Annotated in this window: 63 protein-coding genes and 9 pseudogenes (1 of these 72 running past the window's edge); 35 read left to right on the top strand and 37 right to left on the bottom strand. The window is 54.7% G+C overall.

All coding sequences use genetic code 11. The features are described 5' to 3' along the window. Positions 1–289 precede the first annotated feature (289 nt). A complete protein-coding gene (locus JCM15764_RS12640; RefSeq protein WP_054696196.1) occupies positions 290–823 on the bottom strand; it encodes an NHL repeat-containing protein in 534 nt (177 codons plus the stop codon). 431 nt (positions 824–1254) lie between these two features. On the opposite strand from JCM15764_RS12640, the gene JCM15764_RS12635 reads away from it, so the two are divergent. Next, positions 1255–1521 carry a hypothetical protein gene (locus tag JCM15764_RS12635; RefSeq protein WP_243688919.1) on the top strand — a complete coding sequence of 89 codons (267 nt, stop codon included), beginning with the start codon at positions 1255–1257 and terminating at the stop codon, positions 1519–1521. Between the two features lie 99 nt (positions 1522–1620). On the opposite strand, the gene JCM15764_RS12630 is transcribed toward JCM15764_RS12635, so the two are convergent. The 5 genes and pseudogenes from JCM15764_RS12630 to JCM15764_RS12615 all read right to left on the bottom strand — a co-directional run bounded on the left by JCM15764_RS12630 (position 1621) and on the right by JCM15764_RS12615 (position 4882). Then, positions 1621–1992, bottom strand: a complete 372-nt coding sequence (locus tag JCM15764_RS12630; RefSeq protein ID WP_054696190.1) for a hypothetical protein — start codon at positions 1990–1992, stop codon at positions 1621–1623. Positions 1993–2034: 42 nt separating this feature from the next. Continuing rightward, a complete protein-coding gene (locus tag JCM15764_RS12625) occupies positions 2035–3129 on the bottom strand; it encodes a type I restriction endonuclease (RefSeq protein ID WP_054696187.1) in 1095 nt (364 codons plus the stop codon). A gap of 215 nt (positions 3130–3344) precedes the next feature. Continuing rightward, positions 3345–3605, bottom strand: a pseudogene (locus tag JCM15764_RS28400) (macro domain-containing protein); the annotation flags it as partial. A 102-nt stretch (positions 3606–3707) separates the two neighbouring features. Next, a complete protein-coding gene (locus tag JCM15764_RS12620; RefSeq protein ID WP_054696184.1) occupies positions 3708–4097 on the bottom strand; it encodes a hypothetical protein in 390 nt (129 codons plus the stop codon). A gap of 422 nt (positions 4098–4519) precedes the next feature. After that, the gene (locus JCM15764_RS12615; RefSeq protein ID WP_054696180.1) at positions 4520–4882 is read right to left on the bottom strand and encodes a winged helix-turn-helix transcriptional regulator; all 363 of its coding nucleotides are present in this window, start codon (positions 4880–4882) and stop codon (positions 4520–4522) included. Positions 4883–5033: 151 nt separating this feature from the next. On the opposite strand from JCM15764_RS12615, the gene JCM15764_RS12610 reads away from it, so the two are divergent. From JCM15764_RS12610 to JCM15764_RS12600, 3 genes are all read left to right on the top strand, one after another. Beyond that, positions 5034–5510 (top strand): ester cyclase, encoded by a 477-nt coding sequence (locus JCM15764_RS12610; protein WP_054696177.1) that lies wholly within the window; start codon positions 5034–5036, stop codon positions 5508–5510. A 204-nt stretch (positions 5511–5714) separates the two neighbouring features. Beyond that, positions 5715–6509 (top strand): hypothetical protein, encoded by a 795-nt coding sequence (locus JCM15764_RS12605; RefSeq protein ID WP_054696175.1) that lies wholly within the window; start codon positions 5715–5717, stop codon positions 6507–6509. 79 nt (positions 6510–6588) lie between these two features. Then, positions 6589–7524 carry an NADP-dependent oxidoreductase gene (locus JCM15764_RS12600; RefSeq protein WP_054696171.1) on the top strand — a complete coding sequence of 312 codons (936 nt, stop codon included), beginning with the start codon at positions 6589–6591 and terminating at the stop codon, positions 7522–7524. Between the two features lie 4 nt (positions 7525–7528). Here JCM15764_RS12600 and JCM15764_RS12595 read toward each other — a convergent pair whose 3' ends face one another. Further along, positions 7529–8134 carry a phosphatase PAP2 family protein gene (locus JCM15764_RS12595; RefSeq protein ID WP_054696168.1) on the bottom strand — a complete coding sequence of 202 codons (606 nt, stop codon included), beginning with the start codon at positions 8132–8134 and terminating at the stop codon, positions 7529–7531. 484 nt (positions 8135–8618) lie between these two features. On the opposite strand from JCM15764_RS12595, the gene ubiG reads away from it, so the two are divergent. The 5 genes and pseudogenes from ubiG (at position 8619) to rtcA (ending at position 13527) form a co-directional block, all read left to right on the top strand. Next, complete coding sequence (gene ubiG / locus JCM15764_RS12590) at positions 8619–9260, top strand: bifunctional 2-polyprenyl-6-hydroxyphenol methylase/3-demethylubiquinol 3-O-methyltransferase UbiG (RefSeq protein ID WP_243688918.1); 642 nt, start codon at positions 8619–8621, stop codon at positions 9258–9260. Between the two features lie 151 nt (positions 9261–9411). After that, positions 9412–9945, top strand: a complete 534-nt coding sequence (locus tag JCM15764_RS12585) for a hypothetical protein (protein WP_054696165.1) — start codon at positions 9412–9414, stop codon at positions 9943–9945. Positions 9946–9992: 47 nt separating this feature from the next. Then, positions 9993–11141 (top strand): FAD-binding oxidoreductase, encoded by a 1149-nt coding sequence (locus JCM15764_RS12580; protein ID WP_243688917.1) that lies wholly within the window; start codon positions 9993–9995, stop codon positions 11139–11141. A 108-nt stretch (positions 11142–11249) separates the two neighbouring features. Further along, positions 11250–12419 carry an SDR family oxidoreductase gene (locus JCM15764_RS12575; protein ID WP_054696159.1) on the top strand — a complete coding sequence of 390 codons (1170 nt, stop codon included), beginning with the start codon at positions 11250–11252 and terminating at the stop codon, positions 12417–12419. A 38-nt stretch (positions 12420–12457) separates the two neighbouring features. Then, a pseudogene (gene rtcA, locus JCM15764_RS12570) lies at positions 12458–13527 on the top strand (RNA 3'-terminal phosphate cyclase). Between the two features lie 19 nt (positions 13528–13546). Here rtcA and JCM15764_RS23530 read toward each other — a convergent pair. The 6 genes and pseudogenes from JCM15764_RS23530 to JCM15764_RS12555 form a co-directional block, all read right to left on the bottom strand. After that, complete coding sequence (locus JCM15764_RS23530; protein WP_243688915.1) at positions 13547–14044, bottom strand: cytochrome d ubiquinol oxidase subunit II; 498 nt, start codon at positions 14042–14044, stop codon at positions 13547–13549. 107 nt (positions 14045–14151) lie between these two features. After that, the gene (locus JCM15764_RS23525) at positions 14152–14418 is read right to left on the bottom strand and encodes a cytochrome d ubiquinol oxidase subunit II (RefSeq protein WP_243688914.1); all 267 of its coding nucleotides are present in this window, start codon (positions 14416–14418) and stop codon (positions 14152–14154) included. Continuing rightward, entirely contained in the window at positions 14376–14564 is a 189-nt protein-coding gene (locus JCM15764_RS23520) for a hypothetical protein (protein ID WP_243688913.1), read from the bottom strand. The genes JCM15764_RS23525 and JCM15764_RS23520 overlap by 43 nt, the downstream gene beginning before the upstream one ends. Then, positions 14551–14718, bottom strand: a complete 168-nt coding sequence (locus JCM15764_RS23515; RefSeq protein ID WP_243688912.1) for a hypothetical protein — start codon at positions 14716–14718, stop codon at positions 14551–14553. The genes JCM15764_RS23520 and JCM15764_RS23515 overlap by 14 nt, the downstream gene beginning before the upstream one ends. Next, a pseudogene (locus tag JCM15764_RS12560) lies at positions 14715–15850 on the bottom strand (cytochrome ubiquinol oxidase subunit I). Before JCM15764_RS12560 ends, JCM15764_RS23515 begins: the two are co-directional and overlap by 4 nt. A 220-nt stretch (positions 15851–16070) precedes the next feature. Further along, on the bottom strand, positions 16071–16859 hold the full coding sequence (locus JCM15764_RS12555) for an FRG domain-containing protein (protein WP_054696156.1): 789 nt from the start codon (positions 16857–16859) through the stop codon (positions 16071–16073). Positions 16860–16948: 89 nt separating this feature from the next. Between JCM15764_RS12555 and JCM15764_RS12550 the strand changes: the two are divergent. Further along, positions 16949–17522: pseudogene (locus JCM15764_RS12550) on the top strand (nitroreductase family protein). Between the two features lie 19 nt (positions 17523–17541). Here the strand turns inward: JCM15764_RS12550 and JCM15764_RS23510 are convergent. From JCM15764_RS23510 to def, 10 genes are all read right to left on the bottom strand, one after another. Then, complete coding sequence (locus JCM15764_RS23510; protein WP_243688911.1) at positions 17542–18087, bottom strand: phospholipase D-like domain-containing protein; 546 nt, start codon at positions 18085–18087, stop codon at positions 17542–17544. Between the two features lie 5 nt (positions 18088–18092). After that, on the bottom strand, positions 18093–19070 hold the full coding sequence (locus JCM15764_RS23505; RefSeq protein ID WP_243688910.1) for a phospholipase D-like domain-containing protein: 978 nt from the start codon (positions 19068–19070) through the stop codon (positions 18093–18095). Then, positions 19067–19840: an endonuclease/exonuclease/phosphatase family protein gene (locus JCM15764_RS12540; RefSeq protein WP_243688909.1), complete on the bottom strand. Its 774-nt coding sequence runs from the start codon at positions 19838–19840 to the stop codon at positions 19067–19069. The genes JCM15764_RS23505 and JCM15764_RS12540 overlap by 4 nt, the downstream gene beginning before the upstream one ends. A 99-nt stretch (positions 19841–19939) precedes the next feature. Beyond that, a complete protein-coding gene (locus JCM15764_RS12535) occupies positions 19940–20641 on the bottom strand; it encodes an NlpC/P60 family protein (RefSeq protein WP_243688908.1) in 702 nt (233 codons plus the stop codon). 8 nt (positions 20642–20649) lie between these two features. Further along, a complete protein-coding gene (locus JCM15764_RS23500; RefSeq protein WP_243688907.1) occupies positions 20650–20826 on the bottom strand; it encodes a hypothetical protein in 177 nt (58 codons plus the stop codon). Positions 20827–20837: 11 nt separating this feature from the next. Continuing rightward, positions 20838–21071, bottom strand: a complete 234-nt coding sequence (locus JCM15764_RS12530) for a DUF3147 family protein (protein ID WP_243688906.1) — start codon at positions 21069–21071, stop codon at positions 20838–20840. A 140-nt stretch (positions 21072–21211) separates the two neighbouring features. Next, positions 21212–22189, bottom strand: coding sequence for a polysaccharide deacetylase family protein (locus JCM15764_RS12525; protein WP_054696222.1), 978 nt, complete (start codon positions 22187–22189; stop codon positions 21212–21214). A 7-nt stretch (positions 22190–22196) separates the two neighbouring features. Further along, on the bottom strand, positions 22197–22910 hold the full coding sequence (locus JCM15764_RS12520) for a DUF116 domain-containing protein (RefSeq protein ID WP_054696220.1): 714 nt from the start codon (positions 22908–22910) through the stop codon (positions 22197–22199). Between the two features lie 53 nt (positions 22911–22963). Further along, complete coding sequence (fmt, locus tag JCM15764_RS12515) at positions 22964–23902, bottom strand: methionyl-tRNA formyltransferase (protein ID WP_054696149.1); 939 nt, start codon at positions 23900–23902, stop codon at positions 22964–22966. Further along, a complete protein-coding gene (gene def / locus JCM15764_RS12510) occupies positions 23903–24418 on the bottom strand; it encodes a peptide deformylase (protein ID WP_054696147.1) in 516 nt (171 codons plus the stop codon). Between the two features lie 249 nt (positions 24419–24667). Between def and JCM15764_RS12505 the strand changes: the two genes are divergently transcribed. The 4 genes and pseudogenes from JCM15764_RS12505 to JCM15764_RS23470 all read left to right on the top strand — a co-directional run bounded on the left by JCM15764_RS12505 (position 24668) and on the right by JCM15764_RS23470 (position 30906). Further along, positions 24668–25249: a TetR/AcrR family transcriptional regulator gene (locus tag JCM15764_RS12505; RefSeq protein ID WP_054696144.1), complete on the top strand. Its 582-nt coding sequence runs from the start codon at positions 24668–24670 to the stop codon at positions 25247–25249. A gap of 540 nt (positions 25250–25789) precedes the next feature. Then, on the top strand, positions 25790–26458 hold the full coding sequence (locus tag JCM15764_RS23490; RefSeq protein WP_369412318.1) for an efflux RND transporter periplasmic adaptor subunit: 669 nt from the start codon (positions 25790–25792) through the stop codon (positions 26456–26458). Positions 26459–26461: 3 nt separating this feature from the next. Continuing rightward, positions 26462–29452, top strand: a pseudogene (locus JCM15764_RS23480) (efflux RND transporter permease subunit). Next, entirely contained in the window at positions 29422–30906 is a 1485-nt protein-coding gene (locus JCM15764_RS23470; protein ID WP_243688903.1) for a TolC family protein, read from the top strand. Before JCM15764_RS23480 ends, JCM15764_RS23470 begins: the two are co-directional and overlap by 31 nt. A 65-nt stretch (positions 30907–30971) precedes the next feature. On the opposite strand, the gene JCM15764_RS23465 is transcribed toward JCM15764_RS23470, so the two are convergent. Continuing rightward, positions 30972–31220 (bottom strand): tetratricopeptide repeat protein, encoded by a 249-nt coding sequence (locus tag JCM15764_RS23465; RefSeq protein ID WP_243688902.1) that lies wholly within the window; start codon positions 31218–31220, stop codon positions 30972–30974. 86 nt (positions 31221–31306) lie between these two features. Beyond that, a pseudogene (locus JCM15764_RS23460) lies at positions 31307–31978 on the bottom strand (tetratricopeptide repeat protein); the annotation flags it as partial. A gap of 396 nt (positions 31979–32374) precedes the next feature. On the opposite strand from JCM15764_RS23460, the pseudogene JCM15764_RS12485 reads away from it, so the two are divergent. Continuing rightward, positions 32375–33423: pseudogene (locus tag JCM15764_RS12485) on the top strand (energy-coupling factor ABC transporter permease). Positions 33424–33433: 10 nt separating this feature from the next. Here the strand turns inward: JCM15764_RS12485 and JCM15764_RS12480 are convergent. From JCM15764_RS12480 to JCM15764_RS12470, 3 genes are read right to left on the bottom strand one after another with little or no spacing between them, the layout of a single operon-like run. Continuing rightward, complete coding sequence (locus JCM15764_RS12480) at positions 33434–34000, bottom strand: hemerythrin domain-containing protein (RefSeq protein ID WP_054696141.1); 567 nt, start codon at positions 33998–34000, stop codon at positions 33434–33436. A gap of 1 nt (position 34001) precedes the next feature. After that, positions 34002–34457, bottom strand: a complete 456-nt coding sequence (locus JCM15764_RS12475; protein WP_054696137.1) for a hypothetical protein — start codon at positions 34455–34457, stop codon at positions 34002–34004. Between the two features lie 32 nt (positions 34458–34489). Continuing rightward, positions 34490–34711, bottom strand: a complete 222-nt coding sequence (locus JCM15764_RS12470; RefSeq protein WP_054696135.1) for a hypothetical protein — start codon at positions 34709–34711, stop codon at positions 34490–34492. Positions 34712–34913: 202 nt separating this feature from the next. Here JCM15764_RS12470 and JCM15764_RS23455 point away from each other — a divergent pair, with 202 nt between their 5' ends. Then, positions 34914–35066, top strand: coding sequence for a hypothetical protein (locus tag JCM15764_RS23455; protein WP_243688901.1), 153 nt, complete (start codon positions 34914–34916; stop codon positions 35064–35066). Here JCM15764_RS23455 and JCM15764_RS12465 read toward each other — a convergent pair. From JCM15764_RS12465 to JCM15764_RS23450, 7 genes are all read right to left on the bottom strand, one after another. Continuing rightward, positions 35063–36130, bottom strand: coding sequence for a PQQ-dependent sugar dehydrogenase (locus JCM15764_RS12465; RefSeq protein WP_243688900.1), 1068 nt, complete (start codon positions 36128–36130; stop codon positions 35063–35065). The two genes, JCM15764_RS23455 and JCM15764_RS12465, sit on opposite strands and share 4 nt — an antisense overlap. Before the next feature lie 186 nt (positions 36131–36316). Then, the gene (locus tag JCM15764_RS12460) at positions 36317–37564 is read right to left on the bottom strand and encodes a GGDEF domain-containing protein (protein ID WP_243688899.1); all 1248 of its coding nucleotides are present in this window, start codon (positions 37562–37564) and stop codon (positions 36317–36319) included. Positions 37565–37628: 64 nt separating this feature from the next. Next, on the bottom strand, positions 37629–37778 hold the full coding sequence (locus JCM15764_RS29835) for a hypothetical protein (RefSeq protein WP_439645297.1): 150 nt from the start codon (positions 37776–37778) through the stop codon (positions 37629–37631). Continuing rightward, positions 37775–37936 carry an ArsR family transcriptional regulator gene (locus JCM15764_RS26785; protein ID WP_279384429.1) on the bottom strand — a complete coding sequence of 54 codons (162 nt, stop codon included), beginning with the start codon at positions 37934–37936 and terminating at the stop codon, positions 37775–37777. The genes JCM15764_RS29835 and JCM15764_RS26785 overlap by 4 nt, the downstream gene beginning before the upstream one ends. Next, positions 37923–39584 (bottom strand): thiolase family protein, encoded by a 1662-nt coding sequence (locus JCM15764_RS12450; protein ID WP_243688898.1) that lies wholly within the window; start codon positions 39582–39584, stop codon positions 37923–37925. The genes JCM15764_RS26785 and JCM15764_RS12450 overlap by 14 nt, the downstream gene beginning before the upstream one ends. Before the next feature lie 232 nt (positions 39585–39816). After that, positions 39817–40155, bottom strand: coding sequence for a type II toxin-antitoxin system HicB family antitoxin (locus JCM15764_RS12445; RefSeq protein WP_054696132.1), 339 nt, complete (start codon positions 40153–40155; stop codon positions 39817–39819). Then, complete coding sequence (locus JCM15764_RS23450; RefSeq protein ID WP_243688897.1) at positions 40152–40328, bottom strand: type II toxin-antitoxin system HicA family toxin; 177 nt, start codon at positions 40326–40328, stop codon at positions 40152–40154. Before JCM15764_RS23450 ends, JCM15764_RS12445 begins: the two co-directional genes overlap by 4 nt. 384 nt (positions 40329–40712) lie before the next feature. Between JCM15764_RS23450 and JCM15764_RS12440 the strand changes: the two are divergent. From JCM15764_RS12440 to JCM15764_RS12420, 5 genes and pseudogenes are all read left to right on the top strand, one after another. Further along, a pseudogene (locus JCM15764_RS12440) lies at positions 40713–41372 on the top strand (toll/interleukin-1 receptor domain-containing protein); the annotation flags it as partial. Continuing rightward, entirely contained in the window at positions 41365–41775 is a 411-nt protein-coding gene (locus JCM15764_RS12435) for a hypothetical protein (protein WP_054696127.1), read from the top strand. The pseudogene JCM15764_RS12440 and the gene JCM15764_RS12435, both read left to right, overlap by 8 nt. A gap of 106 nt (positions 41776–41881) precedes the next feature. Continuing rightward, entirely contained in the window at positions 41882–43108 is a 1227-nt protein-coding gene (locus JCM15764_RS12430) for a toll/interleukin-1 receptor domain-containing protein (RefSeq protein ID WP_054696124.1), read from the top strand. A 104-nt stretch (positions 43109–43212) separates the two neighbouring features. Continuing rightward, positions 43213–43848, top strand: a complete 636-nt coding sequence (locus tag JCM15764_RS12425) for a hypothetical protein (protein WP_054696121.1) — start codon at positions 43213–43215, stop codon at positions 43846–43848. Further along, the gene (locus JCM15764_RS12420; protein WP_243688896.1) at positions 43793–44602 is read left to right on the top strand and encodes a cysteine hydrolase family protein; all 810 of its coding nucleotides are present in this window, start codon (positions 43793–43795) and stop codon (positions 44600–44602) included. Before JCM15764_RS12425 ends, JCM15764_RS12420 begins: the two co-directional genes overlap by 56 nt. A 56-nt stretch (positions 44603–44658) precedes the next feature. Here the strand turns inward: JCM15764_RS12420 and JCM15764_RS12415 are convergent, their stop codons facing one another. Together JCM15764_RS12415 and JCM15764_RS12410 are read right to left on the bottom strand one after the other, a co-directional pair. Continuing rightward, the gene (locus tag JCM15764_RS12415) at positions 44659–44970 is read right to left on the bottom strand and encodes a helix-turn-helix domain-containing protein (RefSeq protein ID WP_054696118.1); all 312 of its coding nucleotides are present in this window, start codon (positions 44968–44970) and stop codon (positions 44659–44661) included. Beyond that, positions 44957–45277 carry a type II toxin-antitoxin system RelE/ParE family toxin gene (locus JCM15764_RS12410; protein WP_243688895.1) on the bottom strand — a complete coding sequence of 107 codons (321 nt, stop codon included), beginning with the start codon at positions 45275–45277 and terminating at the stop codon, positions 44957–44959. Before JCM15764_RS12410 ends, JCM15764_RS12415 begins: the two co-directional genes overlap by 14 nt. A 289-nt stretch (positions 45278–45566) precedes the next feature. On the opposite strand from JCM15764_RS12410, the gene JCM15764_RS23445 reads away from it, so the two are divergent. From JCM15764_RS23445 to JCM15764_RS12360, 14 genes and pseudogenes are all read left to right on the top strand, one after another. Continuing rightward, the gene (locus JCM15764_RS23445; protein ID WP_243688894.1) at positions 45567–45737 is read left to right on the top strand and encodes an NAD(P)-dependent oxidoreductase; all 171 of its coding nucleotides are present in this window, start codon (positions 45567–45569) and stop codon (positions 45735–45737) included. A gap of 66 nt (positions 45738–45803) precedes the next feature. Next, positions 45804–46157 (top strand): VOC family protein, encoded by a 354-nt coding sequence (locus tag JCM15764_RS12405; RefSeq protein ID WP_054696112.1) that lies wholly within the window; start codon positions 45804–45806, stop codon positions 46155–46157. A 4-nt stretch (positions 46158–46161) separates the two neighbouring features. Next, the gene (locus JCM15764_RS12400; protein ID WP_243688893.1) at positions 46162–46482 is read left to right on the top strand and encodes a WbuC family cupin fold metalloprotein; all 321 of its coding nucleotides are present in this window, start codon (positions 46162–46164) and stop codon (positions 46480–46482) included. Next, the gene (locus JCM15764_RS23440; protein WP_243688892.1) at positions 46479–46628 is read left to right on the top strand and encodes a cupin domain-containing protein; all 150 of its coding nucleotides are present in this window, start codon (positions 46479–46481) and stop codon (positions 46626–46628) included. Before JCM15764_RS12400 ends, JCM15764_RS23440 begins: the two co-directional genes overlap by 4 nt. A 2-nt stretch (positions 46629–46630) precedes the next feature. Beyond that, complete coding sequence (locus tag JCM15764_RS12395) at positions 46631–47035, top strand: hypothetical protein (RefSeq protein WP_243688891.1); 405 nt, start codon at positions 46631–46633, stop codon at positions 47033–47035. After that, entirely contained in the window at positions 47023–47250 is a 228-nt protein-coding gene (locus tag JCM15764_RS23435) for a hypothetical protein (RefSeq protein WP_243688890.1), read from the top strand. The genes JCM15764_RS12395 and JCM15764_RS23435 overlap by 13 nt, the downstream gene beginning before the upstream one ends. A gap of 236 nt (positions 47251–47486) precedes the next feature. Next, a pseudogene (locus JCM15764_RS12390) lies at positions 47487–48790 on the top strand (pyridoxal phosphate-dependent aminotransferase). 320 nt (positions 48791–49110) lie between these two features. Beyond that, complete coding sequence (locus tag JCM15764_RS12385; protein WP_054696108.1) at positions 49111–49548, top strand: GSU0071 family protein; 438 nt, start codon at positions 49111–49113, stop codon at positions 49546–49548. A gap of 174 nt (positions 49549–49722) precedes the next feature. Continuing rightward, the gene (locus JCM15764_RS23430; RefSeq protein WP_243688889.1) at positions 49723–50037 is read left to right on the top strand and encodes a BON domain-containing protein; all 315 of its coding nucleotides are present in this window, start codon (positions 49723–49725) and stop codon (positions 50035–50037) included. Positions 50038–50045: 8 nt separating this feature from the next. After that, complete coding sequence (locus JCM15764_RS23425) at positions 50046–50444, top strand: BON domain-containing protein (RefSeq protein WP_243688888.1); 399 nt, start codon at positions 50046–50048, stop codon at positions 50442–50444. 251 nt (positions 50445–50695) lie between these two features. Then, on the top strand, positions 50696–51034 hold the full coding sequence (locus JCM15764_RS12375) for a PilZ domain-containing protein (protein ID WP_054696105.1): 339 nt from the start codon (positions 50696–50698) through the stop codon (positions 51032–51034). Next, a complete protein-coding gene (locus JCM15764_RS12370) occupies positions 51003–51935 on the top strand; it encodes a CheR family methyltransferase (RefSeq protein WP_243688887.1) in 933 nt (310 codons plus the stop codon). The genes JCM15764_RS12375 and JCM15764_RS12370 overlap by 32 nt, the downstream gene beginning before the upstream one ends. A 44-nt stretch (positions 51936–51979) precedes the next feature. Then, positions 51980–53260, top strand: coding sequence for a methyl-accepting chemotaxis protein (locus JCM15764_RS12365; RefSeq protein ID WP_054696102.1), 1281 nt, complete (start codon positions 51980–51982; stop codon positions 53258–53260). Continuing rightward, a protein-coding gene (locus JCM15764_RS12360; RefSeq protein WP_054696099.1) for a chemotaxis protein CheW crosses the window boundary here: on the top strand, positions 53257–53483 show its 5' portion. The gene runs 205 nt beyond the window's last position; only the first 227 of its 432 coding nucleotides appear in the window; the start codon lies at positions 53257–53259; its stop codon lies off the right edge, out of view. Before JCM15764_RS12365 ends, JCM15764_RS12360 begins: the two co-directional genes overlap by 4 nt.

Raw genomic sequence — 53483 nt, 5'->3', positions numbered from 1 at the left:
TTAATTTATCGATGTAACGTCATAACCGTTGGACAAGAGGGACTTAGATCCTTAACTGAACTTGGCAGGTAATAGGTCGAATTGGCATATATGCCACCCATTTTTCCTATGGCGTAGATGTTCTGATTCAGATCGGTAACAACTTTCATGATCTGAGACTGGCATGGTGTAGCCGGACCGCAAGCCGCATTTCCGTTGGTTGTCAAATTGAACTGTCCAATCAGCTTCCCGCTTGCATCCCATTTCAGAATCTGGTTGCCGTAACCTGTATAACTTGTTCCGGAGAAGATTAACGAAGTTCCGCCGGCAATGATGTCGCCTGCGTTGTCGACTGTGATATCATGCAGTACTGATCTTGGGTAATGGTGCCCGATTGGGGGACACTGTACCTGGTCTGCCAGATCAGGGTACCGCCGGCGTTGTACTTCTTGAGCAGGCAATCGAGTGTAATCCCGTTGTAGGACTCTCCTACGGCGTAAATATTGTCGTTCCTGTCAACTGTAACAGCAGCGATCCCTGTGCTGGTGACAAAATTGACCATCTTGTCAGCGGGTCTCGGGTTGTTGGGATCAAAATCCACCGTCCAGGCTGTCTGCCCGTCTGGTGTAAACTTTATGATCTTGCCGTTTTCACCCATGGAGGTTATTGCTTCATAAATGTTGCCCTGTGAATCGGTTTTTACCGATGTGGCCTGGCTTGACGCGCCATTATGGTAAGTCATTAAAACGGGTGGAGTCTGATAGGTTATTGCCTGGACCTGGCTGGCGGCCATCAGGGTCACTGATGCAATCGAAACAGCAGCTAGAACTGAAAACTTCCCCATGCTTTGTTCTCCTTTTCCAATAAATGATGATGTTAGCAATCGCTTCGCCCAATCAAATCATATGCCTGCTTCAACACCTCCCCGTGGGAACCTTCAGAGAAGCCCCATGTTTTTATCGTCTCCGTTGATGTAAGCAAAATATATGGATTGGCGCTCAACCTGCCAATGATTTCGCTCCACAGCATGAGACCAGGAGCGACACTACCAGTGATTTCTGTAAATTGCAAAATAAATTATATTTATGCAATAAAATAGCAATAATTAAATACAATTGTTGCCTCTTGGCGACGTAAACATCCCTGTCGCGCGGCATCGGCCTTGCAAACCAGATGTATACTTAGTATCTCAATCGAAAACGTAAGCAGTCAGGTCGGATCTGGCAAAATCGTTTTTTTTCTTGTGTAGTCGAAAACGAGCAATATCTTTGGGCGGTGGCACGCTACATCGAGCGCAACCCTGTTAAGTCAGGAATTGCTACGAATGTTGAAGGGTATCGGTGGTCCAGCGCCAAAGCCCATGTGTCAGGCGCACATGACCCACTGCTGGCTGCAGATTCTTGGCTTTCACCACAGGAGCACAATGCGTATCGGGAATTTGTGGCCTTTGAAGATGAAGAAACGGATAGCGCCATCCGCAAGGCTACTAACTCCGGACGGCCTTTTGGATCGGAGTCCTTCGTTGACATGTTTGGAATTTAGGTTGAATCAGGTACTCAGACCAAAGAAACCTGGGCGTCCTAAAAAGAAAACCGGGGAGTGTCCCTAGTTTTCCCCTAAAAAGAAAACCGGGGAGTGTCCCTAGTTTTCCCTGAAATTCTTTATCTTCACGGCATCAAACCAGCCGTCACTATTCCAACTATCAGGCAAGACGTTTGAATCGGTTACTAAAGGGCTGCTAGTTTTAGGCTCTCCTGCTGCTACTGAAAGATATATCCAATCTTCATAACTCAGCTCCCATGTATGCCCCAGCTTCATGATCGATGGGTTTGTCAATATGTCATAGGAACCCAGTAGTTCTGTAATCTCAGTGGTATTCTTCTCCGTTCTTCTAGTAAAACCGAATTTATTTAGAAGAGTTTTTACCTTCAGCTTTTTGGTGCCGGTCTGGGTGGAAAGCAACGTACTTTTTAATGTCTCGGTTATCCGGATTACCTTTTCTGATGGATTCATTTTTCCTCTCCATTAATCTAAAGGGGGTTTCACCCACACAAATCATTCCTGCGGTGCTGACAGATATGATGAAGCCGTCGCCTTCAGTTGCCCGGAATAGTTGAAGATGTCGTCTACGCTCTCCAACGGAAACTGCTCTTCGTCCCTATTGTCGTTGAAGATTCCTAGCCGCAGCTTCTGCGTATTGTTGAATCGCAAACGGCAGATTGGCTTGCGATTATTGTCGTCAAGAAGGATTGCGCAATAGCTTTGGGCATCGCGCAAAGAGACGCGGCGTGGAGTTACGATTTCTCGGAGAATCGCGCGAACAGCATGGAATCCTTCGACTTCTTCTGGTGTGGTGACAACCAGTGGTTCGGCTGCGGTTTCGACGGTAATGACGGGAGTAGCTGGAGAAGCGGGTATTGCTACTGGCTTTGATTCTGGGGTCATTGCGCCTTTGAGCCGTTCGTTGATGCGTTCTGCAATAAGTTGCTCAAAAGCGCGCTTGGCGATCAGCGTGAACTGCTCCTTTACGGCGGGGGTGAAGCGTCTGGATCCGAGAAGGTCTGCAGAAACAAGACGCACGAATTCATCAGAGGGATTGGCCATCCACTCAGCCAAACGGTTTTGTATGGCACGTGTGAACTTTAGGTCATTCGCTGTGGTCAAGATAGTATCCAAATCGAACGCCGTCTTCGCAAACTTCTTCAGTTCCTCAACGTCGCGTTCCTTAAACTCCAGAATATTGAACTCAAAGAACGGCTTCTCATCCATTTTGTTTGGTTGTTCGAGATCGGTGAAAAACTTGTAGACGAGCCCATTTGTTAAGACGCCGAAGCGTGCTGCGGTAACATGGAAGTAGCGGAATAGCTGACCGGCGTGGTTGATGTTTAGGTCGGTACCGACTTTCTTGCACTCAAACAGAATGATCGGTTTGCCATCTTTCAGAATTGCATAGTCAACCTTCTCTCCCTTTTTTGTGCCGACATCGGCAACAATTTCAGGGGTCACTTCCATTGGATCGAAGACGTTATAGCCCAGTATTTGAATAAAAGGCATGACCATGGAGTTTTTTGTCGCCTCCTCGGTTTGAATCATGGCCTTGGTGTTCGTAATTTGAGTCGAGAGTACGCGTAAGCGATCAATGAAGTCCATTGGTAATCTCCTTTGTAAAAGTGTGTTAATTTTCGATTTGCGTCATCAAGGGCATGAAAATATCGGTTTACTGTCCAACAGCGTGCCCGGTTCACCTGCTTCGCCCGGTCGGTTTTCCGGGCGGGGCGGCGTGCAACCGGCGTGCAACCGACTGGTTGGATAATCCCTTATTCTCTGCCAATGTTTAGACACGACACCAGTTCCTCCTAAAAAATTTATACGCCATTTCTTGCAGACTTTATGTCGAGAAGATTAATTTTCTCGATCTTATCCTTATGAATCACAACGGTAAGCCTTGCCGGGTACTTGAACCGCATTTCGCTAATTCGGAATGTCCACAACATTATCTTCAGAAGATCTTCATCGCTGATGTTTTTGTGCCCTTTAATGCGCGTAATTCCCGATCCAAAGATCGCGGTGGATACACTCTGCTGGCCGTATACGTTGTTTACCTTATCCCATAAATTGATTAGAAATTCTAAGTATTCGAGGGAAAATTAGGGGAAAATTAGGGAAAATTAGGGACACTCCCCGTATTACCTGAAGAGATCCTCCTGGTCTGAGCGCCTTGGTGTGCGCTATTCGCCCTTGCATACAAAATGCAACTCGTCCCACTTTCCACCCGAGTCTAAACATTTATCGATCAGAATTTGCTTTCTAATAATTGGTCCTGCAATGCAGTAGATGGTAAAGGGAATCCAGAGGTAGAATACGATCGATTTCTTCCAATTGAATTGTTCCCGCAGCGCGACGAAGCCCATAATGCCAGTCCCAAGCAACGCTCCGCTGTAGCCAAAATAAATATAGGATTGGTGTAGCCATGCCTTCGGGTAGTCATTCGGTGGCCCGCCAGATACCCAGGCACAGAAAAATACTGTGTTCAGAAGGAAAAGGCCTCCCGCAACCGCCAAGATCAGAATCATCCATCTGATTAGCTTTCTATGTTTCGGCATCATTTGCATAACCACTTTGTTCTGCTTTTATTCCTTCCACCCTACCCCCGTGCCACACCTGGCACAAAATCCCAGCCGGTGTAAAAAAATTTGCCAGTGTAAAAAAATTTTTACACTATCTAATTGGTTTTGTTACACGTTCAGCAATATAGTAGGAACGCCTAATCTGAAGCAACAACATTAAAACTATAAATTTCTAATTATTCAGCAACACCAGACTGAAGGCTGAGGGCTGAAGACATAAGGGTGAAGGGTGAAGGGTGAAGGGTGAAGGCAAAAGAGGTTTGAACCGTGCATCCTGCAGCTTCTCCAGATATTCGCACAGGCGGGGGCGGGAGATCTCCGTAGCCACTGCAAGCTTGGCAATGTTGGGAGAGGCTAGCGGGACATTGTTTGTTGGTAGGCTCTCCAAAGAGAAGAGAAACGCCATCCTTTTGTCACAAATCTCCCCGGCTGTCGTAGAATTCCCGCGCCTTGAGAACTTCCTCGATATTGGTTTCCGACCAGTTTCGTATCCCCTCAAATACACCAACCAGGGTCCGCCCGAGATCGGTCAATGAATATTCAACCTTCGGCGGAATGCTGGCATAGATGACACGAGTCACCAGACCGTCCCGTTCAAGCCCCCGCAATGTCTGGGTCAGCATCTTCTGTGAGATTCCACCGACTTCCCGGCGAAGATCGCCGAACCTTCTCGTCCCTTTTTCCAGCGAGCCGATGATAAGTACCGTCCACTTGTCGGCTATGCGATCCAGGACCATTCGCGTCGGACAGCGTTCGTTATAAACATCCCACTGCATATATATCTCCTCTTTTCCCTTGATAGATCCAATAGTAACCAAAAGGTGACTACAATACAAAAAGGTGCCTACTTGCGAATAGTAACCTACATTGTTTATTGTTGGCAACAGGTTCGCTAGCGGCGAAAAAAATTCTTAAAGGAGGCAGTAAATGAAAGCAATCAAGGCAACCCTGTTGATGGCAGGACTACTTTTCATCATGGGGGGAACAGCGATGGCAAAGGAGAAGGATGTAAACAAGGCGCTGTTAGGCAGATTCGCAGAGGCAGTCTTCGTCAAGAAGGATCTCAGCGAGGTTGAGCGGTATGTGCGTGCGGATTATATTCAGCATAACCCGCTGGTCAGACAGGGTTCGGCCGGGTTCAAGGAGTTTTTTGCAGCATGGTTCGCGGCTGTTCCTGATTGGAATTATACCTTGAAAAAGATCGTCGCCGAGGGAGACGAGGTATGGGTATACGGCACCTATTCGGGAACACTGGAAAAAGAATGGCTCGGGATTCCGGGAACGGGGCAGAAATACAGCTTCGATGCGGTGGATATCTTCCGGGTACAAGATGGCAAACTTGCCGAACACTGGGATGTAATGGATATCTATGGACTCTTCAGGCAGCTCGGCGTCATCAAATGAGCTTCACAATGGAAAAGGGGGGAAAGCTCCCCCTTTTTCTTCGACAGATTACCCCACCTCTGGCATTGAGCATGAGCATGAAGTAGGACATCCCCCATACTAATTGTTGCATCTGCAGCTAACAGGCGTTATTGTCTCAATTATACCAAGAACTGCTCGTATCATGGGCAAGCTGGTCAGGCTTTTGGCAAATAGCGATACCCAATGGAAGACACGAAAAAGAACCCCACCCTCGATCCTGCTTTATCCCGCCAGTTGCACCAGGCACTGACTGTCGGCAAAGACGAACTGTACCTGGTGCTGCAATCACCCTCCATGGAGGTGCTTCGGGCGGCTCTGCGAAATCCGGCGTTGGATGAAGCCCACCTGCTGACACTCCTGAAGCGACGTGACCTGTCTGAGGATCTGATCAAGGCCATCCACAAACTGCCGCTCACCGGGGAGAGCCACAACCTGAAACTGGCCCTGGTGAAAAACCCGAATATCCCCGGCACCATCATTACCACGTTGCTGCCCCACCTCTACCTTTTCGAGCTGGTGGCTGTCTGTTTTCTGCCCGGCGTCACTCCCGACCAGAAACTGGCTGCGGAACGGGCCGTCATCCAGCGCATCCCCACCACTCCCCTGGGCAACAAACTGACCCTCGCCCGCCGCGGCACGGCACCCGTCCTGGAGGCCCTTTTGAGAGAGGGAGATCCCCAGGTCGTAGAAATATGTCTCTCAAACCCACAGATCAAGGAAGCCTTCATTTTTCAGTTCCTGGGCAGCGCCAGGGCCACTGCCGAAAATATCTCCATGATCGCCCGCCACCCCCGCTGGAAGACCCGCCCCAATATCATTGGCGCCATTCTCAAGAACCAGCGAACGCCGCTCATCTGGTTCGACCTCTTCCTCCCCGGTTTGAATAGCGCCGAGTTGAAAAAGCTGCTCGCATCCGGGCGACTCGACAGCCCCCGGAAAAAAGCGGTCGAAGAGGCGCTCCACCGCCGCAGACACTGATTGCCGACCTTTCATTCCTTCCAGTAGTTGCTACACTTTTCAGAAGATATTCATTCTCCAGTATCGGGAGGAAATAGCCATGAAAGCTGTTGCCATTGAAAAATATGGTGGACCTGAGGTGCTCCAGCTGATGGACCTGCCGAAGCCGGCAGTGATGGAAAAGGATGTGCTGATTGAAATTCATGCGGCCTCCGTCAATCCGGTGGATTGGAAGATACGGGAAGGCTACCTCCAGGATATGTTGCACCACCGGTTTCCCCTTATCCTCGGCTGGGATGCGGCGGGTGTAGTGGTGGACACCGGCCCCGGAGTCACGAAATTCAAAAGGGGGGACAAGGTCTTCAGTCGGACCGATATCGCCAGGAACGGCACCTATTCCGAGTATGTGGCCGTTGACGAGAAATATGTGGCCATGAAACCGGCAAACATCTCCTTTGAGGCGGCGGCAGCGGTACCGCTGGTGGGGCTCACGGCCTGGCAGGCCCTGGTGGACTATGCTGGAATAAAAAAGAACGACAAGGTCCTGATCCACGCCGGGTCCGGCGGCGTCGGCTCCTTCGCCATCCAGCTGGCAAAAAGCAAAGGCTGCTATGTTGCCGCCACCTGCAGCACGACCCATGTGGATTTCGTCAGGTCCCTGGGGGCGGATCAGGTTGTCGATTACACCAAGGGAGATTTTTCCTTACAGATCCACGATTACGACATTGTCTTCGACACCATCGGCGGTGAGACCTATCGCAAAAGCTTCAAGGTACTCAGACAGCAGCACGGGGTCATGGTCTCCATCCTGGAACAGCCGGACCATGAACTGGCTGAGCAGACAGGCGTCAGGGTAGGCTACCTCTTCATGCACCCGGACGGCAAGGAGCTTGGCAAGATCGCGGAGCTTGTGGAAGCAGGCGAGATAAAACCGGTCGTCGGCAAGATCCTTCCCCTTGAAGAAGCCCGGAACGCCCAGATGATAAGCCAGTCCCATCACGCCCGCGGGAAGATCGTCCTGCAGGTCAGAGGATAAGAGGTTATTTCGCCCAGGCGGTGAATATGGTCTCTTTGATCAGATGCTTGACCATCATCAGGGATTCGCTACCCAGCATACGCAGCGGGTCGAACATGCAGATCATCTGGTAGCTGATAATAAGGAAACAGGCGTAAAACAGACCGGGGCAGGAGCTCTCCCACTGCAGCAGGCGGGAGCTCGCCAGCTGCCTCAGGCGGCCCAGATGCACCAGGCACCCCATAAGAATACCGATGGCGGCGCCGCCGAAAATGTCGGTGGCGTTATGCAGTCCCAGGTAGACCCTCGGGAAGGAAATGACTAAGATGGCGTGGAGAAAGGCATAGATGCCGGCCCTGCGCGACAGCAGAAAAATGCCCGTGGCGAGGGTGAAGAAGAGGGCGGCATGATCGCTGGGAAAGGCGCTCCATCCCTCCAGGGAGCTTGACCTCGTGCCGAAGGGGAGGGTGAAATTCAGAGCCGGATTGTGCAGCGGCCGCAGTCTGAAGGGGAGCGTCAGCGCCAGCAGCCGTGCAACCATGATTGACAGGAACGATACCATAAGGATCGACAGCAGGTACTCTTTCTCCCGGCCGCTTGGGTCACGGCGAAACCACAGCCACCAGAGCACAGGGATGATCAGCCCCCCTTGAACATGATGTTCCCGGCAAGGAGGTTCATCGCCTTGTCGAAAAGCCAGGAATGCCGAGCAAAATCGTTGAGATAGGAAATTACCTGCAAATCGAACCAGTTCATGATTCCCTCCTCCGATATTTGTACATTCAATGTACTGAAGTTGCCTTTCCCCCAATGTAAAATTAACCGACAGCAACGTCGGGAAAGCTTACAGGCAATTCCGGACAGTTTTCGTCCCCACTGTCGTCTGCTGCAGGTCCGCCGGGCGGCTGTCTTGGACCGGCGCCCAAGAGCCTGCGCTAATGGCTTCACATTCCATGCCACATCTATCCTATTGAATTACAAAGCATTTTTATCAACATTTATACTCAACGTGTAAATTACTCCGACAGTCTCCTGCCCCAAAGCGTTATATATTGTCAACATGTTTAATAAAAATTTTCACATGCTATACTTTTAAGAACGTGTGGAGCCAACCGATGGAAGAACAGAGTCAGGGCGACATCTATGAGCAAGATCCATGGTGGCAACCACAATCGGCGCTTTTCCTGCTGCGGACCGCCATAAATCCCGCCAGGATTGCCTATTTTCAAGCACTGCTGCCTGACCGTCCAGGCGCCACTGCACTGGACGTAGGCTGTGGCGGCGGCTTTCTCTGCGAAGAAATCGCCGCCATGGGCTTCAAGACCACCGGCATCGATCCGTCGAGGGGGTCATTGCGGATTGCCGGGGAACACGCACGGAAAAAGGGACTGGCGATCGATTATCAGCAGGGTGCCGGAGAAAACCTCCCCTTCCCTGATGGTTCCTTTGATGCCGCCTTCTGCTGTGATGTGCTGGAACATGTGCACGACCAGCCACGGGTGATTGCCGAAATTGCCAGGGTTCTCAGGCCGGGGGGCATCTTCTGTTATGACACCCTGAACCGCACTCTGATCAGCTGGCTGGTGGTCATCGGCATACTGCAGAAATGGAAACGCTGGGCCGTGATGCCGCCCGAGCTGCATACCTGGACGAAATTCATCAAACCGGAGGAACTGAAAATGCTCCTGGAGACGAACCACCTAGCTGGAGGGAACACCGGGGCATCAAGCCGGTCACCTCACCAATCAAAACCCTGAGTTTTCTGCGTCGGCGGGCCAGGGGCGAATGGAACTACAAGGACCTTGCCCTGCGGCTGCAGCTCATCGAGGGCAGAAGCACGGCAGTGATGTATATGGGCTATGCGGTCAAAGACACCATGCCGCTGCGACTCGAACGGAAGGGGGTCTGATGGACAACGCCAGGGACATCGCCGTCAACTGCCGACAGTATGCAATGTGCAAGATCGACTTTCTTGGGAGCGGGGTCTGTGCCTCCGGCCTCGAACGGCATTACGTGACCTTTTATCCCCAGGGAAGGATGCTCCTTTATGCGGCCCTCGCCGACGGCAAAATCCCTGTCACGGAAAAATGCGTCCAGGCGGCAGACAGCTGCAACCTGTGCGGAAAATGCGATTACCAGTGCTATTTCGTCACGGAAATGCGCCCGACAAAGGTGATGAGGGCATTGAAAACGCTGGTGGGAAAACATGTTGCAGCAGGTAACCCCATCTTAAAGGAAAAGGAAACTTTCCTCTTGCGAGAGATGCAGGAGATCGTCGGCCCTAACTGGGCTACCGGTGACCGGGGCGTTGCCGTCACCTATTCTACAGACCCCTGCCCCATGGCAAAGCCACAGATGCCCGACTACGTGGTGATGCCGAAGACACGGGAAGAAATAGCCTGCCTCATAACGCTCTTCAATGGGAATGGCATTCCTGGGTAGCGCGGGGCAACGGCACCAATATTCTCGGATTGGCCCTCGGCAAGGGGGTGGTCATTGACCTCAGCCGGATGAAAGGGATCGTTTTCGATGAAAAGCGCTGGCTCGCCAAAATTGAACCGGGGGTCACAGCCTTCGACCTGCAGCGTGAGGCTTCCCGGCACGGCTACCGGGTCCATGTGGCCGAACCGGCGGCCGCCGTCTGCGGCAGCACCAGTTGCTCCGGCCTGTTCTCCCTCTTTTCAACCACCTATGGCACCGCAGCCGACAACTATGTGGATGCGGAGTTCGTCGGCAGCGACGGATCGATGTTTTCCCTGAATGACAAGGCAGCCCCCAATCTCTATGCATTTGACAGGGTCGAGCAGAAGGCACCCGGCATCTGCACCGCCTTGTCCGTAAAACTTCACCCGAAAACTGCCGATGAGACGGGCGTCCTGGTCCCTTTTGCAACCATGGAACAGGCAATCGGTTTCTCCAGGGAGTGTGCCACGAGGCGCATCGGCCTGGCCATGGGTATTCTCGACCTTGAGTATGTCTCGGCATTTATCTCGCCGACCCAGGAACTGGCGGTGAAGGTCAAGGAAATCTTTGCGGACAGGCTGGGCATGGCCTGCATGGTCCTGGTGATCGGCGACAAATACTCAATGGCCGCCATCGGCGAAATGGGGCTACCACTATTCGACCAGCGCCTGGTCACCGCCCTCACCCTCGGCCTTCCATCCCTCGCCTCCGCCCGCTGGCTGGATCTGATCCATGAGTTGACCGAAGATGAACCCTTCTCCTACCTGAAAATCAGGGGTTTTGCCGAGCTCGCTGAAGCGGCCCTTGCCCCATCCCCAGGTCAACTTGTACAGGACCTGGACCCTGAACTGAGGCCTTTCTTCGAGGAGCTTTACGCCCGCCCGGAGTTGACTGATCTGGTCTGGCTCAACATGTTCAGAATCACCAGTTCCAGGATCGGCCGGGACAGGCACTTTTTTCCAATTGTCGTCTACCTGCCTGGAGCCTCAGCTGATTGGCGAAATGGTAACCGCCTTGAAGGGAATTGCGGACCGACACCAGCTGAAGAACAGCCTCGGCTTCATCACCCCGGTGGACAACGGCAAGCGGTGCGTCATGGAATACGACTACTATGCCGACCAGACCAGCGCCGACGAAATCCACCGGGCACAGCAGGCAATTGCGGCCGCCGGTGAGCTGATAGAAAAAAGCGCCAGGCGAACCGGAACCATCACGCCGCTCCGCTATATCCTTTACCAGGGCTACTGCAGAAAGGAAAACCTCCTCTATTCCCAGGATCAAACATGAAACAGAGACCTCGCACCATCGTCCTCACCGGCGCAACCGGGTTTCTCGGCAGTCACCTCATGGCAGCCCTGCTTCAGCGGGGTGATCGGCTGATCGTCTTCGGCAGGCCTGCCGGCAGCAACAGCCTGACGGAGAGGATCGCCGCCACACTGGCGTGGTTCGGCCTGCAACAGCACAGCTCGCACCTGGAACTGGCGGAGGTGGACCTCCTCAAACCCCGGTGCGGCCTTGAACAAAAGCGCTACCAGACCCTGTGCGCCGAGACAGACCTGATAATCCACTGCGCCTCGGACACCACCTTTTCCGATCGCAATCGGGGTCAATCCCTGGCTGCCAATGTGACCAGCCTCAACAGCCTCCTCCTCTTCGCCAGTGACTGCAAGGCTTCCGCTTTCCATTACGTCAGCACCGCTTACAGTGCCGGGATCCATTCTGGCCTATGCCTGGAGCGGCCGGTATCATCGACGGAATTCTTCAACGTCTATGAAGAAACCAAGGCCATGGCAGAACAGCGGATTGCCGACAGCTGCCGTGCCTGCGGCATCCCCTTTACCATCGTCCGGCCGTCAATTGTCTATGGCGATTCCCGAAGCGGCCGGGCCAACCGTTTCAACGCCATCTATCACCATGTGAGGTCCCTGGCCGCCATCAGGGATATTTACTTGAACGACATCCGGAACAACGGGGGCATGAAGTCAGCCGGCCATGGAATCCGCCTTGACGGGGAGGGCATTCTTCATCTGCCCATAAGGCTGACTTTGGAACAGCCGGGCAGCATCAACCTCATCCCGGTCGACTATTTCGTCGCTGCCACTCTCGCCATTATTGAAGCAGCCAGTACTGACAACATTTACCATCTGACCAATGGACAACCCAGCACAACCGAAGAACTGGCAGAATACTGCGAAAGGTTCCTCAACATAAAGGGATTGGAAATCACCTACGGCCAAGGCGCAAGACATGAACCGAGCCCGGCCGAAGAGCTATTCAACCGTTTCATCGAACCCTACCGTCCCTACCTCTCCGACCTCCGAATCTTTGATCGGCAAAATACCGACCGGGACTCGGCCAATCCAGTCCCGCCCCACTTCAGCTACGACATCTTCAGGCGCTGCATGGAGTATGCAATGAGCGTTGATTGGGGAAAGAAATCCGACCATCAGTAACCATAACTTCCTTTGAATGCCAGCCGTTCCCCCATGTCATGTTAAACTTTTACCAAGGAGCCGATTTCCCGACAGTTATGGAGACCATGATCACCATCGACGGCAGCCATGGCGAAGGGGGCGGACAGATCCTGCGCACCGCGCTGGCCCTTTCGGCGATCCTCGGCCAGTCTTTTCGCATGGTCAACATCAGGCGTCCAGGAAAAAGCCCGGCCTTCAGCCCCAACACCTGATGGCGGTGAAATCCGCCAAAACCGTTGCCAATGCCGAGGTCAGCGGCGATGCCGCCGACTCCATGGAAATCACCTTTGCCCCCCGTACCATCAGCGGCGGCAGTTTCAGCTTCGATATCGGCACCGCCGGATCGATCTCCCTGGTGCTGCAGACAGTCATTCCCATCCTCCTCTTTGCCCATCGTGACTCGACGATTACCGTCACCGGCGGCACCAATGTCCCCTTCAGCCCCTCTGTCGAGTACCTGTCCCAGGTCTTTGCCCCGACGCTTAAAAAGCTCGGGTGCACCATCCGAATTCACCGGGACCATTACGGCTTCTACCCTCGTGGAGGGGGTAAGGTCAGGGTGGAAGTGTTCAGGACTGAAAAACTGTCGCCCCTTGAAGCGACGGTACGTGGCGCGATCCGCCATGTGACCGGCTGTTCGGGTGTGGGCAACCTGCCCGACAGCATCGCCGAGCGGCAGAAGAAACGGGCCATGGAGCTTCTCAAGCCGCTTCCCTGCCCGGTGGAGGTGGAGCGGATCAGGGTGGAAGCCTACGGCCCTGGCTCCTTCGTCTTCCTCCGCCTGGAAGAAGAAAACAGCCTCGCCGGATTTCAGGCTCTGGGGGCGCCGGGCAAACCGGCAGAGACCGTCGCTGCCGAAGCGGCAAACCAGCTACTGGAGCATGTGGAGGCGGGTGCTGCCATGGACCCACACCTGGCGGACCAGATCGTCCTCTATCTGGCCCTATGCAGGGAGAGCTCGGCCTTTACCACCTCGGCGGTAACGCGGCATCTGTTGACCAACCTCTGGGTTATGGAGCTGTTTGGCGCGTGCAGATATGCCGTTGAAGGAGAATTGGGCAAAGCGGGAAGGATCACCATTAACTGAAAGGGAATTTGAGCGGGCTTCAGCGATTGCGCTTGCCCGGCGGCGCATGGGGGTCCGGCTCTCCCCGGAAGGTCCAGTAGAGATACACCAGTGACGGTACGAGAATCAGTGCCCCGAGAGGGAGCACGGTCAAAAAAGCCTTTAGTGTCGGCGGCGGCGCAGCAGCCGCGGCTATGGTCAGTTGCCCGATGATCAGGTCGGGATAAAGGGCCGCCGAGAACCCGCTGATGGTGAGGACCACGGTGCCGGCGGCCACGATCTGGGCCGCCAGGTATTGCCGCCGCCAGAGCAGCATCTGGGTGGTCAAGCCGGAGAGAACAGCCAGGGAAACGAAGACCAGCGGCCAAGACCGCAGCAGTCTCTGGGCAAAAAGCGGGGCATCGGCCATGGCCACGGGTACCGCCATGGTTGTTATAACCCCGAGAGCAAGGGCAGCCGCCATCCCCCGCCGTCTAAAATCATCCCGCAATGCCCCCACTGTGCGCACGGTCATGTATATGGGGGTCAGATAGCGCAAACCGCCATCCCCACTAGTCCCCCGACCAGCGTGAAGGGGGAGACCCATCCCCACAGGGTCAATTGGACCTGGTCATCGGCGAGGATAATTCTTCCGAGCGATGGCGGTTACCGCCATGCCCAGGGTAAATGGGGTGAGAATGCTGGCAATCTCAAAGGTCCGCGCCACCAGGGGCACATCTTGGCCGATCTCTTTGCCGAAGTGACGGAAAGCGAAGCTGCGCCGCGAAAATTGATGCCGATCAGGGCAATGACGAAGGGAACCAGGAGAGCGGTAAAGATGATGGAAAAACCTTTGGGAAAGGCGGTAAAGAGTGTCACCACCATGAAGATCAGCCAAACGTGATTGGTTTCCCAGACCGGGCCAATGGCCAAAAAGAGGCTGTCCCGCTGTTCCCGGGCACGGGACCCGAGGCCAGGGCGGTCCAGATGCCTCCGCCAAAGTCGGCGCCGCCGAAAAGTGCATACATGATCAGGCCCAGATGGAGGGCCAGGGCGGCCATATTTTCAAGAGTCAACATGCCAGCTCTCCTTGCGGGTCGCAATTCTTTCACCACCCGCGGGGCGTAGCAGCAGCTTAAGCAGGCCGATGGACATCAGCACGTAGACGGTGACGAAAGCTGCCAGCACCAGATCGATGTCCGGATGGGAGGTCACCCCCTGGGCCACGGTCATGTGCTTCTGGACGATCCAGGCTGGCGGCCGAATTCGGTGACGAACCAGCCGCTCTCCAGGGCGATCATACCGAAGGGGGAGGCAAATAGAACCCCCTGCAGCAGCCGTTTTTCTGCAGGTCCGTCATCCCTGCCTCGCCAGCGCCGCCACCAGAACCAGCAGGAAACGCCGGCCATGATAAAGAAAGAGCCGACCATCAGGTCGAAAAACGGATGAACCAGGCGAGGGTCGGGAGCGGTACCGGGAGGAAAGGCATCAAGCCCCTCCACCACCGCGTTCGGCTCCCGATGGGCAAGGACGCTCAACATCTTTGGAATTTTTACGGCATACAAGACTTGGCCTGAAGCGGGGTCAGGCCAGCCGCCGATGACAAGGGGAGCGCCGGCCATGGTCGTAAAATGGGCCTCCATGGCCGCCAGCTTCGGTTTTTGATGTTTGGCCACGAAGGAAGCCGCCCAGTCGCCGGAGATGAACATGAGGGGGAGAAAGAAGCCGGCCACCGCCAGGGCCAGGGTCAGCGCCTTTTTGTGGTAAACGGTATCTGTTCCGCGAAGGATGGAGAATGCATAGACACCGGCAACGGCAAAGCCGGTGGCCACATAGGCGGCAAAGGTGCCGTGGACCGCCTCATGGGCCATGCCGGATTGGCCAGGGCCTGCAGCGGGTGCAGATCTGCCGGCATGCCGTCCACCATTCTGAAGCCGCTCGGGGTGTTCATCCAGCCATTGGCACTGATGACGAAGACTGCCGAAGCGGCGGCGGCAACGGTAATGGGAATGGTGCAGAAGAACAGCGCCCGGCGGGACAGCCTTTTTTCGCCGTAGATATATAGGGCAAGGAAAATGGCCTCGGTGAAAAAGGCGAATCCTTCGATGGTGAAGGCAAGGCCGATGAGTGCGCCGCTGAAGGCCATGAACCTGGGCCAGAGAAAACCCAGCTCGAAGGAGAGAATGGTGCCTGAGACCGCGCCGATGGCGAACAAAAGGCCGGCGGGACGTACCCAGCGGCGCGCCATCTGGTGATAGAGATCATTGCCGCTCCGCAGCGAGATGCCTTCGGCGATCATCAGCATCAGCGGCAGACCGATGCCGATGGTGGCATAGATGATGTGGAAAGCGAGAGAAACCCCCATCAGTGTGCGGGCGGCCAGCAGGTTGTCCATGGAACCTCCGCTACTCAGACTTTTTCTAACACGTCATCTGAGAATTACTACCTTTTGCGGCTTCCTTCTCCCATGGGAGAAGGTGGCCGAAGGCCGGATGAGGGGCAGTGCCCACCTGCTCAATGCCCCCTAACCCTGGCCCTCTCCCTCAGGGAGAGGAAATGTTACAGCGTAATATGAAAAAAAACAATCAATCAGTTCTACCCACCTCGACAGGCCTTTTCGGCTGGAAGTCCAGCTCATCGGCCAGCAGCAGGCAATGGTTCCGAATCCTCTCGGCGACGCCGGTCACATCGGGAAAAAGGGAACCGGCATGGACACCACACCGATAAAGGTCATACCTGACATGGGGAAAGCGTCTGCCAGGCACCTGTATCTTGATAAGCTTTCCGTTTTGCATCCCGCTCTCTTCCAGGGGAATGAAGGCCCCGATTTCCTCGCTGTATTTGTGAACGGTGAAGGCCCCCTCCTGAGACCGGACCCGTCCCGAGACATGCCGCGGCAGATAGACCTCGGTCCTGTCACCGCCAAAGGGTGTAGTGGTGTGGTCGGGATGCTTCACCACATCCTGCTCGTCGGGAATCATCAGCCATACCACCCCATTTTCTTCAGGTGACGAAGGGGCTCTGACGGTAAACCAGAGCGCCCCCAATGCATTGGTGGACCAATCCAGCAGCCTGGTCGGCAGCCCGTGATGCTGGGCAACCGCCAGCCATTCCCACTCGTTTGCCGGCTCGGGATGGACAAAAGGGAAAGCTTCGCGGCAGAAGGTATCGAACATCAGCCTCTCGTTTTCCAGTATGGGCAATGGATGATTTACCGTCGCCACCCTCGGCACCAGCGGCCAATCATGGGCCTGACCGCGAAAAATAGCCAGCTTGTTGGACAGCAGCGTTTCTTCCAGGAGTTCTATATAATCCCTGAGTGATTCAATCTGCCACACGGCATACTGCACCTGCTCCATTTTGGCCAACGCCATGGCAACTCCGCTGCAAACGAAAGGAGAAATACTGCAGTATATTCAATTTACGCTAAAATTATAAAAAACGTCCGAACAAGGGGTGCGCCATGAATACCCTCGAAGCCATAAAAACACGCCGCAGTATCCGGAGGTTTTCCCATAAGCCGGTCGAACCGGGCACGCTGCACGCGGTGCTCGATGCCGCAAGGATGGCCCCGTCATGGGCCAACATGCAGTGCTGGCGGTTCGTCGTCGTCACCGATGCCGCTACCAGAAAAAAACTGAGTGAATTGTCGTTCGTAGCGGCATTTTTCGCCCCAAGGGGTTATCAGACCAACCCTGCACAGGCTGCCGTTGCCGAGCGCCGGTGGTCATCGTTCTCTGTGCCGACCCGGCCAATCGGGGGAGATGGGGGGACAGCCCTATTATATGACCGACGCCGGCATTGCCGCCCAAAACATCATGCTTGCCGCCCACTCACTGGGCCTGGGCAGTGTTTTTGTCGGTCTTTTCTATGCACGGAAGCTCCATGAACTGCTCTACATTCCGGAGAATATCCGCATTGTCGGACTGATCCCCATAGGTCATCCACATGACACCATTACGGAGGCACCGAAGAGAAAACCGCTGGAGGAAGTGGTATTCTACGGCAAATGGAAAGGCTCGAGTTTCATAGAATGAAGAAGTTATTTTGATCCTGTTAAAGACCGGACAGCCACTGCCCCAGAAGTAATATCCCCCTGGTGAACTTGCTTGTTTCAAATCTGGACAGGCTTTCAAAGACGAATTCTTCCACCTGGGGCCGCTCGGGATCCACGATACGGGTCACCGGTTCCAGCGCCCCCTGCCAGCCGATTCCCTCCAGAGACGGATCCGGCTGATACAGACAAAGCCGGCTCTCCTTATTATCCACCAGCGAGTCCAGATAATCCACCAGCCCTTCGATCTTCCCCAGTCTGTTTTCCGCCCCTTCACCGCACATCGCCGAATGTTCGGCCAGAAGGGAGATACGCACCCGGCGGATCGATTCTTCAAGTCCTCTCCCCTCCCCAGACTCCGCCTCCCAGCTCATGTTCAGTTCCGTATCGAGCCCCAGACTCCTGTTGGTGGCATTGGCCGAACCCACCGTCAGAAACCGGTCATCCACAAGCATCAGCTTGGAGTGGATGAAGGTCATGTTTCTCTCGCCATTGTCGGTACAGACGGTGGAATAGATCCCCAGACGGTGGCCGTTCTCGGCGGCCACCTCCTTCAGCCATTAAGCATCTTCATCTGGGGCAGGCCAAGAAACAGTTCCTCGGTAAAGGGGAGCCTGTCGGGCAGGATCAAGACAATCTCCAGCTTCGGCCGCTGCCGCTCTTTCATCCTCGATACCAGCGCCTGAAAAATCGCCTGGGAACTGAAGTACTGGTTTTCCATATAGACCAGCCTGTCGGCAGCCATGATCCCATCGATGAACAAGCGGCGAATCTCCTGGATCTGCTCGCGCAGGGCAAGCAGATCACGGGCCTGGGTCCGGCTTATTGCTACGGATTCTGCCGGCAAGGGAAGGGCAGCCCCGTCGACCTTTGGCAAATGCCCATTAACCGTGGGAAAGACTATGGTTTCCCCTCCTGCCTCGGCCCACCGATCCTGAAATAATCCAAGCAGTTCCCTGACTACCGAGCCGGTATGGTACGACTGGATATCGTGGTAAGCGCCGTAGGAGATGCCATCGACATTTTTCCGTTCCGGATTGTGCCGCAGATGGCGACGGTCATCCCAGCGGTCCGAACAGATGTCGATGCCACCGACGAAAGCCAGTTGGCCATCGATGATGACGAATTTCTGGTGATGGGTGGCGTTGACGGCGTGCTTGCCGTCAAAGGTGAAATGAATCCTCTCATTGGTGGACCAGTTGAAGATCAGGTCCTGGAACCATTCCCGTTCCAGTGAAAAGAAGACACTGAAATCCCAGGCAAGGATGTATATCTCCAGTTCCGGGTTCTTTTCGCAGAGTGATTCGAGGAAGGCGAGAAAGCGCACGTCACCATCCGCCAACTGGGCCTCTTTTCCCCTGATGAGGCGCACTTCCGAGTCGAATTGCCAGCCAGCCATGAGGATATTGTATCGGGCATGGCGGGCAGCATGGTAGAAGGCACGGTAATAGTCACAGGCATCGATCAGGAGACCTGATTCCCGGACTTCGTAGATCCCCATGCAGTTGACTCCGGGCTTGAGTATGCTCATGACAGCTCCAGTGCCGCCACCAGCGGCAGATGATCGGAAGCCGCCATGGTCAGCGGGGTTCTGTGGGCGCTGATGCGTCTTACCGTGATATCAGGAGTAACGAAGAGGTAGTCAATACGCATCAATGGAAGCCGGACCGGCCAGGTCCCCTTCAGCCGTCTCCCCCTTCCCTTGCGGTGAGCATCATTGAGGCTGCGAATGAAGTGCCGGTAAACGAAAGATCCGGGTAGTGCATTAAAGTCACCGCAGAGGATGACAGGAGGCAGGCAGTCCGGGTGCCCAAGCCAATCCGGACCGGTAAGTGCGTTGGCCTGGCACATGCGCTCCCGGCGGTTAAGACCCAGATGCGTCGCCACCACCTGCACCCGTATCCCCTTCAGTTCGACCTCGGCCCAGACAGCACCTCGCCGCTCCAGGTTTTTATTCACCGGGTGAGTCGGCAGCGCTCCCCCCTTTACCAGATGGATGGGGAAGCGGCTGAGGATGGCATTGCCGTAATCCCCCTCTTCCACTTGAATCGAGGAATGGAAATGGTAGGACATTTCCAGGCTCTTGGCGATCAGGTGAGCCTGGTCCACCAGGTCGGAACGGGTCAGACCGGCATCCAGTTCCTGCAGTGCGACAATGTCCGGGTCATAGTGGGCGATCACCTCAGCAATCCTCAGGGGAGAAACTTTGCCGTCCATGCCGATGCAGCTATGGACATTATAGGTCATTACCGAAAAATGGATTGTCATGGCCGGGTGTGATGGCTGGAAAATGTCGATCAACGTTCACCAAAATGTGAATTTGTTAATCAACTATAGAAGAAAAGCGCCGGTTGTCAATGGGGATGCGCCTGCAGAGGCGTAGGAGGCGGGAGATGGGATTTAAATTTGATACCAACGCCTGATAACAAAGCCTTTCTTCCCTGGCTTTGTTGCTTCGGCATAGTCGTTGACGGCGGTCCGTGCTTTCATGATGCCTGCCAGCACCTGGCGGAGCGGGCGAACGACCACGCCTCCGCCGGTACCGCCGCAGTCCAGGCGGCTTTCGATAGTCCTTTCCCTGTCCAGGACGATTATGACATGGCCCGACCAGACAATCAGGTCAAGGGGTTCGACCTCCTTTGCGATTTGGTCCATGCCCTTTCCGGCGATGTGGACCGGTCTGCCATAGCCGACCAGTTCGCTGGTATTGCGGGGGGTGAAGCCGTTGGTTGCCTGGTAAAGAAGGCCGGAGCAATCCACCCCCTTAAGCCGCCAGAGGTCGGCTGTTTCGGCACTGATGGTTCTTGCAGGGCTGAAAAAGGAGTGCATCTGGTCTATGCCCAGGCGGATATTACCTCCCCAGACATAGCGGCTCCCCCTGGCGGCAAGCATGTCGTCGATGATGGCCTGGCGTGATGGCAGCCGGCGGGGGCGCTCTATGGGCTTTTTATCCGTCAGGCGGACGAAGCGGCTGTCGATGTAATAGCCAATCTTGTTAGGATATGGGTAATCGGCGGTAGTAATCCTGAGAATTTGCCGCGCCCCCCTGTTTATCTGCTCTTCAACGGTGAATGCCGTTCCCGGCAGCGCCACGAATTCCATGGCCCTGATCAGTCCGCAGTCATCGGTCTGGAGCGAGCGCCGTCACTGCCGCCGAAGACGGCGGCAAAATCGGGGGTATTCAACACCGGTGTCGGCAGCTGGGCCACTGCATAACGTGGAGCCGATTCGGCGGCGAAGCAGGAGCATGCAATAAGAATGAAACATGCAGCGAAGAGATATTTCATATGGAAACCTTCTATTTGAGCAGCCACTGGTGAACTGCCGCCCCTGCCAGCCAGGCGGCGAAACTAACGGAAAGCACGAGGGGCAGCGGCCACTGGCGGCGGAAACAAACCAGGGCCACGGCAAAGAAAAGTACGGTCGGGATGATCCCCCAGAGAACACCCCTGGTGTAATCGGTCATCAATCTGGAGTCGCCGGGGTTGTCACTGTAGAGCCAGAGGAGAACCAGCAGGCTCGTCAGCGGCATGGTGGCGATCAGCCTCCCATGGTGGGGAATTTCCTGCCGATCTGGGTGCAGGCGATGATGATCAGGTTGGTCAGGAGAAGCTTGACGGCAAATTGCATGGGATAATCCGTAAATCAGAGCCGATCTCTGAATTTATTTAGCTAGGACGCACTGCCGGCAACGGCATCTTTGAGCGGCAGGAGCCTTGGAGGGTTGTCGCTGCGAAGGAGCGGCAGCAGCTTCTTTATTCCCTGTGGTTCATTACCGTTGCCATGAACCAGGACAATACTGCCGTTTGTCGGAGTTTCCCCCTTGGCAAGCCAGGCATCGCTCCCCACCGGTATCAGTGACAGCTGACGCAGCTTTTTCAATAATCTGCCATCGGCCACCAATCCCGGAAAGCGGAAAAATATCGACGGCAATAGGCCGTTTTCAAGCAGCGCCGTCTCGGTGGACAGGACTTCTTGTTCGAAGTCCACCGTTGGAGTCAGCAGAAAATTCAGATTGAACGGCTTTTTGGGATCATAGGGATGGCTGTGAGAGTGATTGACCCAGGTGATAGCCAGCCTGCCTCCGGCCACTTCCCCCTTGAGCCACTCCATTTCACCCTGGTGATGGGCCAGCCAGTAACCGGTTATTGCCACAGCTACCGGCACGGGACCGCCTGTTTTTCCAGCCATATCAGCCACGGCAGTGAACATTTCACGCTCGAACGGCTTCTTCGACGGACACAGATCCACGCTCAGAAACAGCCCGTTCTTGGACGATTCCCCATGGGTCAGTCCGGCATTCTGCAACCGGGGTTGTGCTGTAAAACGCTCCAGTGCCGTGGCAAAGGGGGAGCGCGCTGCGGCTTTCGCCTCGCCGGCAGATACGGAAGTTGTAGTGGAGGCCGGGACAATGGAAGTTTGCAGGCTGCGCGGATTTACCAGGAGCAGATAGGTGACGCTGTCTAGTATGAACTGGCGGATGGCCAGCTGCAGGTTGCCCGCTTCGTCTCGACATACGTGGAAAAGGGATTTATAACCGGAGATCTTATCTGCAGCGACAGCAGGAGAGGCAACGATAAAAAACAAAAGCGCTGCCAGTAATACTGCGGAATTAAAAGGATTGATCAAGAATACACGGTTCGTTTTCATCTGCACATCAGGGCAGCACCAATCTCAGCGCCTCTTCAATCTTCTCCACATCCACCCTGGTATTGAAGCAGGGGCCGAAGGGGCGATCATTGAGGACCCCGATCACCGGCAGGGGATAACAGTCCTTGATGCCGGAGGTGAGGTCACGTTCGCAGGCGACGGCCACCACCAGCTTCGGCTTTCTCTCGATGATAACCTTGCGGGCCAGGGTACCGCCGGTGGCCACGGAAATGTCAATGTTGTATTTCTGGGCAAGCTCAGCCAAACCTTTGATGTCACAGCGGCCACAACGGATACATTTGTTGATGTCGCCGGTTACCTTGATCTCGCAGTCGAAGAGCTGCAAACAATGGGGAAGCAGGATAAGAATGCGGTCCGGGCGCACCTTCAGGTGTTGCGAGGTGACCAGGCTGTTGTTCATGGCGACGAAGGACTGGCGGATGGTGTCCTTGGCGATACCGAAGATGGTGCCGATGAACTCAATGACCGGCAGGAGGAACTTGATGACCACGCCGCGCATGAAGCGGGTAAAGAATATATCCTTCCCGAAGGCGGTGGTCAGAACCAAAAGCAGTGTGCCGAACAGGGCGACTCCCGAAAGTGCGGCGAATATGACTCCGGCCAGACGTGGCAGATCCGGATGAATGTTGGCCAGACCCGTGGTCGGCACCCACCAGAACAGGTAAATGATGCCGACGATCAGAAAACAGGTGACCCCCATCAGCGCAACAAAGAGACGTTTGCGGGGAGGAGTTTGGGGTAATTGGTTACTGGTCAAGCTGCATCCTTATGCCCGAGCTTTGCTCCGGTAGCGATCTTGTAACCGGCAAGGAAATCGCCGGCTGGAAGCCTCTTCTTGCCTTCCAGCTGTAGTTCTTCGATAATGACACTTCCACCGGCACAGGCAACCTCCAGCCCCTGCCTGCCGGCGCCGATCACCGTCCCCGGCTCGCCTTCACCTTCGGCAATCCTCACCCGGTAGACCTTGAGCATTTTGCCGTCTAGAAATGTGTAGGTGCCAGGCCAGGGGGTCATGCCACGCACCAGGTTTTTTACGGACCTGGGGTCCCTGCTCCAGTCGATGAGCCCGTCTTCCTTCTTCAGCATGGATGCATAGCAGGTCAGGGCGTCATCCTGCTTTTCCCGGACCAGCTTCCCTGCGTTGAGCAGATCGAGGGTCTCGGCAAGGGCGTCGGCACCAATAATCGACAGGCGGTCGTGCAGTGACTGGGTGTTCTCGTCCGGGTCGATGGGGGTTGTTTTTTTTAACAGCATGTCACCGGTGTCAAGCCCCACATCCATCATCATGGTGGTGACCCCGGTTTCCGTATCGCCGTCGATGATGCACCAGTTGAGCGGCGCCGCCCCCCGCCAGCGCGGCAAAAGCGAGGCATGGACATTGATGCAGCCATATGGGGGAATGTCCAGCAGGCTCTTGGGAAGGATCTGGCCAAAGGCAACGACAACGATCAGATCGGGAGCCAGCTCGCGGATGCTCTCCACCACCTCGGGAACCCGTACTTTGACCGGCTGCATCACCGGGATACCATGCTGCTCCGCCAGCACCTTTACCGGCGGCGACAAGGTCTGCTGGCCGCGTCCCCTGGGACGGTCCGGCTGGGTTATTACGGCAACGACCTCTTCCTTCCGGTCGATCAGCTTTTGCAGGGTGGGGCAGGCAAATTCCGGGGTCCCCATAAAGATTATCCGCATTTACCCCGCCTCCTGCAGGTCTTCCATGGTACGGCGGTACTTGCGCCGGAATATCTCCCTCTTCAAGGGCGAAATGTGGTCGATGAAGAGAATGCCGTCCAGATGGTCGATCTCATGTTGAAAGGCAATGGCAAGAAGGCCGTCGGCCTTGAAGGTGACTTCCTCTCCCTCCAGATTCAGGGCCTTCACCACCACCCGCTCATGCCTGCGCACATTGGCAGCGTATTTAGGAATGGACAGGCACCCTTCCTCTTCATAGGCCTCGCCGTCGGCATGAACAATGACAGGGTTTATGGCAACCAGCAACTGGGGCTGCTCGTCCTTCCCGGTCACGTCAATTACCACCACCCGCTGGTGGACACCGATCTGTGGCGCGGCCAGCCCAACTCCCGGCGCGTCGTACATGGTCTCAGCCATATCCCGCACCAGTTCCCTGACTTTATCGTTAATAACCGTTACCGGCTGGCATTTCTTTTTCAGTTCCGGATCGGGAAAGGTAAGTATTTTTCTTATCATGGCATTTCCTTATATAAAGCCCGGCAAATTCCACGGCTCCGGATGGGAACGGGATGTGAATGTCCTTGGAGCCATTTGCCTGCACCCAAGGTACAGGCATCTATGCACTATATAAATTCGGACTAAAAAAATCAATCCATTCCTTTTGCCGGCACCCCACGGCAGATACTTACCGATCGGTAAGTTTTGCTTGACCCACCCCACCCCTTCATGCTACTTACCGGTCGGTAAGTTTGACACGAGGTGACCATGGCAGAACAAGAGAAACAGGACGGCGTCAGGGAAAAGCTTCTGGCTTCAGCTTTGACGCTTTTCAACAACAAGGGTTATGCTGCAACGTCGGTACGTGAAATTGTCGAGGCATCGGGCGTCACCAAACCGGTACTCTACTATTACTTCGGCAGCAAGGAAGGCATATACCTGGAGCTGATGAACAGCTCCTTCGCCCAGTTCGATGCATCACTGGACCGTATGACCACCATTTCCGGGACTGCCGCTGCAAAAATCATCCATTTCTGCTCATTGCTCCTGGCACTGGTCATCGACCGGCTCGAAGTTCTCCGCCTCATTTACGCCATTTATTATGGTCCGCCACAAGGGGCTCCCCCCATTGACTTCGAAGACTATTACTCAAGAATTGTCGCAACTGTCGAGGCTCTGGTGAAGGAGGGAATTGCCCAAGGAGAGTTTGTGGCCAATGACACGAGGGACACTGCCTGGATCATCGTCTCCATATTCAATACCACCATGGAAGAACAATTGTGCCAGACTTGCCCCCGTATCGATAGTGTCCAGATGGAGCGCATGCTGGACATGGTGTTGCAGGGCTGATGACGCCCCGGATAAAGACAGGACAACTACTCCAAGAAAAGGGGATGAAGAAATGAAGCAACTGCTGATACTGTGCGTACTATGCCTGGCGGCTGGAACCATGGGCTGCTCTAAAAGCGGAGGAGCATCTGCCGGTAAGGGTGAAGACACTGTCAAGCCGCCGGTAGCCGTGGAAGTTGCCGTTGCTGCCGCTGCCGACCTTGAGGAAGGGGTGGAAGTAACGGGCACCCTGGAGCCAAAATTCTTCGCCGAGATAAAGACCCAGATTCCGGGCCTGGTGAAACAGGTTTATGTCACCGAATGGGTGCGGGTGAAGAAGGGGACCCTCCTGGCAAGGATCGACGTGGCCGAAACGGAAGCAACCGTCAAGCGGATCGAGGCCGCCATCAAGTCCGCCAGGGCAAACCTGGCCCAGACAGAGGTTGCAGCGAAACGGGCGGACAGGGAGCTGGCACGGGTGCATAAGCTGAAAGAGGCGGGACTCGCCACCCAGCAGGCCGTGATGATGCGGATACGGAAGCTGCCGCCGCTGCCGCCCGCATCGAGGCGAGCCGTGCCGGTATCCGGGTCGCCGAAGAGGAGCAACGCCAGGCGAAGCTGCGCCAGGCGAAGGGAATGGTCTTCTCCCCCATCAACGGCACCGTCGCCCTGCGCGCTGTCAATGTGGGCGATCTGGCCAGCGACGCCGCTGCCGCCATGCCGATCTTCAAGATCGTCGACAACCGCCTGCTCAACCTGACCTTTACTGTGCCGTCCGCAGAAATGGCCCGTCTGCAGGTTGGACAGAAGCTGCTTTTCACCACCGACGGCGTCCCCGGCAGGACCTTCCAGGGAAGGATCATGTTCATCAACCCTGAGGTTCAGGCTGCCGACCGCTCCCTCAAAGTGGTCGCCGAGGTGGTCAACGAGCCGGAAATCCTTAAGGGGGGACTGTTTGCCAAGGGGAAAATCATCTGCGGCGTCAGGAAAAACGTCCTGCAGGTTCCCCGCGGAACTCTGAGCGGGCTGGACCTGTCGGCAAAGAAGGCGACCCTGTTCGTGGTGGAGAAAGACCAGGCAAGACGCCGCCAGCTGCAGATCGGCACGGTCAGCGGCGAGATGGTGGAGATAACGGCAGGGCTGAAGGCGGGCGATCGCTATGTGAACCGCGGCAGCTTCAACCTCAAGGATGGGGACCGGGTAGCCTTCGCCGCGGCCGGAGGGAAATAGACCATGGTACTTTCAGAGCTGTCCATAAAACGGCCGGTCTTCGCAGCGGTGATGATGCTGGCCCTGGTGGTGCTGGGAATCTTTTCCTACCGCCGGCTGTCGGTGGAGATGTATCCCAACGTGGAGATACCGGTCATCTCAATCGTCACCAAGTTTCCCGGAGCTTCGCCGGAAACGGTGGAACGGGAGGTCTCCAAGCGGATCGAGGAAGCGGTGAACCAGGTGGCAGGGGTGAAGCACGTCATGTCCTTCTCCCGGGAAAGCGTTTCCACGGTTGTGGTCGAGTTCAGGCTGGAAGAGAAGCTGAACGACGTGGCCCAGGAAGCGCGGGCGAAGATTACTTCCATCCGCGGCGACCTGCCCACAGCCACGGAAGAGCCGATCATCCAGAAGCTGGACTTCAATGCCATGCCGGTGGCGGCCCTGGCGGTGCAGTCGGAAACGCTGCTCCCGCGGGAGCTGACGGTACTGGTGGAAAAGAGGGTCAAGAAGCGCTTCGAGAGCATTGCCGCGTCGGCAAGGTTGACATGGTCGGGGGACAGAAACGTGAGGTCAACGTGGAAATCGACCCGGCCCGCCTGGATGCGGTGGGGCTGGGGGTCAACGATGTGGTGGACGGCCTGCGGAGCGAAAACACCAACGCGCCCCTGGGACGGTTGACCCGCGGCGGCGCCGAATACCCCCTGCGCATGGAAGGAAAGCCGGAACGGGCCGACGATTATCGGCAAATGGTCATCGCCCGCAGTAACGGCAGGCCGGTAACCCTTGCAGAAGTGGCTGCCGTCGGCGACGGGGTCGAGGAGAAACGGCGGCTGGCGCTGATCAACGGCATTCCCGCCATCGGCCTGGATATTTACAAGCAATCCGGGGCAAATCAGGTCCAGGTGGTGGACAACATCAAGAAGATCATGGGCAAGGTTGAAAAAGACCTGCCGCCGGGAGTGAAGCTGTCCCTGGTCCGCGATGGCTCCATCATGACCCGGGACTCCCTGGCTGACGTGAAGGAGACACTTCTAATCGGCGGTATCCTCACCATCGTCATCGTCTTCTGTTTCATCAACTCCTGGCGTTCGACGGTCATTACCGGCGTCACCCTCCCCATCTCGGTCATTTCCTCCTTCATCGTCATGAATGCAATGGGAATGACGCTCAATGTCATGACCTCATGGCCTTGTCGCTGGCCATCGGCCTGTTGATCGACGATGCCATCGTCGTCCGGGAAAATATCGTCCGGCACCTGGAGCACGGCAAGGACCACATGGAGGCCTCCCGCTTCGGCACCGCCGAGATCGGCCTGGCGGTCTTCGCCACCACCATGTCAGTGGTGGCCGTCTTCGTGCCCGTTGCCTTCATGAAGGGGATCGTAGGCCGCTTTTTCTTCCCCTTCGGCATCACCGTCTCCTTTGCGGTGCTGGTATCGCTGTTCGTCTCCTTCACCCTTGACCCCATGCTCTCCTCCCGCTGGCACGATCCCGCCATTACCGCCCGTGGTCATCGGAAAGGATTGGCAAAATTGCTTGAAACCTTCAACGACTGGTTCGACTATACCGCAGACAAGTATCGTAGCGCCATCGGCTGGGCTCTCGATCACCGCAAAACAGTCATGGCCTCGGCCTTCGTCGCCTTTATCGCGGGACTGGCCATCTTTGCCACCCTGGAATCCTCTTTCATGGCCACTGAAGATAACGGAGAATTCCAGGTTTCCTTCAAGACAGCCCCCGATGCAAGCATGGCCGAGACCGAAAACCGCCTCGGCCTGGTCCTTGACCGGATGAAGAACATCCCGGAAATAGACCATACCTATGCCACCATCGGCGCCGGCGACAGCGGCACGGTCCGGGATGGGCTCGTTTACGTGAAACTCAAGGAAAAACAGGAGCGCACGCGAAAACAGCAGGAGATTCAGCAGGTGGTGCGGGAACGCCTCCGGCAAATTCCCGGCATCACCTTCTCCATCGAGATCGTCGGCAGCATGGGAAGCGGCAAGCCGCTCAATGCCAATCTCAAGGGGGAGGACATCGCCGTCCTCAAGGGACTTGCAGCCAAACTGAAGGAGGAGATGTACAAAATTCCCGGTATCGTCGATATCTCGGCAACCCTGGAACACGACATCCCCGAGTACCGCCTGCGGGTGGACCGGGAGCGGGCACTGTCCGCCGGTGTGTCCACCAACGACATCGTCGCCTCCCTGGGCCGTCTGGTAGGGGGGGAAGCAATAACCACCTATGAAGATGAGGACGGCGATGCCGTCGACGTGCGGGTAAGGCTGCCTGAAAACCTGCGGCAGAACCCGGGGCAGGTACGAGACCTGAAAATTTCCGTCCCCGACGGAGCCGGCAGCACCAAGCTGGTGCCGATGTCAGCGATCACCACCTACGAGGTAGCAGCGACCCCCAGCGAAATCAACCGCCGTGACCTGTCGCGCCAGGTCACCGTCAGCGCCAATCTGGACAATCTCCCCATCGGCACGGCGGTAAAAAAAGTGGAAGCGGCAGCCAGCAATATCCGGATGCCTCCCGGATACTCGGTCAACTTTTCCGGGGAGGCGGAAGACATGGCTGAATCATTTGGCTACATGGGAGAATCGTTGCTTTTGGCGGTGCTTTTCGTCTACCTGATCCTTGCCGCCCAGTTCGAGTCGTTCCTGGAGCCGCTGGCCATCATGCTTTCCCTGCCCCTCTCCATTGTCGGCGTGGCCGGCATGTTGAAACTGACCGGCGATACCGTCAATATCATGTCTCTGATCGGCCTGATAATGCTCATGGGCTGGTGACGAAGAACGCCATTCTGCTGGTGGATTATGCCAAAGTCCTGCAGCGGCGGGACGGCATGCCGCGGCGGCAGGCGGTGATCGAAGCGGGACGGACGAGGCTGCGCCCCATCGCCATGACCACACTGGCCATGATCTTCGGCATGCTCCCACTCTTCTTCGCCCTCGGCTCCGGTGCGAGGGGCGTGCTCCCATGGCTCGCACCGTCATCGGCGGGCTGCTGACCTCAAGCCTTCTGACCCTGCTGGTGGTGCCGGTGGTCTATACCGTTGTCGACGACCTGGGGGCATGGCTGAAGCGGAAGTGGAACAGGGAGCATGGGCAGAGTCCGGACGCCGGAGACCCGACGGCAGGAGAGGCCCGGAGAGTAGCCGGCAAAGTAATCAGGCTGTTTCCCGGCAGAAGGTTTTTCAGGGGACTGCTCGGTGCGCTCTGCCTGCTCTGCGGCTCGGTGGTCCTTGCGTCCCTAGCCAATGCGGAGGTACAGACGCTGACCCTGGAGCGGGCCCTGCAGATCGCGGCGGAAAAGAACCGGGACATTGAAAAGGCGCGGGAATATTTCAATCAGGTGGAAGGACGGTATGTGGAGGAGCGGGCAGCAGCCCTGCCGCAGCTTGCCCTGAACGGCACCGTCGCCCGGGACTGGGACGACAGCCAGAGCGCCTTCTTCGGCGTCTCGGGAGCACAGGACAGGCGAAGCGCCGAGTTGAGCGCCTCCCAGGTGCTCTTCTCCTGGGGCAAAGTGGGAGCTGCCATCCGCGCCGCAAAGATCGGCCTCAAGACCGCGGACGATCAATTGCGCCTCTACCGTCAGGCAGCAGCCCGTGACGTTTCCGCCACCTTCTATAACGTCCTCCTCGCCCGGGAACTGAACGCCTTTGCATCGCAGAACCTGGAACAGAAAAAACGCCACCTGGATGAAACCCGCAAAAAATACACTGAAGGGATTGCCACCGAATACGATGTGCTCGCTGCTGGAGTGACCGTCGACAATGCCCGCCCGGAGGTGATCCGCACCGAGAACCAGATCCGCACCGCCAGCCAGGAACTCCGCTACCTGCTTGCCCTGGACCATGAGGTTGAGGTCAGCGGCGCCCTTGATGCGGCAATAACGCCACATGCCACGTATGAGGAAGCTATCGCCGTTGCCGAAAGAAAGAGGCCGGAGCTGGCCGATCTGCGCCACCGCCGGGGGATGTACGAGGAACTGGTAACCGTTGCAGCAGCCGACAACAAGCCTCGCCTGGATCTGAAGGGAAGCTATGGCTGGAAACAGCTGGAGATTGGAGTAAACAAGGCGGACGGCTTTGCCTGGAGTGCGGGGATCTACCTGAGCTTCCCCTTCTTCGACGGCTTTCGCACCAGTGGCAAGACGGCCCAGGCCGAATCAACCGTCAGAAGTCTCAGGATCGACGAGGCAAAGCAGTTGGATGCCATCGCCCTGGATGCGCGGAATGCGGTCAACGCCCTGGCCGAATCGGAAGAGATCGTAAACGCCCTGTCGGGGACGGTAAAGCAGGCAGAAAGACTGCTGACCATGGCGGAAAAGGGGTATGAGCTAGGGGTAAAGATCCGCCTGGAGGTGGAGGATGCCGAGCTGAACCTGCTGCAGGCCAAAAGCAATTTTTCCCGGGCGAAACGGGACTACCTGGTGGCAGGGTCAACCTGGACTGGGTAATGGGGGTGCTGGGTGAATGACCTGAACTGGCCATCCCATATGGCAGGGTAACATGGAGTAACTGTTCAGTGCGCCTGCAGCGGAACATGCCTGCCCAAGGCTTCCAGAGTCCTTATCGCTTCTTCGGAACCGTTTTTCGCTGCCTTGACAAACCACCTGATGGCTTCCCTCCTGTTCTGCTTCACCCCATGGCCATGGAAGTACATGAGGCCCAGACTGAACTGGGCTTGATCGAAGCCCTGGTCGGCTGATTTGCGGTACCATTTGACTGCTTCCTTCCAGTCCTGCTTGATGCCGTCCCCCTGGTCGTACATGTGCCCCAGGTTATACTGGGCATCGGAGTCCCCCTGGCCGGCGGCCTTGCGAACCATTTCACAGCCTCTTTTTTGTTACGTTCCATCCCCCTGCCGTAATAATAAAGAATGCCCAAATTGAACTGGGCTTCGGCAACACCGCTTTCAGCGGCCCGGCAATACCATTTTGCCGCTTCCTTTTTACCTTCGGCACCACTGTCATCCCTGTCATAGTAAAAACCCACCTTGAACTGGGCCTTGGCGTGTTTCTGTTCGGCGGCACGACGGAACCACTTCAGCGCCTCCTTTTTGTCGGCTTCGACCCCTTCCCCCTTTTCATACATGGTGGCAACGGCAAACTGGGCAGCTGGCTTCCCCTGCTCGGCCGCCTTCAGATACCAGCGGGCAGCTTCTTTTTTATCCGGCTCCACACCCAGCCCCTTGTCATAAAGCTGGGCGAGGGTCAACTGGGCTGTGCCATGCCCCTGTTCTGCGGCCTTGCGATACCACTTGAAAGCTTCAGCTTCGTCCTGTTTGACGCCGTCGCCACGGCTGTACATCTGGGCCAGGTTGTACTGGGCCGTCACATGCCCCTGATCGGCAGCCTTGCGATACCACCTGGCGGCCTCCTTCCGGTTAGCAGGGGTGCCCTCCCCCAGTGCATACGAGAGGCCAAGGGCATACTGGGCCTTCAGGAAACCCTGGTCCGCAGCCTTGCGATACCACTTCATCGCTTCAGAGGGGTTCGGTTTTCTTACCCCTTTCCCTTCCGCATACATAAGGCCGATCTGATACAATGCCTTTGGGCTCCCGTCCGTCCTGAACTCACGCATGGCCGTGGCGAAATCACCATCATTATAGGCACGAAGCCCTGATTCGTAATCGGCCAGGACAGCTGTTGCGCAAACAATGCAGATTAAGATGGTCAGCGTGACTGTGATCCTGCGACGTACCATTTCAGCCCTCCACAGCTTGAAATGAATTTTCTGCAACTATTGCAAATCCCATGTCTGTGGTCAACAGATTAATGCCTCCGGAGACGAAGATGGCGGCTGTTCCGCAAAATCCATTGACACTGAATATCCGATAGCGTATGGCTCATATTACCAGTAGTTTCCACCCGGAAACTCCGGATGAAAACCAGGAATATTCGTGCCACAGGGGAAGATCTCTCTATGCATATGGCGGACGCATTACTGTCTCCGGCTGTCGGTGGAACCATGTGGGGGACATCGGCCATCACCATCGCCTACTGTTCGGCAAAAGTGCGGAAAAGGCTAGATGAACGCAATGTGCCGCTCATGGGGGTGCTCGGCGCATTTCTCTTTGCAGCGCAGATGATCAACTTCACCATTCCGGGAACCGCTCCAGCGGCCATCTGGGGGGTGGGCTTTTACTCTCGATCCTTCTGGGATCCCTTGGGGCATTCCTCTCCATTGCCTCGGTGCTCGTGGTCCAGGCCCTGTTCTTTGCCGACGGAGGATTGCTGGCTCTCGGCTGCAACATCTTCAACATGGGCTTTTTCCCCGCCTTTGTTGCATACCCTCTCATCTACAAGAAGATCCTCGGCCGCGATCCCGGGCGTTATCGCATGACAATGGCCACCATGATTGCCGCCATTGCCTGCCTGCAGATGGGGTCCCTTGCCGTGGTGCTGGAAACTTTTTTTTTCAGGCATTTCAGCCCTGCCGTTTCCCACTTTCGTGCTGCTGATGCAGCCCATTCATCTGGCCATAGGCATTGTCGAAGGATTCGTCACCCTGGCAGTGGTGTCATTCATTTACAAGGCCCGACCGGAAATCCTCGAAAATGCCTTCAGCGGGCAACCTGCAGGTAATCATCCGCTACGTGATATTCTGCTGGCCTTCATGGCAGTGGCCATCATAGCCGCCGGTGCCCTCTCCTGGTTCGCTTCAAAAAATCCTGACGGCTAGAATGGGCCATTTTCAAGGTAACGGGCAAGGAAGAGCTTGCGGGGCCGAACCTGGGGCTTCACGGGGCACTGGCCCGAATTCAGGACAAGACCGCCCTGCTCCGTGATTACTCCTTCAGTAAGCCTGCGGAAGAAAGAAAAAACCCGGGGGAAACAGGGGCGAAAAAAGAGAAGAGCGACCGTAAGGCTGGTACCAGCGTTGCCGGGCTTGTGGGCACCCTGATCACACTGGCATTTTCCGTGGTGATCGTTTTTTTTCTCAAACGTCGCAAGACGTCCCGACCCGGGTAAAACTTTTAATTCATGCTGCTTTTGACACTGCTTCCTGCTCGCAGGCTGCCACCAGCCTTTCATATCTGGTTGTAAAGCCCTCGGCAATCCGCGCTTCGGCAGCCCCATACCCGGCAATAATGGCATCACGGGCAGCTTCTGGCAAAAGCCTTTCCGCAAGCGGGTAGAGAACGGTGTCCTCCTTGCTAATGTGTTCCTTCAGGAGTTGCACATAGGCCAGGGCGTTTTCGGCAATTGCTCCATCCCGCTCCCTTTCCCCCGCCATGGCCGCCATGGCCGCCTCTTCCATTGCCTTCACGTAAGCCCTTCCCTGGTCATGCTCCATGAGCATGGCCGCCACCGGGCTGTTTTCTCTGGGCATGCCGTTTTTCACCAGTGACTCGAACAGCACGTCCTCCTCTTTGGCATGGTGGTAGCGGTCGGCATAGTTCCTGATGAAATCCACCCCGTCGAGATAAAAGCGATACTCTTTAAAAGTCCCGGCGGCAGTGGCTCGGGCATTCCTTTCCAAAATCGCCAGCATGCGCAGAATCAGCTTGTGCTCAGCAACCAGTGCCTGCGTAATATCCCTTTTCATCTCAGTTCCTCCTCTCGCCGTCAACACCGATGATGACCGTCTCCAGCGGAATATCCTTGCCCGACTGCTGCAACGCCTGCTTTACCATTACATCGAGCCCGCGGCAGCATGGGACTTCCATGATGGCCACGGTGATGCTTTTCACCCCATTGGCGCGAAATATCGTTGCCAGTTTTTCCACATAGGCACCCGTATCATCCAGTTTCGGACAGGCTATAGCCAATGCCTTCCCCTTCAGCAGGTCGCTGTGAAAGCTGCCCAGGGCAAAGGCAACACAGTCGGCCGATATGAGAATATCGCTGTTGTTGAAGTATGGTGCGGTTGGAGGCACCAGGTGCAGCTGCACCGGCCACTGCCGCAGTTCTGAAACGGCTTTTTCCGTTGCCACAGTCTTTGTCTCTTCTCTCTCGATGACCCTTGCCATGCTGCCGGGGCAGCCACATCCCAGATTACTCATGTCCGTCTCCTTTTCTCTGATTGATGATTTATTTATGCGGCGTTCTTTGCCAGATACCCGTTTATCTCTGCTTCGATGCGCGCTTCGTCTTCCCTGGAAAGACCATGGATGGAGACCACGTCCTTCAACAGGCAAATGCCCACTTTGCAGGTGACACAGCCGATCTCGAATCGGTTCAGAATTTCACCTATCTCCGGATAGGTCTGAATCACATCCTGAATTGCCTTGTTGCCCAAGTCGTTGTTGAATTCCATCTGGCGCCTCCCTCTCTTTGATGACTCTCAGCATACGGCATCAATGGAAGGAAGATTATGACCTGGGTCAAAAAATGTGGGTTTGAGAGAATTGAAAAAAAGGGACCTGTACAGAAGGAGAAACGACCACCTGGGGAAGGAGAGCGGTTAGCGCAGAATTCATATTACACTTAGTTTACATATTTAAAGAAAAGGAGCAGGGATGGATTTGCGGTGCAGGCCACTCGGGCAGCATGGCCCGATATTGGCTTCAACGCCCGGTTATCTTGTAGATATCTCCGCTTGCCAGATCGGCCACATAAACATTGCCCACTTCATCTTCGCCGAAGGTGGAAATCTTCAGGGAGGTCTTTAAGAGCAGCTTTTTCTCCCACTTGCACCGGTGCGTCTCAGCCCCCAGATCCTGCCGCTGCAATAATCGCCATAGAAGTAGATCCCCACAAGGGAAGGAGATTCTTTGCCACGGTAGACGAAACCGCCGGTGATCGAGCAGTCACCCTCAGAATGATCATACTCCGCCACCGGCAGTGTCAGGCCTTTTTTGGAGCAATCTTTCTTTTTAAAGCAGTGGGAGCCTTCCGTTATTCTCCAGCCATAATTTTCTCCCCCTTTGCTGGCGGCCGGCTGGAAGTCCACCTCTTCGTAGAGGTCCTGTCCCACGTCGGCAATGTAGAGATCTTTTGTCTCGCGGTCGAAGGAGAAGCGCCAGGGGTTGCGCAGGCCGTATGCCCAGATTTCATTCCTGAACGGATTGCCGGGGGGGATCCGGTAGGGCGACACCCCCGACTCCACATCCAGCCGCAACATCTTCCCCAGAAAAGTATCGAGACGCTGGCCGTTGTTGCGGGGATCCCCGGCACTGCCGCCGTCGCCGAAGCCGATGTAGAGAAAACCGTCGGGGCCGAAGGCGAGCTGACCGCCGTTGTGGTTTCTGAAGGGCTGCGTGACACGGAGAATGATCTGGGCCGTGGAAGGTTCGGCAATATCTCCATTGGCGCCTACCCCATAGCGTGCCACAGTCGAATTGCCGATGCCGCTGTGATCGGTGTAGTTGACGTAGAAATGACCCTTTTGCTTGAAACCGGGGGGAAAGGCGATGCCGAGCAGCCCCTGCTCGGAGCCTGAAGACTTGACCAGCTTCTCGATCTCCAGAAATGGCGCCGGCAGAATTTTCCCATCCCTGATGATCCGCACCCGGCCGCTTTTCTCCAGGATAAAGAGTCTGCCGCTGCCGTCTGCTCCATTGGCGATATCGGTAGGCTCATCAAAACCGGAAGCGTACTTTTTCAGAGTGATGGAGGGGAAAGGGGCGGCTGCATGGGCAGGGCCGGCGGCATCTGCAACCTCAAGCGCTAGCCACAGGAAAAGCACCAGGAAAAACATGCAGCTGACCATCATTAACCTTGCCGAGAATCCCATCGCCCCCCCCTGATTGTCATGTCTGTTCCGGCTGGTCCCAAGATAATTCTAACCTTCCCGGTTAAGGATGCAATGGCTGCTGGTGGGGTATTCTGTCATGGAAGAATGGAGGATAACAAGGTATGGCCGTCGGCCCGGCGGTACGGTCATCATGGAGGGTTTGTCGTGGGGTATATTGCCGGTATATTACTTGCTCACCTGGTTGCGCCCCTTGCTCTTTGCCCGGTAGAGGGCTTTGTCTGCCGCCTTTATCACATCGTCCGGCAGGCGCAGGCTGTCGCTGCTCTCTGCTACGCCGATGCTGATGGTAACCGAGACCGTTTTGTCGCCATGGCCGGCATTGCGTTTCTTTTTTCCATCCTCCGCCTTCTTGGGGCGGTCCTTGCTGCGGATCGACAGCTCGTAGGCGCTGATGGCACTGCGCACATCTTCGAGAAAAGGTATGGCATCGCCCATTTTCCGGCGTGGAAAGACAATGGTGAATTCTTCGCCGCCATAGCGGAAGGGCCGCCCTCCCCCCTTTACGGCGCCAATTTTTTTCGCCACCATCTTCAGCACCTGATCCCCCACATCATGGCCATGGGTGTCATTGAAGATCTTGAAGTGGTCCACATCAAGCATGGCAATCGTGTACTGCCGTCCCATGGACAGCATTTGCTCGTTGAGGGCGCGACGGGAGGGAAGCCCGGTAAGATCGTCACGGAAAGCCATGTTGTGGGAATCCTGAAGAACGCTCACCGCAAGGATAAACGCTGCAGCGGCAATGAAAACCAGGGGGAAATCGCCAACGGTCAGAGTGTTGAAGGCAATGAAGACCGCAACCAGGGCGCCGAGCAAACCGCTGTCGATGGGGGATTTGTGGATCACCACCCGGTACAGGACCAGGAAAAAGCCGATGATGGCAACCAGCCATGCAACCTGTGGAACCGGGGAGTCAGAAATAAAGGGGATGTCCAGAAACGGGCGGGAGAAAAATAGCGGCACCTGGCCATAGTCTTCCCGGTATCTGATGATCCAGGCGACCGCTGCCAGCTGCATGGCAAGAAACGCAAAGCGCATCCTTCCCGACAGGGTGAAGACCCCCCGTTCCCTCACATGGCAGAAGATGGTGATATTGAGAGGAATAAGCAGGCAGAGAAACTGGAAGACGACACGGGGAAGAAAGTCCGAGAGCCCATGCTGGAGATAGGTGCGAAAGAACCAGTAAAAGCCGGCCAGGAGCAGCAGCACGAAAAAGGCCCGCCCCCTGCTGAAGGCGAAACTGAGTACCAGGCCGGTGCCAATGAACAGATAAGGGGAAAGCAGGGCAAGCTCATGCTGCGGGGGAGGCAGGGCCGCAACATGGGGAATCGCCAGGTAGGCCATGACAAGAAGGATGACGGAAGGGGCTAAAATGGTAAGCTTTTTCAGTGCGGCAACCGTCACCAGTGTCATCTCCTGCCATGATTAACATATGCACAGATTCAATACACTGTTGTGCGGCAGCATGTCAACACGATTAACAGGAACCGGCACCAGAGCCACTTTGGATGAAAAAGGATGGTGGGTCGATGAATTCTCCGCGACAGACCGGGCAACGCCCCGGCTTCTTCAGGCGCTCTCTTTTTCTGAAGACAAACCCGCACTTGCGGCAGACAGCAGGTGTCACGGCCAGATGAAGATTCTGCTGTGCAGCTGTATATGCTCTAGATGGTCGTAGATATCCTTTTCGCCGATGCCGGTCTGCTCGGAAATCTCCCGGGCGGTCAGCTCATTTTTCTCCAGGAGGGCGATGATGGCATGGCGGACGGTTTCATGCTGCTCCACCGGAACAAAGGGTTGGCTCGCCTTCGGCTTTCTTCTTATCTTGTATCACCTTCTTTCCCTGGAATATCCTCCATCCCGATTCGGCAAATTCCATCAGGCCATCCAGGGTGCGCTGGTAAAAACGCTTGACCGGCATCTGGTTGACGAGGATCAGACCATCTTTGCGCTCCAGGCTCAACCTGTCCCCCGGCGCCAGGCTGGCGATGCTCTGGTAATGCTCGCCGCCGATGCCGAAGAGGAAGGTATAGCGGCCACCGTTCATGCGGCAAGACACCAGCATCAACGTATTGAGCGGCTGCCCGGTTTTGTAGTCGAAGCGGGTGGTGGAAGTGACGTAGCTACCTTCGACCGTCTCAGTGCCGGACAGAAGGGCATCTATGGTGACCTGCTTGGGTTTCAGCGTACCCAGGGACGGCAACCCCCACGGCTTGTATGGCTGGCAGGGACGGTGGCGAAAATGTGAAACCCGCTCCAGCAGGATCACCACATTGTTGTTGATGGGGCCGCCGATGGAATGGGAAAGGCCTGCCTGGAAGCCCCTCTCCAGAATCAGCCGGTGATTTTCCACCACCTGGATCATGCCGGTGGCCCCCAAGGGATGGCCGCGCCCCTTCAGTCCTCCCGTAAGGTTGGTGGGGAATCGGCCCCGCTCGCCGGTGAGGCTGTCATCGAAGAGGCCGTCCAGAAGCCGCGTCCGGGGGATAATACCCAGATCCACCATATTGATGGGACCGAAGCCGTTAAAGGGATCGTGCATGTTCACATGCAGCTTTCCGGCGAAGGTGGTGATGTCCTTGATGCCGGCCATGCCATAGGCAGCGGCCGCCGCCCGCACCGTCGCCGGGAATGACTGGAAATAGCGACGGTCGGCGATGGTCGGTATGTCGGTGGCGCTCCCCACGCCGGTCACCATGACCTCCTGGGGGCGAGCCGTGAGGATGACCGCCGCCACCCCGTCGGACATGGGGCAGAAATCGTGGTAGCGCAACGGCCACCAGTACATGTAGTTCTTGCCGTTGACAATCTGCCGGTAATACTCATCCACCGGAATCTGGAAATTGAGATGGGCATCGGGGTTGCGGGCGGCAAAGCGATGGGCCGTTCGGTGAGCATGGCCGAGAAGGCCGTCCATTCCTCCTCTGAGAGATTCAGGCGCTGCATGAGAGACCGGGCACCAGTGCGCCGCAGGCAGGCATGGACAGGCCGAACTCCGCCTCGTCCCGGTCGATGACCCCGGCGACAATCTTGGTGGCATCCAGGTGGAGACGTCGCTCATCTTCTGGATGCCCATGGCCAGGACATGGTCGGAGCGCCCCGAGGCAATCTCCATGTAGGCGTTTTCAAAGGCAGATGCCCCCGACGATGAGGCGGTATCGATCAACACCGACTTGGCGCCGGAAATGCCCAGCACCCCGGCCACCTTGGCGGCGGTGTTGTCCACCCCGGAAAATGCCCCCGGATTCTGGCTCCCCACGACGACGGCCTCAATATCCCTGGGGCGAACCGGGCTGGATGCAAACACAGCCGCCGCCTTTTCCGCCAGTTCCAGAAAGGTGCATGCCTCCCGTTCCTTGCCATTGTACCGCCCCACCGGCGCCATATACGACGCCGCAATATAGACCCTGCGCGGATGAAAAGCTGTTTTCATGGTCGATCCCTTCCCCATTGGCTTTGCGAAGTGTGAATCACATTGTAGCCGATGGGAGGAGATATGCAATTTCAGGCAGGGCAGATGTTTGACACGGCGCAGCTGGCGGGGCATCGTGCAGATGCTTTTAGCTAATCGAAATACAGGCAGAAAGTGGCTCTGATCCTTTGACAATAATTAAGATCGGGTTTATATTGCGCGCTAATGGTGGGTTTTACCTGAGCTGGGGTGCTCAATGATCATGAACTGCACATTCCGACAGGAGTTCAACGACCCAGGCATTGATACTCTTGCCGTGAGCGGCGGCTTGTGCAGCGAGGCGCTGATGCAGAGCAGGAGGGATTCTCAAATTGAATTTCCCGGAGAAGTGTTTGCGCGGCTCAACCCCATCTTCGGCACACATATCGAGAAAGGCTTTGAGGGAAATTTCGCCCTGCTTCCGAAGATCGTCAACAGTGCCGGCATAGAAATCCGCACCACCGTTGATCCCAACAAATTCCCCCCGGAACATGTCGATTTCCGGGTCATAGGAAATGACTGCATCATAGCCGTTGATAGTCATATTGTTCATGGGTTGACTCCATTTTCTTCAAGCCATTTGCGTATGGCGGCGACAGCTCCCTTGTCCGTATTCGGAGTAGGATGCGGGCGGTGAAATACTCTACGATCTCCAAAGAGACGAATACCAACGCGTGAACCTTCTCGCTCGGTGATCTCGGCCCCAAGCTCTTTGAAGAGAGCCACAATATCAGGCCATTGAATGTTTCCCGGGACGGGGTGAGTAAAGATCGATGCCAGAGTTTTAAGGTGTTTTCGTCTCACCAGTTTTTAGTACTACGATTTAGTACCATTGTCAAGATATCGTCCGAAAAGTACAACTATCGGCGGGCCGGGCGGCTGACGCAAAGAGGGAGAAGGTATTGGTTACTAGCAAACCAGCAAATAGAATGCCCCCTATTCCGCTCCAGCTCGCGACCCCGTTGGACACAAACATAGGGAAAATATGAACAAAAAAGTCTTCATAAGCCATATTTCAAAAGACACTGAATTTGCTCGGCGTCTTGCATCAGATTTGCAGAAAGCGGGTATCGATGCTTTTGTCTATCGTGATGCCATAGCCCAGGTGAGTCGATTGTTGAGAAGATTGGTTCAGCTATTTTAGATTCGGATGCATTCGTCTTAATCCTTTCTCGCCAAAGCTCTGCAAATCCATGGGTCAGCACAGAGATAGCACTTGCTAGAGCTCGACGTGAGAAGGGAGTTAAGCACAAAATCATTCCAATTGTTCTTGAGAAAGATATAGATATTCCGTTCTTTTTGAAGGATTTATTATACCTAGAAATGACAGACGATGGAAAATATAAGCAGAATCTACCACTATTAATAAGATCTATTTTGCAAACAGACCAATCTAACATTGATATGACTCAAGCTCACAAAGCAAGGCAGGAAGTAACTAATGCGCAAGAACAAATTTTGATTTGGGAAAAGGAACTGTATGAACTAAAAAACAATGCCAAACAAATGTTAATGACTCAACAGGCACGTTTTGCTGTTGTTACATCACTTATTATGGTTCTAGTCGTTGCATTATTCTTGTCATTTACAAAAATTACTTTTGCAGTGTTAATAACAACTGCTTCAACTTTCTTCGCTGGGCTTATCACCTCGCTTATTTATTCTGCAAAATTAAGAAAGAGAGATATTGAAAGAATTGAAATGCAGATGCAGTCTATAGAATCAATTATAGAGAAAATGAAGTCAGGTCCGGGGGTGTCAAATGAATAAAGATGACTTCCTTCCGGTCATTTTCGAGCGTGAGGCAGAGAAGCTACGGCAAGAAAAAGAGACTTTTGACCAACGGAAAACACAAGAGAATCTTTGGTTCACTCTGAGACTGGTGATGGGCTACTCTGCAGTATTTCTTCTTGGAGTGATAATGGTTGTATCATCATACATCGTATTTAAGCACTCTGAATTTCCGCCTGAAGTTGTTACGGCAGCTGGAGCTGCTCTTTTCGGAGATGTTCTTGGCCTTATAGTATGTGTGTGGAAAATTGTTCTAAATCCGAATTATATGACAAAGCTTGAACCTGCAACTTCTACAATTAATTCATATGACGGCATGTTGGTCAGCGAAAATAATGGCTCGAAATCCAATGAAGGAGACGGCCAGACCGCAGAGCTGTGAGGCTCACCAGCCAGCCGTTGGGTGGGTCAGCCTTGGGTGCATGGTCATATTTCAACGCCGGTTCACACCGAAGAGTGAATCAGCCGCTGTAAGGAGGTATGTCGCAATGGGTATGACGTTTAATGGAAAACCTTTCGATCCCAAAGACTTCACTGAAAGTCTCATGAAATCACTTATGGAGAAGGCTGCCGAGCAAATTCGCGAGAAAGTATGCGCTATCCGACATCCGGAAACGGGAGAGTTCCCGACCGTAGTCTTCTCAGGTACGTCACTTGAAAACATGTCCTACAAGATTGAAGGCTCACCTGAATTACTGGCATTGGTACACGAGCGCTTGGATCTTACTACTGTCGATACCTCCGCTCCCAAGGCAAAAATACCCTATGTTGTTTCTTCTCCTCCGATCGCATTTATGAGTTACGCATGGGAAGATCGAGAGTTGGCCGGTCAGATTGCTCACCTGTTACAAGGGCGTGGTGTTGAGACTTGGTGGGCAGAATGGTGCCTAAAGGCTGGCGATAGCTTACGTCAGAAGATAGACGAAGGCCTTGGCACCTGTACGCATTTTATCGTGCTTCTGACACCCAACTCACTAACGAAGCCGTGGGTCAATCAGGAGATGGATGCCGGCCTGATGCTCAAGCTCCAATCAAAGGTGACATTCATCCCACTCCGGCACCAGCTTGAAGTAAAAGAACTGCCGCCACTCTTGCAGGGCATGCTTTCACCCGTCGTAACTGACTCAGACAAGGATGTCGCTCAACTCGTCAACGATATATATGGTGTGACGAAAAAACCAGTTCTTGGCCAGGCACCTACGGTTGTGGCAGAAATCAAAACCTCCACCGATTCTGGGTTTTCGCCCGCAGCCAACGCTGTCGCCAAAGTGTTTGTTGAGAGAACTAAGTACGCGCGGAAATTTGATCCGTGGCTTGAAATCAATGACCTCGTGGCTGCAACTGGGCTCTCAGACGAAGATGTCCAAGATGCCGTGCATGAGCTGCACGGAATGGTGCATGCCGATCACTATGGCAAAGTTCACCCGGAGGCCGAGCTATTCGTGACCTTCGACCGCTTTTCGATGCCGTGGGACCCAAGTGAGGACGCTCTGAAACTGGCGGTCGACATGCAGAATTCTGATGATTTTCCTGAAGACCCAAACGCGATTGCTGAGATATACGGCTGGGAGGCAAGGCGTTTGAATCCCGCGATGGCCTACCTTATAAACCGGAAGCTTGTGAAAGAACTCAGCCATTTATGCATGGGAGACTGGCTTACTGCATCAATAGAGCGCACGCCAGCGACTCGCCGTTTCGTGAAAAGTCGCTCCTGAACGCGTTTTATGGATACAGGAATCCCCAACCAGGCAGCGGCAGCCGGTCTCCGCTTCGCTCCGCCACTGCGCCCCACGACGTTCGCGCAAAGAAAGGAAAGATAATGGCAAAGAAAATAATAGTATCCCTCTTTATTACCCTGATAACACTCCTGCCTGCCATGGCTGCCGAGAAAGGCAATTCAAAACAAGAGGAGGATACATTCAGAAGTCCAACGGCAGGGTTCTCAATAACTAAACCAAAAGGCTGGGTCTTTGCCACTACTGACCAGATCGCTACCAATCGTGCTAATGTGCGATTAAAAGATAAAGAGCTAGAAGAACAGATGAGGCAAAGGGCTAGCGCTCCCTTGATAGCGATAATGAAATATGAAGAACCATACGACGATCTTAATCCAAGTGTGCAAATCCTACTTCGCCCGCTTGGTCAACTAGAAGACAAGTCTGCCCTGGAGCTTATGAATTTAGTGATCCCGTCAATGCAACGTGCAATGGTTGATTTCAAGTCCGTCGAAAATATAAGAGAGACAGTTGTTGGTGGTCAGAAGGCTGCCTATACCAAATCCAAGTACACCGTTAGCAACGCCGAAGGAAGGACGTTTCCGACCTTGAGCAGACTTTGGCTTATTCCTCGTGGCAAGTTCATGTTTATGTTGAGCATGTCAGGCCATCAGGAGGGTCCGGATGTATCAGAAAAAGAATTCGCAGAGATACTTAAGTCCATCAAGATTGACAATTAAAAACGCGAACAACGAGCTCCACTGGATCGCTTCGCGCCCCGTGTTCCTTGAGCCGTTGTGTTACAACAATAAAGTCAAGAGAGAGACATCTATAATGAAGCGATTGAAAAAATTTCTGTACTGGTCGGCTACTTCGGTTCTTCTTTTGGCACTTATGCTCTTTGCTCTGATCTACTGGAGCATGCGTCCAACAAGGGGAATACCAATCAAGAAATATGCAGTTCCACGTGCTGCACTTCTCATCATTGATATCCAGGAAGATTACACGGGACCCCAAGCTAAGAAGCGGTACCATGACGGAGACCGAATTGTGAGGGTCTCTAACACCTTACTTGCACAGGCTCAAAAAAAGGGACTTACTGTTGTTTATATAAAAAATGTGATCGATAACCCAATCATGTCATTTTTCACAGACGGGATCAACGCTCCTGGTTCCCCTGGAACGGACATGGACCACCGCCTCATCAAAGTCCCCATGGCCATCACCCTCTCCAAGAATCGGCCGGACGCGTTTTCCAACCCCGAGCTTGACGCTTACCTTGCAGAAAAGCAGATAAGCCAATTATTAATCACGGGCTTGGACGGGGCTTACTGTGTGAACGCCACAGCCCGTGGCGCCCTGAATCGCCGCTACAAAGTGACGCTCTTCCAAGATGGTATCGCGACGGAAAGCAGCAAAAGCATTGAAAAGCTGGCACGGAAATGGGGTGAGGCTGGAGCTCAAGTCAAGGCAGGGTCTGAGATCAGCCCCTGAAAATAGGGAGATGATGTCAGGCTTTGCATCTGGTGATTTGCAGGAACCCGGACTACTTAAGCAGCGAGCAATTCCTTTATAATCTCCGGCTTTTTGATGGCAATGGTGATAAGAGACTTCGCCGCGCCTGATGGCGTCCGGCGTCCTTGCTCCCACTCCTGGAGAGTTCGGAGCGACACACCGAGCATTTTTGCGAACTCGCTCTGTGAAAGGCCGATTTTTTGACGAGCGGTAGCTATTGGAGAAACTTCAAGGGTGGAAACACGCCCGACCTTGCCCGCCTTAATGTCTCGTACGGCCTGGAGCAGTTCTTCACCAATATTACGATTCGCATCGCGTGCAAGCAGTTCTTTTTCATCGAATGACATGTTCCATCTCCTCTTTGAGTGCTTTGAGAATGTGGCCGGGAATGCTGTCAACAGCGCTTTTAGCATAAATCAGAAGTAACCAGATTTCGCCTGCTTCTGAACGGGCAAAATAAAGGACTCTCACACCACCACTTTTACCGGTGCCACGGCGGCTCCAGCGAACCTTGCGGACTCCACCGGAACCGCGTACCACATCGCCTGCATTTGGGGTGGCAGTAAGGAACGCCTGAAAAACCCGGTATTCGTCGTCTGTCAGATAATCATGGACCTGCTTGGTAAATAGCGGTGATTCGACGAATGTGACCATAGAGTCAATATACGGCAATGACGTATAAAGTCAATCTATAATTGACGGAAACTGGCCAATGAAGCGCAACACAGGTCAAGCAGGTTTGCTCTCAGCCATTGCCAGATGGGGTCATGTCAGATGGGCTGGTAATTGAAGGAAACTGGGCCAGATTTAGTTTATGCTCCTGCCTGGAATACATAGGGCTTCTTTCTGCTTCGCCCCCAGCCTTATTGAGTTATCCAACCCCCAATAGTCGCAACAATGAAAAACTTGAATAACCCCGAACTTTAAAAACACGGAAACCACCATGAACATACATGGTGCGGGTCTGGATGTCTTTGCAGTCGAGCCGCTGGCGACCGATTCCCTCCTGTGGCATGAACCGGACATATTGATCACCCCCCATTCCAGCGCCATCAGCCAGGAATATATCGACCTCTTTATCGAAGAGCTGCTTGGAGCCCTACACGGCAAATGACCCTTGCCAGCCATAAGCAGCTCTGCTATTTTATGCCTTCAATTTACGGGAAAAGGACAGGTAACAATGTCGATCAAGATGAAAAATATGGTGGTCTTTGTTCTCGACCTGGAAAAGGCCAAGCAGTTCTATAAGGATCAGCTCAAGCTGCCCCTGGTGCAGGAGTCGCCGACCATGATGGAGTTTTTTCCCGGCGGCGGACCTACCCTGGGCGTGGCGCTGGCCATGCACGATGCAGCGAAGCCACTGGCAGGGCGGCATACAGGCATTACCCTTACCGTTTCGGATATCGAGGCGCTGTGCAAGGAGCTTACTGCCGCGGGCGTCCAGTTTGCCGAGCCGCTGGAGCGGACGCCATGGGGTAAGATGGCGGTGGTTACAGACCCTGACGGCAACCAGTTCGCCCTGGTCGAAGGGTAATACTGTGAAAATCATCGATAAAAACTTGCTGGACGGCCTGACCCATGAAGCCCAGGCAAACCCGAGGCTCAGAAAGAACTACAACCTGCATCCGACGGACGATTTCTGCTGCCACCGGCTGCTCAATGCCATCGAGCCCGATTCTTACATCCGTCCCCATCGCCATCTTGACCCGGTCAAGGATGAGTCCTTCGTCATCCTCAGGGGGAAACTGGGCATCTTAACCTTCGATAATGCCGGAAAAGTGTTGCAGACTACCATTCTCGACACGGCAACCGGAACGATCATTGCCGATATCCCCACGGTGTTTTTCATACGGCAGTGAGCCTTGAACCAGGGACTATTTTCTTTGAAGCCAAAGCGGGGCCATACCAGCCCCTGGCCGAAGGGGAAAAAGCCCCCTGGGCTCCGGAAGACGGGACTTCCCCGGCGGAAAACTATCTTGCCGAGCTGAAGGCGCTCCTCTCCTAACGATGATACTGCGCATCATTCTCATAACCATCTGCTTCGGTCTCTCTGTCCAGACCGCTCTCGCCGCCATCGCCCCCCCGCGGCCGTTCAGCGGCGAAGGGCTTCTGGTAATCCGTCCTTTCCCTTCCCGGAGCAGCGAGCCATGCTGTACCCTCCCCATATATGGAGAGCCTGGCGTTGAGAGAATAACAGACCTGGAAAGAAGTGATCTTCCATCCCTTACCCCTGTCATTCAGGGCCGGACCGGCGAATACTCCGCTGCCGTGACTGGTAAAAAGGGAAATTGGCTGCACATCGTCTATGACGACGCAGGACGCGAAGGGTGGCTGGAAAGCTCCAGGGCCTGGGAGTACGTCACCTGGAACCATTTTCTCAAAGGGCGGGCGCAAAACTTTTGCCCGGGCTGAAAAAAGAATTCTACCTGCTTCGCCACGATCCCTCTGCAACTGCGCCGCAACTGGAGGTTCTCTCCAGGCAGAAGAATCTGCGCATCATCGATGTCAGGGAAGACTGGGCACTGGTTCTGGTTGACCTTACCGCATACGGATGGCTGCGCTGGCGCGATAATGACGGACGTTTTACCATATCCATCGATGAAAAATTCGACCCACAAAAACATTGACTGGATACCTGGTCTGTGTTATTTGGTTCACTTATGAACAAAGAGCTATCTTTCGATACTTACAGGGATGCACGAGCTATCAGCGCAGCGGCGCTTAACGCCGCAGGTCTACCCGCTGCCCTGTAAGTGTGCGTTGAACATTTACTTATTTTAAAGGCCGTGGGTTTCCCCCCACGGCCCTTTTTATCATTTGGGATTGGCCGGAATTTTAAAATTCTTAGGAGCGAGGTAAGCGGATGAGAAACGATATTGTCACCCCCGGAGCTGGAGAACTGACCTACGAGATCAGGAACATCGTCAATGTGGCGGAAAAGCTGCAGAAACATGGCGTCAAGATCAACTGGGAAAATATCGGCGACCCGATCGTCAAGGGTGAGATTATCCCCACCTGGATGAAGGAAATTGTCGCCAAAGAAGCAATGAATGATGATACCTATGCTATTGCCACACCAGGGGCGTCCTGGAAACACGGGAATTCATCTGTGGCCTTACCAACAAGCGGGGTGGAGCCCAGATAACACCGGACGACATCATCTTCTTCAATGGCCTGGGAGACGCCATCGCCAAGGTTTATGGCAATCTCCGCCATGAGACGAGAGTGCTGATGCCCTCCCCCACCTACACCACCCATACCCTTGGGGAGGCGGCCCACGCCCTGGCTGCTCCTGTCTGCTACCAACTCAGGCCCGAGAACAACTGGTTCCCCGACCTTGACGACCTGCGCAACCATGTAAAATATAACCCGCAGATCTCCGGCATCATGCTCATCAACCCGGACAATCCGACCGGCATGGTCTACCCGGTGGAGACCCTGCGCCAGATTGTCGCCATAGCCAAGGAATACGACCTCTTTATTATTGCCGATGAAGTCTATAACAACATCGTCTACAACAACGAGAAAACGGTTCCCATCTCCGATGTCATCGGCGATGTGCCAGCCATTGCCATGAAAGGGATCTCCAAGGAGCTGCCCTGGCCGGGCTCCCGCTGCGGCTGGATTGAGGTTTACAACGGCCAAAAGGACGAGCGCTTCAAAAAATACATCAACTCCATCCTCAGCACCAAGATGAATGAGGTCTGTTCAACGACGCTGCCCCAAAAGACCATTCCGGCCATCATGTCCCACCCGGAATACGGCAACTACCTTGCAGAGCGCATCACCCGCTATGAGCGCATGAGCAACATTACCTACAATTTTCTCAAGGATGTGCCGGGACTGGTGGTGAACCGCACCAACGGCGCCTTTTACATGGCGGTTGCCTTCGAAAAAGGCCTGCTTACCAACCGGCAGAGCCTGCCCATCGACAACGTCGAGGTAAGGGAACTGGTGGAAGGCTTGGTCAACGCCCCCGGCGTCTCGCCGGACAAGCGCTTTGTCTACTACATCCTGGCCCATACCGGCATCTGTATCGTTCCGCTTTCATCCTTCAATACCGACCTGCAGGGGTTCAGGGTCACGCTCCTGGAAAAGGACGACAAGGAATGCGAGCGTATTTACCAGACGCTGGCGGAAAAAATCGGTCAATATCTCAAGTCCTGACCAGCAGCGGGAACAGGCTGCAGAGCCGAGCCTGTTCCCGCCAACCTATCCCCGTCCTGAAAACTTCCCTCTTTCCTGTTTTGCTCCACCCTCCCCTACGTCCGACAGACTCCTAGTTTTGCGAATTTTTGACCCACATGTTTTCATAGTTGCAAAAATGCCACATTCCCCCCTGAAAAAAGCATTGTCTGCTGAAATACGGGTTATGACCTGATATAATTGGCGAATATGGACAGCAGATTTCCCCGGCGCGAGATCGGCACGAATAATGTATGATTTTCCATCGCTGAGAGCACTGCAACAGAAGTGAGGTGACAGTCATGAACACGGAAATAATCGACGAGGCAATCGAAAAGTACGTCCATGAGCGGATGACCGCCGGAAGAAAGCGTGCCACCGAAAGGTTTCTTTCCTATGCCTATCTGAAACAGGGAAAAGAAGGTGTCAACGAATTCTTGCAAAAGGTCCGCGGACTGAGCAATTACTACATCGACTTTCTTCGGGTCATGTCAAATCCGTTCAAAGGACCGGAACTTGCCTGGCTTGCGTCAATGGTCACCATCGCCGTCTATGCCGTCATTCTGATGGGCTTTGAAGAGGACCGGACCGTGGGCATCTTCCTTTTTGCCGGTACTTTAGTGAATGGCTGGTCGTTGATCCGCACCATCGCCAGGAAATGGTGCGACATCGGCGTGATGATCGCCATTTACCTGGAGATAGCCCAACTTGCCGAACACGAACTTGAGCAAATGAACTGACCCCATTTTAAAGCGGATCGAGGATAGGCGGCTTGCAGAGGCCGCCTTTCCTGTTTCGCCCTTTCCAATTCACCAAAACGCCCCTTCGCTCCCCCCTTTTTTACCCGGACAGATGACCGCGGCAATTTTTGAGTTAAAATTTACTTACATTGACTATTTTAACCGGGGGGACCCATGAAAAACAGAGATGACGTTACCAGAGAGGTAATGGCGGCATTTGAACGGGAACCGCTGATAAACCTCCATGCAAGCCCGATCAGAGTCGATTACAGCAACGGAGAGGTAACGCTGACCGGGGAAACAGAAACCCTGGCAGCAAAGAAGATCGCCCTCGAAGCAGCGGGCAAGGTCCCCGGAGTTTCGGCGATCATCGACCGGCTCCATGTCATGCCTGCCGAACGTATGGAAGATGGCGAGATAAGGACCACGTCTGCAATGCCATTGTCGCTGAAAATCTTCTGGAACCATATGCACTTCGCGCCTTGGTAAAAGGGCAGATGGAGTCGGTAAGAGAGCCGTTAGCCGCGTCGGGTGCAATTGAAGTGGCGGTTGACAAGGGGGTGGTAACCCTTAACGGCCAGGTGGCAAGCCTTTCCCAGAAACGGATGGCCGGCGTTCTGGCGTGGTGGGTTCCCGGCAGCAGAGATGTCATCAACGGGCTTGAGATAAGCCCGCCGGAAGAAGACAACGACGACGAGGTCATCGATGGGATCCGCCTGGCCCTGGAAAAGGATCCTTTCGTCAATGCGACCCAAATACGTGTCCGTTGCCGCGATTATGCGGTAACCCTGGAAGGGCTGGTGACCAACGAAACGGAACGACGGATGGCAGAAGCCGATGCCTGGTATGTATTCCGGGTGGACAGCGTAAAGAACCTGCTGCAACACCAGGAGTGATGGCTTCTTACCGCTGCCGTGTCAAAGGGGAAATTTCCACTCAAAATAACGTTGCCCTTTCCATCCTTCTAAAAGAATACCCCCAGTTGCCTATCTGGCCACCAATCCTCCCCTTTTGCCGCCACCGGTTACTCAGCTGATACCCGGCCTGAGTCGGTTCGGGTGAAACGTTACCGAACCAGTTTTAGCTGTGAGATATGGAAAAATTGTGTTAATCTGTCGGCACTTATTGCACCTTGGGATAACGACCGATGGCTGACAAGCGAAGGATAAAAAGGCTGCGAAAAAGGCTGTCGGTTAAATTCGGGCTGCTCCAGGCCGACCGCATTGCCTTTACTGAAGATATCTCCCATCACGGCCTTTTCATCAAAACAGCAAACGTCGCTTCGCCGGGATGCGACGTAAGAGTTGATCTGGCCATCGACGAGACGACCCTTGTCAGGATGGAAGCCCGCGTCATGTGGGCAAAGAAGGTACCGGCAAACATGCTGCGACTGGTGAAGAAGAGCGGCATGGGCGTCAGGATAATCAGGATATTAGACGGAGAAGATGCATTCAATGCACTGTGCCGGGAACTGGACAGGTATTGACATTGCCTTCAGCCTGTTTAACGGGACGGGCCTCGTCAAACCTGATGCTAACCCAAATGAGGATATAAATCTGGCGGAAGATACCCCCCTTGATATCTCACCTGAATCATTCGGCACCATAGGCAAAGTCCTCAAGAGTCTGAAAGGATTCAACCTCGATTGTTATAAAGACAAGTGCATAAAGCGGCGCATCGGCATCAGGGTCAGGGCGACTCACTGCAAAACGGCCGAAGACTACTGCGAGCTCCTCTTGGGCAGCGAGGTGGAACTGGAGCTCCTGTACAAGGTTCTTACCATCCATGTCAGCCAGTTTTTCAGAAATCCCCTCACCTTCCGCAAAGTAAAAGAAGAGATCATCCCCCAATTGATTCAGCAGTGCAAAAACCGGGAGCAACGGGAACTCAGGCTGTGGAGCGTCGGCTGCGCCAGTGGTGAAGAGCCGTACAGTCTGGCCATCATCCTCAAGGAGCATTTCCAGGAAGATCTGCAGGACCTGAACGTATCCATCCTGGCTACCGATGTGGATGCCGACACCCTCCAGGCAGCTCGGGCAGGAGTTTATGGAGAGGATAGAATGGCGGAGGTTCCTGACCCGGTAAAGACACGCTACTTCACGCAAGTGGGTTCGAAGTACCATCTGCTGCCTGAAATAAAGGAAATGGTCACATTCCGGCAGAGCGATCTCTTCGACACAAGCAGCTACCCGGTGAGCGATCTGATCCTCTGCCGGAATGTACTCATCTATTTCGAACGTTCACAGCAGCAGAAGATCATGCAGGCTTTGCCACCGTGCTGGAACAAGGGGGATTTCTCGTGCTCGGTAAGTCGGAGACCCTTTTCGGCTTCACGGGAGCTTTTCAATACGGTTTGCCCCATAGAACGCATTTATCGGGCCGTTTGAGTATCAGGTTCTGAAGCAGGTCCAGATCCTTCAGGGAGAGTTCCATGCGTATTGCCATAGGTTACAAATTCATCCTCGGTTTCATACTGGTTGTCGCCACTGTCGCCTTCACCCCCGGTCTTGTCAAACATGTGGGGTATTCGCCGGAAGGCACCAATATCCTCACCTATGCCGTTGCCGTTACCATCGGCCTGATTCTCGGCTGGTTCTTTTCCAAGAGCTTTACCAAGAATTTCTCCCTTCTTACTGCGGCGACGGAAGACATAAGCAGAGGCGACCTGACCAGGGAGATCAAACTCAAGGATGCCTATTTCAAGGACGAGACCCACGACATTTCCGATTCCATCAACCTGATGGTGCAGAACCTGCGCCAGTTGGTCAAGCACATCAGGGAAACCTCTGAACGGGTCTCTCTCTCGTCCCGGACAATCTCTTCAAACGCCCTGGAAATAAACGCTTCCACAGAGGAAGTGGCACAGGCTGTGGAGCAGATCTCCAGGGGGGCTGAAACCCAGGCAGAGATGGTCACCAGGAGTTCCAAGGTCATCCATGAAATGGCTGCCTCAATGGAGATGATTTCCAGAAGGGCAAACGAGGCTTCAAGAGCCGCCAGGGAAACCAGTTTAACCGCCCATCGGGGGGGAGACCTGGCCAAGGACTCCCTGATGCGCGTCAAGCTCTTCTTCGACGATGTGGAACGGGTCGGCGTCCAGTTCATGGACCTGAATGCCAAGCTGCTGCAGGTGGGAAGAATTGCCGATTTTATCGGTGAAATCGCCCGCCAGACCAATCTCCTCGCCCTGAATGCCTCCATAGAAGCAGCAAAAGCAGGTGAATACGGAAGAGGTTTTGCCGTCGTCGCCGATGAGGTACGCAAGCTTGCAGACGGCACCGGAAAATCGGCAGCCGACATCATCGAACTGATCAGCATGGTCAAGGAAGAAAGCCGCAGAGTCTACGAGACCATTACCGATAGCTCTAGAAATATTGAAGCTGGTAAAAGAAATATCGATACCACGGCAGAATCTTTTCGGGACATTCTCAACACCGTCATGGAAACCGAACGCAAGACCAGCAGCATCACGGAACTTTCACAACTGCAGTCCGAAGGCGCCGGCAAGATGGTGGGAATGATCGATGAGATTGCCAAAGTTGCCGAAGACAACGCTGCGGCTACGGAAGAAGTCTCGGCAGCGACAGTAGAGCAATCGTCCGCCATGCAGGAGATGGTCCGGGCGACCATTGAGCTGACCAAGCTGGCCGAAGCGCTGCTCAAGGTCGTCGAACAATTCCGCACCCCCGGTGGAGAAACTCCGGAGTCATGAGCGAGTCAGACACCAGCCGTTATCTTCTTTTCACCCTCATGGATTCCACCTACGCAATCGATCTTCAACAGGTGGCGGAAGTTGTCGAGCCCCCGCCATTATCCCCGATTCCCCGGGCACCGGCTCATTTGATCGGCGCCATGAACTCACATGGCAATATCAAGGCGGTTGTCGACCTGTCCCTCATGCTGAACCAGGGCAGCCGCAAATTTGACGGAAAGAT

Source organism: Geotalea toluenoxydans JCM 15764 (assembly GCF_001311985.1).
GTDB lineage: Bacteria > Desulfobacterota > Desulfuromonadia > Geobacterales > Geobacteraceae > Geotalea > Geotalea toluenoxydans.
Note: the sequence above shows the minus strand (reverse complement) of the source record. Positions and strands in the feature narration are given on the sequence as shown.

Excerpts from the sequence above, each read along its gene's own strand:
- JCM15764_RS23425 (WP_243688888.1), top strand. The coding sequence starts at position 50,046 with ATGGAGTCGGTAAGAGAGCCGTTAGCCGCGTCGGGTGCAATTGAAGTG.
- JCM15764_RS12420 (WP_243688896.1), top strand. The coding sequence starts at position 43,793 with ATGTATCAGAAAAAGAATTCGCAGAGATACTTAAGTCCATCAAGATTG.
- JCM15764_RS12505 (WP_054696144.1), top strand. The coding sequence starts at position 24,668 with ATGGCAGAACAAGAGAAACAGGACGGCGTCAGGGAAAAGCTTCTGGCT.
- JCM15764_RS12525 (WP_054696222.1), bottom strand. The coding sequence starts at position 22,189 with ATGAAAACGAACCGTGTATTCTTGATCAATCCTTTTAATTCCGCAGTA.
- JCM15764_RS12555 (WP_054696156.1), bottom strand. The coding sequence starts at position 16,859 with ATGGCGTTGGCCAAAATGGAGCAGGTGCAGTATGCCGTGTGGCAGATT.
- JCM15764_RS23430 (WP_243688889.1), top strand. The coding sequence starts at position 49,723 with ATGAAAAACAGAGATGACGTTACCAGAGAGGTAATGGCGGCATTTGAA.
- JCM15764_RS12575 (WP_054696159.1), top strand. The coding sequence starts at position 11,250 with ATGAAACAGAGACCTCGCACCATCGTCCTCACCGGCGCAACCGGGTTT.
- JCM15764_RS23470 (WP_243688903.1), top strand. The coding sequence starts at position 29,422 with ATGGCTCGCACCGTCATCGGCGGGCTGCTGACCTCAAGCCTTCTGACC.
- JCM15764_RS12365 (WP_054696102.1), top strand. The coding sequence starts at position 51,980 with ATGCGTATTGCCATAGGTTACAAATTCATCCTCGGTTTCATACTGGTT.
- JCM15764_RS12530 (WP_243688906.1), bottom strand. The coding sequence starts at position 21,071 with ATGCCGCTGACGAGCCTGCTGGTTCTCCTCTGGCTCTACAGTGACAAC.
- JCM15764_RS12615 (WP_054696180.1), bottom strand. The coding sequence starts at position 4,882 with ATGCAGTGGGATGTTTATAACGAACGCTGTCCGACGCGAATGGTCCTG.
- JCM15764_RS12465 (WP_243688900.1), bottom strand. The coding sequence starts at position 36,130 with ATGGGATTCTCGGCAAGGTTAATGATGGTCAGCTGCATGTTTTTCCTG.
- JCM15764_RS12410 (WP_243688895.1), bottom strand. The coding sequence starts at position 45,277 with ATGGTCACATTCGTCGAATCACCGCTATTTACCAAGCAGGTCCATGAT.
- JCM15764_RS12430 (WP_054696124.1), top strand. The coding sequence starts at position 41,882 with ATGGGTATGACGTTTAATGGAAAACCTTTCGATCCCAAAGACTTCACT.
- JCM15764_RS12450 (WP_243688898.1), bottom strand. The coding sequence starts at position 39,584 with ATGAAAACAGCTTTTCATCCGCGCAGGGTCTATATTGCGGCGTCGTAT.
- JCM15764_RS12375 (WP_054696105.1), top strand. The coding sequence starts at position 50,696 with ATGGCTGACAAGCGAAGGATAAAAAGGCTGCGAAAAAGGCTGTCGGTT.
- JCM15764_RS12535 (WP_243688908.1), bottom strand. The coding sequence starts at position 20,641 with ATGGAATTCGTGGCGCTGCCGGGAACGGCATTCACCGTTGAAGAGCAG.
- def (WP_054696147.1), bottom strand. The coding sequence starts at position 24,418 with ATGATAAGAAAAATACTTACCTTTCCCGATCCGGAACTGAAAAAGAAA.
- JCM15764_RS12585 (WP_054696165.1), top strand. The coding sequence starts at position 9,412 with ATGGACAACGCCAGGGACATCGCCGTCAACTGCCGACAGTATGCAATG.
- fmt (WP_054696149.1), bottom strand. The coding sequence starts at position 23,902 with ATGCGGATAATCTTTATGGGGACCCCGGAATTTGCCTGCCCCACCCTG.
- JCM15764_RS12460 (WP_243688899.1), bottom strand. The coding sequence starts at position 37,564 with ATGACACTGGTGACGGTTGCCGCACTGAAAAAGCTTACCATTTTAGCC.
- JCM15764_RS12415 (WP_054696118.1), bottom strand. The coding sequence starts at position 44,970 with ATGTCATTCGATGAAAAAGAACTGCTTGCACGCGATGCGAATCGTAAT.
- JCM15764_RS23520 (WP_243688913.1), bottom strand. The coding sequence starts at position 14,564 with ATGTTGACTCTTGAAAATATGGCCGCCCTGGCCCTCCATCTGGGCCTG.
- JCM15764_RS12370 (WP_243688887.1), top strand. The coding sequence starts at position 51,003 with ATGCACTGTGCCGGGAACTGGACAGGTATTGACATTGCCTTCAGCCTG.
- JCM15764_RS12445 (WP_054696132.1), bottom strand. The coding sequence starts at position 40,155 with ATGAACAATATGACTATCAACGGCTATGATGCAGTCATTTCCTATGAC.
- JCM15764_RS12405 (WP_054696112.1), top strand. The coding sequence starts at position 45,804 with ATGTCGATCAAGATGAAAAATATGGTGGTCTTTGTTCTCGACCTGGAA.
- JCM15764_RS23515 (WP_243688912.1), bottom strand. The coding sequence starts at position 14,718 with ATGACCGTGGCCCAGGGGGTGACCTCCCATCCGGACATCGATCTGGTG.
- JCM15764_RS12470 (WP_054696135.1), bottom strand. The coding sequence starts at position 34,711 with ATGGAATTCAACAACGACTTGGGCAACAAGGCAATTCAGGATGTGATT.
- JCM15764_RS12600 (WP_054696171.1), top strand. The coding sequence starts at position 6,589 with ATGAAAGCTGTTGCCATTGAAAAATATGGTGGACCTGAGGTGCTCCAG.
- JCM15764_RS23465 (WP_243688902.1), bottom strand. The coding sequence starts at position 31,220 with ATGTACGACCAGGGGGACGGCATCAAGCAGGACTGGAAGGAAGCAGTC.
- JCM15764_RS12520 (WP_054696220.1), bottom strand. The coding sequence starts at position 22,910 with ATGGGGGTCACCTGTTTTCTGATCGTCGGCATCATTTACCTGTTCTGG.
- JCM15764_RS23505 (WP_243688910.1), bottom strand. The coding sequence starts at position 19,070 with ATGAGCATACTCAAGCCCGGAGTCAACTGCATGGGGATCTACGAAGTC.
- ubiG (WP_243688918.1), top strand. The coding sequence starts at position 8,619 with ATGGAAGAACAGAGTCAGGGCGACATCTATGAGCAAGATCCATGGTGG.
- JCM15764_RS12385 (WP_054696108.1), top strand. The coding sequence starts at position 49,111 with ATGAACACGGAAATAATCGACGAGGCAATCGAAAAGTACGTCCATGAG.
- JCM15764_RS12475 (WP_054696137.1), bottom strand. The coding sequence starts at position 34,457 with ATGAGTAATCTGGGATGTGGCTGCCCCGGCAGCATGGCAAGGGTCATC.
- JCM15764_RS12480 (WP_054696141.1), bottom strand. The coding sequence starts at position 34,000 with ATGAAAAGGGATATTACGCAGGCACTGGTTGCTGAGCACAAGCTGATT.
- JCM15764_RS12425 (WP_054696121.1), top strand. The coding sequence starts at position 43,213 with ATGGCAAAGAAAATAATAGTATCCCTCTTTATTACCCTGATAACACTC.
- JCM15764_RS12395 (WP_243688891.1), top strand. The coding sequence starts at position 46,631 with ATGATACTGCGCATCATTCTCATAACCATCTGCTTCGGTCTCTCTGTC.
- JCM15764_RS23445 (WP_243688894.1), top strand. The coding sequence starts at position 45,567 with ATGAACATACATGGTGCGGGTCTGGATGTCTTTGCAGTCGAGCCGCTG.
- JCM15764_RS12605 (WP_054696175.1), top strand. The coding sequence starts at position 5,715 with ATGGAAGACACGAAAAAGAACCCCACCCTCGATCCTGCTTTATCCCGC.
- JCM15764_RS12625 (WP_054696187.1), bottom strand. The coding sequence starts at position 3,129 with ATGGACTTCATTGATCGCTTACGCGTACTCTCGACTCAAATTACGAAC.
- JCM15764_RS23500 (WP_243688907.1), bottom strand. The coding sequence starts at position 20,826 with ATGAAATATCTCTTCGCTGCATGTTTCATTCTTATTGCATGCTCCTGC.
- JCM15764_RS12630 (WP_054696190.1), bottom strand. The coding sequence starts at position 1,992 with ATGAATCCATCAGAAAAGGTAATCCGGATAACCGAGACATTAAAAAGT.
- JCM15764_RS12640 (WP_054696196.1), bottom strand. The coding sequence starts at position 823 with ATGGGGAAGTTTTCAGTTCTAGCTGCTGTTTCGATTGCATCAGTGACC.
- JCM15764_RS12610 (WP_054696177.1), top strand. The coding sequence starts at position 5,034 with ATGAAAGCAATCAAGGCAACCCTGTTGATGGCAGGACTACTTTTCATC.
- JCM15764_RS23455 (WP_243688901.1), top strand. The coding sequence starts at position 34,914 with ATGGATTTGCGGTGCAGGCCACTCGGGCAGCATGGCCCGATATTGGCT.
- JCM15764_RS12435 (WP_054696127.1), top strand. The coding sequence starts at position 41,365 with ATGAATAAAGATGACTTCCTTCCGGTCATTTTCGAGCGTGAGGCAGAG.